General features: G+C 72.4%; 45 protein-coding genes, 1 pseudogene and 1 riboswitch (2 of these 47 cut by a window edge). Of the genes and pseudogenes, 11 read left to right on the top strand and 35 right to left on the bottom strand.

Annotation, left to right across the window (positions count from 1 at the left end):
• From ACZ6AQ_RS06480 to ACZ6AQ_RS06465, 4 genes are all read right to left on the bottom strand, one after another.
• Positions 1 to 554 carry the 5' portion of a polysialyltransferase family glycosyltransferase gene (locus ACZ6AQ_RS06480; RefSeq protein ID WP_468757958.1) on the bottom strand. It extends 811 nt beyond the left edge of the window, so only the first 554 of its 1365 coding nucleotides appear in the window; it begins with the start codon at positions 552 to 554; its stop codon lies off the left edge, out of view.
• Between the two features lie 3 nt (positions 555 to 557).
• The gene (locus ACZ6AQ_RS06475) at positions 558 to 1523 is read right to left on the bottom strand and encodes a glycosyltransferase family 2 protein (RefSeq protein ID WP_468757957.1); all 966 of its coding nucleotides are present in this window, start codon (positions 1521 to 1523) and stop codon (positions 558 to 560) included.
• A gap of 145 nt (positions 1524 to 1668) precedes the next feature.
• A complete protein-coding gene (locus ACZ6AQ_RS06470; RefSeq protein WP_468757955.1) occupies positions 1669 to 4242 on the bottom strand; it encodes a YfhO family protein in 2574 nt (857 codons plus the stop codon).
• Between the two features lie 291 nt (positions 4243 to 4533).
• Positions 4534 to 5151 (bottom strand): isochorismatase family protein, encoded by a 618-nt coding sequence (locus ACZ6AQ_RS06465; protein WP_468757954.1) that lies wholly within the window; start codon positions 5149 to 5151, stop codon positions 4534 to 4536.
• Between the two features lie 182 nt (positions 5152 to 5333).
• Between ACZ6AQ_RS06465 and ACZ6AQ_RS06460 the strand changes: the two genes are divergently transcribed.
• A complete protein-coding gene (locus tag ACZ6AQ_RS06460; RefSeq protein ID WP_468757952.1) occupies positions 5334 to 6080 on the top strand; it encodes a TetR/AcrR family transcriptional regulator in 747 nt (248 codons plus the stop codon).
• Here the strand turns inward: ACZ6AQ_RS06460 and ACZ6AQ_RS06455 are convergent.
• The 4 genes from ACZ6AQ_RS06455 to ACZ6AQ_RS06440 form a co-directional block, all read right to left on the bottom strand.
• Positions 6067 to 6717, bottom strand: coding sequence for a thymidine kinase (locus tag ACZ6AQ_RS06455; RefSeq protein WP_468757951.1), 651 nt, complete (start codon positions 6715 to 6717; stop codon positions 6067 to 6069). The genes ACZ6AQ_RS06460 and ACZ6AQ_RS06455 overlap by 14 nt on opposite strands.
• Positions 6718 to 6781: 64 nt before the next feature.
• Positions 6782 to 7987, bottom strand: a complete 1206-nt coding sequence (locus tag ACZ6AQ_RS06450; protein ID WP_468757950.1) for an alkaline phosphatase family protein — start codon at positions 7985 to 7987, stop codon at positions 6782 to 6784.
• Entirely contained in the window at positions 7987 to 8583 is a 597-nt protein-coding gene (locus ACZ6AQ_RS06445; protein WP_388694193.1) for a DUF5998 family protein, read from the bottom strand. The genes ACZ6AQ_RS06450 and ACZ6AQ_RS06445 overlap by 1 nt, the downstream gene beginning before the upstream one ends.
• A gap of 40 nt (positions 8584 to 8623) precedes the next feature.
• Positions 8624 to 11587 carry a bifunctional acetate--CoA ligase family protein/GNAT family N-acetyltransferase gene (locus ACZ6AQ_RS06440; protein ID WP_468757948.1) on the bottom strand — a complete coding sequence of 988 codons (2964 nt, stop codon included), beginning with the start codon at positions 11585 to 11587 and terminating at the stop codon, positions 8624 to 8626.
• A gap of 174 nt (positions 11588 to 11761) precedes the next feature.
• Between ACZ6AQ_RS06440 and ACZ6AQ_RS06435 the strand changes: the two genes are divergently transcribed.
• Positions 11762 to 12043 (top strand): HPr family phosphocarrier protein, encoded by a 282-nt coding sequence (locus ACZ6AQ_RS06435; RefSeq protein WP_388694198.1) that lies wholly within the window; start codon positions 11762 to 11764, stop codon positions 12041 to 12043.
• 147 nt (positions 12044 to 12190) lie between these two features.
• On the opposite strand, the gene ACZ6AQ_RS06430 is transcribed toward ACZ6AQ_RS06435, so the two are convergent.
• From ACZ6AQ_RS06430 to ACZ6AQ_RS06415, 4 genes are all read right to left on the bottom strand, one after another.
• Positions 12191 to 12874, bottom strand: a complete 684-nt coding sequence (locus ACZ6AQ_RS06430; RefSeq protein WP_468757946.1) for a GntR family transcriptional regulator — start codon at positions 12872 to 12874, stop codon at positions 12191 to 12193.
• A gap of 210 nt (positions 12875 to 13084) precedes the next feature.
• The gene (locus ACZ6AQ_RS06425) at positions 13085 to 13855 is read right to left on the bottom strand and encodes a M23 family metallopeptidase (protein WP_468757944.1); all 771 of its coding nucleotides are present in this window, start codon (positions 13853 to 13855) and stop codon (positions 13085 to 13087) included.
• A 13-nt stretch (positions 13856 to 13868) separates the two neighbouring features.
• Positions 13869 to 14035: riboswitch (cyclic di-AMP (ydaO/yuaA leader) on the bottom strand.
• Between the two features lie 261 nt (positions 14036 to 14296).
• Positions 14297 to 15664, bottom strand: coding sequence for a M16 family metallopeptidase (locus ACZ6AQ_RS06420; RefSeq protein WP_468758553.1), 1368 nt, complete (start codon positions 15662 to 15664; stop codon positions 14297 to 14299).
• Between the two features lie 26 nt (positions 15665 to 15690).
• A complete protein-coding gene (locus tag ACZ6AQ_RS06415; RefSeq protein ID WP_388694206.1) occupies positions 15691 to 17043 on the bottom strand; it encodes a M16 family metallopeptidase in 1353 nt (450 codons plus the stop codon).
• 181 nt (positions 17044 to 17224) lie between these two features.
• Here ACZ6AQ_RS06415 and ACZ6AQ_RS06410 point away from each other — a divergent pair, with 181 nt between their 5' ends.
• Positions 17225 to 19684 carry a DNA gyrase/topoisomerase IV subunit A gene (locus ACZ6AQ_RS06410; RefSeq protein ID WP_468757942.1) on the top strand — a complete coding sequence of 820 codons (2460 nt, stop codon included), beginning with the start codon at positions 17225 to 17227 and terminating at the stop codon, positions 19682 to 19684.
• Positions 19685 to 19859: 175 nt separating this feature from the next.
• Here ACZ6AQ_RS06410 and ACZ6AQ_RS06405 read toward each other — a convergent pair whose 3' ends face one another.
• A complete protein-coding gene (locus ACZ6AQ_RS06405) occupies positions 19860 to 20924 on the bottom strand; it encodes a CobW family GTP-binding protein (protein WP_468757940.1) in 1065 nt (354 codons plus the stop codon).
• Positions 20925 to 21384: 460 nt separating this feature from the next.
• Here ACZ6AQ_RS06405 and ACZ6AQ_RS06400 point away from each other — a divergent pair, with 460 nt between their 5' ends.
• Both ACZ6AQ_RS06400 and ACZ6AQ_RS06395 read left to right on the top strand, forming a co-directional pair.
• A complete protein-coding gene (locus ACZ6AQ_RS06400) occupies positions 21385 to 23073 on the top strand; it encodes a sensor histidine kinase (protein ID WP_468757938.1) in 1689 nt (562 codons plus the stop codon).
• Positions 23070 to 23759: a response regulator gene (locus ACZ6AQ_RS06395; RefSeq protein ID WP_468757936.1), complete on the top strand. Its 690-nt coding sequence runs from the start codon at positions 23070 to 23072 to the stop codon at positions 23757 to 23759. The genes ACZ6AQ_RS06400 and ACZ6AQ_RS06395 overlap by 4 nt, the downstream gene beginning before the upstream one ends.
• Before the next feature lie 19 nt (positions 23760 to 23778).
• On the opposite strand, the gene ACZ6AQ_RS06390 is transcribed toward ACZ6AQ_RS06395, so the two are convergent.
• From ACZ6AQ_RS06390 to ACZ6AQ_RS06375, 4 genes and pseudogenes are all read right to left on the bottom strand, one after another.
• A complete protein-coding gene (locus tag ACZ6AQ_RS06390; RefSeq protein ID WP_468757935.1) occupies positions 23779 to 25371 on the bottom strand; it encodes a solute symporter family protein in 1593 nt (530 codons plus the stop codon).
• On the bottom strand, positions 25368 to 25853 hold the full coding sequence (locus tag ACZ6AQ_RS06385) for a DUF485 domain-containing protein (RefSeq protein ID WP_468757934.1): 486 nt from the start codon (positions 25851 to 25853) through the stop codon (positions 25368 to 25370). Before ACZ6AQ_RS06385 ends, ACZ6AQ_RS06390 begins: the two co-directional genes overlap by 4 nt.
• A gap of 99 nt (positions 25854 to 25952) precedes the next feature.
• A pseudogene (locus ACZ6AQ_RS06380) lies at positions 25953 to 26051 on the bottom strand (DNA-binding response regulator); the annotation flags it as partial.
• A 119-nt stretch (positions 26052 to 26170) separates the two neighbouring features.
• Complete coding sequence (locus ACZ6AQ_RS06375) at positions 26171 to 28288, bottom strand: DNA gyrase/topoisomerase IV subunit B (protein WP_468757932.1); 2118 nt, start codon at positions 28286 to 28288, stop codon at positions 26171 to 26173.
• 432 nt (positions 28289 to 28720) lie between these two features.
• On the opposite strand from ACZ6AQ_RS06375, the gene ACZ6AQ_RS06370 reads away from it, so the two are divergent.
• On the top strand, positions 28721 to 28951 hold the full coding sequence (locus ACZ6AQ_RS06370) for a DUF7455 domain-containing protein (protein ID WP_384863293.1): 231 nt from the start codon (positions 28721 to 28723) through the stop codon (positions 28949 to 28951).
• 159 nt (positions 28952 to 29110) lie between these two features.
• On the opposite strand, the gene ACZ6AQ_RS06365 is transcribed toward ACZ6AQ_RS06370, so the two are convergent.
• Positions 29111 to 29929, bottom strand: a complete 819-nt coding sequence (locus tag ACZ6AQ_RS06365; RefSeq protein ID WP_468757931.1) for a S1 family serine peptidase — start codon at positions 29927 to 29929, stop codon at positions 29111 to 29113.
• A gap of 142 nt (positions 29930 to 30071) precedes the next feature.
• Positions 30072 to 31610: an RNA polymerase sigma factor gene (locus tag ACZ6AQ_RS06360; protein WP_468757930.1), complete on the bottom strand. Its 1539-nt coding sequence runs from the start codon at positions 31608 to 31610 to the stop codon at positions 30072 to 30074.
• On the opposite strand from ACZ6AQ_RS06360, the gene ACZ6AQ_RS06355 reads away from it, so the two are divergent.
• Positions 31543 to 31773 (top strand): hypothetical protein, encoded by a 231-nt coding sequence (locus ACZ6AQ_RS06355; protein WP_468758584.1) that lies wholly within the window; start codon positions 31543 to 31545, stop codon positions 31771 to 31773. The two genes, ACZ6AQ_RS06360 and ACZ6AQ_RS06355, sit on opposite strands and share 68 nt — an antisense overlap.
• 192 nt (positions 31774 to 31965) lie before the next feature.
• Here ACZ6AQ_RS06355 and ACZ6AQ_RS06350 read toward each other — a convergent pair whose 3' ends face one another.
• From ACZ6AQ_RS06350 to ACZ6AQ_RS06330, 5 genes are all read right to left on the bottom strand, one after another.
• On the bottom strand, positions 31966 to 32853 hold the full coding sequence (locus ACZ6AQ_RS06350; protein ID WP_388694235.1) for a FadR/GntR family transcriptional regulator: 888 nt from the start codon (positions 32851 to 32853) through the stop codon (positions 31966 to 31968).
• 160 nt (positions 32854 to 33013) lie between these two features.
• Positions 33014 to 34897, bottom strand: coding sequence for an ATP-binding cassette domain-containing protein (locus tag ACZ6AQ_RS06345; protein WP_468757928.1), 1884 nt, complete (start codon positions 34895 to 34897; stop codon positions 33014 to 33016).
• Positions 34898 to 35018: 121 nt separating this feature from the next.
• Positions 35019 to 35783 (bottom strand): NUDIX hydrolase, encoded by a 765-nt coding sequence (locus ACZ6AQ_RS06340; protein ID WP_468757926.1) that lies wholly within the window; start codon positions 35781 to 35783, stop codon positions 35019 to 35021.
• Positions 35784 to 36492: 709 nt separating this feature from the next.
• Positions 36493 to 38010 (bottom strand): DUF4192 domain-containing protein, encoded by a 1518-nt coding sequence (locus ACZ6AQ_RS06335; protein WP_468757924.1) that lies wholly within the window; start codon positions 38008 to 38010, stop codon positions 36493 to 36495.
• A gap of 264 nt (positions 38011 to 38274) precedes the next feature.
• Complete coding sequence (locus tag ACZ6AQ_RS06330) at positions 38275 to 40434, bottom strand: RecQ family ATP-dependent DNA helicase (protein WP_468757923.1); 2160 nt, start codon at positions 40432 to 40434, stop codon at positions 38275 to 38277.
• A 400-nt stretch (positions 40435 to 40834) separates the two neighbouring features.
• Between ACZ6AQ_RS06330 and ACZ6AQ_RS06325 the strand changes: the two genes are divergently transcribed.
• A complete protein-coding gene (locus tag ACZ6AQ_RS06325; RefSeq protein ID WP_468757922.1) occupies positions 40835 to 41464 on the top strand; it encodes a hypothetical protein in 630 nt (209 codons plus the stop codon).
• A gap of 60 nt (positions 41465 to 41524) precedes the next feature.
• Here the strand turns inward: ACZ6AQ_RS06325 and ACZ6AQ_RS06320 are convergent, their stop codons facing one another.
• The 4 genes from ACZ6AQ_RS06320 to ACZ6AQ_RS06305 all read right to left on the bottom strand — a co-directional run bounded on the left by ACZ6AQ_RS06320 (position 41525) and on the right by ACZ6AQ_RS06305 (position 44735).
• On the bottom strand, positions 41525 to 42154 hold the full coding sequence (locus ACZ6AQ_RS06320; protein ID WP_468757920.1) for a hypothetical protein: 630 nt from the start codon (positions 42152 to 42154) through the stop codon (positions 41525 to 41527).
• A gap of 106 nt (positions 42155 to 42260) precedes the next feature.
• Positions 42261 to 42965 (bottom strand): ribonuclease HII, encoded by a 705-nt coding sequence (locus tag ACZ6AQ_RS06315; RefSeq protein WP_468757919.1) that lies wholly within the window; start codon positions 42963 to 42965, stop codon positions 42261 to 42263.
• A gap of 189 nt (positions 42966 to 43154) precedes the next feature.
• Positions 43155 to 44063 carry an ADP-ribosylglycohydrolase family protein gene (locus ACZ6AQ_RS06310; RefSeq protein ID WP_468757918.1) on the bottom strand — a complete coding sequence of 303 codons (909 nt, stop codon included), beginning with the start codon at positions 44061 to 44063 and terminating at the stop codon, positions 43155 to 43157.
• 12 nt (positions 44064 to 44075) lie between these two features.
• Positions 44076 to 44735: a histidine phosphatase family protein gene (locus ACZ6AQ_RS06305; RefSeq protein ID WP_468757917.1), complete on the bottom strand. Its 660-nt coding sequence runs from the start codon at positions 44733 to 44735 to the stop codon at positions 44076 to 44078.
• Positions 44736 to 45023: 288 nt separating this feature from the next.
• On the opposite strand from ACZ6AQ_RS06305, the gene ACZ6AQ_RS06300 reads away from it, so the two are divergent.
• Positions 45024 to 45653: a TetR/AcrR family transcriptional regulator gene (locus ACZ6AQ_RS06300; RefSeq protein WP_388694259.1), complete on the top strand. Its 630-nt coding sequence runs from the start codon at positions 45024 to 45026 to the stop codon at positions 45651 to 45653.
• A 6-nt stretch (positions 45654 to 45659) separates the two neighbouring features.
• On the opposite strand, the gene ACZ6AQ_RS06295 is transcribed toward ACZ6AQ_RS06300, so the two are convergent.
• Entirely contained in the window at positions 45660 to 46265 is a 606-nt protein-coding gene (locus ACZ6AQ_RS06295; protein WP_388694261.1) for a YdbC family protein, read from the bottom strand.
• Between the two features lie 262 nt (positions 46266 to 46527).
• Between ACZ6AQ_RS06295 and ACZ6AQ_RS06290 the strand changes: the two genes are divergently transcribed.
• Positions 46528 to 47058 (top strand): TerD family protein, encoded by a 531-nt coding sequence (locus ACZ6AQ_RS06290; protein ID WP_468757915.1) that lies wholly within the window; start codon positions 46528 to 46530, stop codon positions 47056 to 47058.
• Between the two features lie 112 nt (positions 47059 to 47170).
• Here the strand turns inward: ACZ6AQ_RS06290 and ACZ6AQ_RS06285 are convergent, their stop codons facing one another.
• Both ACZ6AQ_RS06285 and nrdR read right to left on the bottom strand, forming a co-directional pair.
• Complete coding sequence (locus ACZ6AQ_RS06285; protein WP_468757913.1) at positions 47171 to 50068, bottom strand: vitamin B12-dependent ribonucleotide reductase; 2898 nt, start codon at positions 50066 to 50068, stop codon at positions 47171 to 47173.
• Between the two features lie 177 nt (positions 50069 to 50245).
• On the bottom strand, positions 50246 to 50755 hold the full coding sequence (nrdR, locus tag ACZ6AQ_RS06280) for a transcriptional regulator NrdR (protein ID WP_468757912.1): 510 nt from the start codon (positions 50753 to 50755) through the stop codon (positions 50246 to 50248).
• A gap of 436 nt (positions 50756 to 51191) precedes the next feature.
• Between nrdR and lexA the strand changes: the two genes are divergently transcribed.
• Entirely contained in the window at positions 51192 to 51980 is a 789-nt protein-coding gene (lexA, locus tag ACZ6AQ_RS06275) for a transcriptional repressor LexA (protein WP_388694267.1), read from the top strand.
• Between the two features lie 92 nt (positions 51981 to 52072).
• Here lexA and ACZ6AQ_RS06270 read toward each other — a convergent pair whose 3' ends face one another.
• The 4 genes from ACZ6AQ_RS06270 to ACZ6AQ_RS06255 form a co-directional block, all read right to left on the bottom strand.
• Positions 52073 to 54070 carry an ATP-dependent DNA helicase gene (locus tag ACZ6AQ_RS06270; protein ID WP_468757910.1) on the bottom strand — a complete coding sequence of 666 codons (1998 nt, stop codon included), beginning with the start codon at positions 54068 to 54070 and terminating at the stop codon, positions 52073 to 52075.
• Between the two features lie 37 nt (positions 54071 to 54107).
• Positions 54108 to 55877: an IucA/IucC family protein gene (locus tag ACZ6AQ_RS06265; protein WP_468757908.1), complete on the bottom strand. Its 1770-nt coding sequence runs from the start codon at positions 55875 to 55877 to the stop codon at positions 54108 to 54110.
• A gap of 246 nt (positions 55878 to 56123) precedes the next feature.
• Positions 56124 to 56897 (bottom strand): GNAT family N-acetyltransferase, encoded by a 774-nt coding sequence (locus ACZ6AQ_RS06260; protein ID WP_468758551.1) that lies wholly within the window; start codon positions 56895 to 56897, stop codon positions 56124 to 56126.
• 168 nt (positions 56898 to 57065) lie between these two features.
• A protein-coding gene (locus ACZ6AQ_RS06255; protein ID WP_468757907.1) for an IucA/IucC family protein crosses the window boundary here: on the bottom strand, positions 57066 to 57113 show its 3' portion. Its footprint extends 2070 nt past the window's final position; 48 of the gene's 2118 nt are visible here — the last part of the coding sequence; the start codon falls outside the window, past its right edge; it ends in the stop codon at positions 57066 to 57068.

The raw sequence follows: 57113 nt of genomic DNA, 5'->3' as shown, positions 1-57113 counted from the left end.
AGGAGGGGCCGCAGGCCCGGGACCAGGTCGGGGTGGAGGACCCTCCGGACGCGGCAGGCGACCGACTGCGCGAGGTCGTTGCGGGTGGGGCCGTAGCTCATCAGGCCGTCCGCGTAGACGTGCAGGGAGCTCTCGGGGAAGGCGACGGCCAGTGCCTTCGCGGGGTTGACCTGGATGGACTCGACGGCCAGTTCGACCGGCGCCGTGCCGAGGCCCCAGGCGGTGCGCAGCACGCGCTGCCAGAGCGGGGCCTCCTCGGGACGGGGGGCCCAGGCGGCGGGGTGGTACGGGTGGATCGTCGCGTTCCAGTCGAGGGTGCCGTCGAAGCGGGTGGCGATCCGCCCGTACCCGGTCATGTCCCGCAGGCGCGGCGCGGTCTCCGGGATCTCGGCGTTGTGCGAGACCAGCAGGAGCCGGCGGGCGTCCGCACGGGGACCGAAGAGCCCGGCGTCGAGGGCGGCGGCCAGGGTGGCGGCGCCGTAGAGGGTGGACACCTGGAAGATCTGGACCGGACGGGTGTCGGCGTCCGTCGTGGCGTCCTTCTCGGGGGCCATGGGTCAGGCGGTCCTTCCGGTCTCGCGCAGGCTCCGCAGGAGGGTGGCGCGCGGGGTGTCCATGGTGGCCAGGGTCTCGTCCAGGACCCGCTGGGGCATGCGGCGCAGCGCGTCGCGGACGTCCGCGCGCAGCCGTTCGGCGACGGCGGGTTCGTACGCGCCGGCCTTGCCGACGTGGAAGGCGATCATCGCGCAGTACGTGCGGACCGCCTTCGGCAGGAAGCGGTCCGCGTCGGCGTCCCGGGAGACCTCGTCCAGCAGGAGGTCGTAGGAGGGGATGAAGTCCAGTTGCCGGTGGTCGGTGATCTGGGTGAGCGAGGTGGCGACCCCCCGCCGGTAGAAGACGCCGTGCAGGGAGAGCGCCGCGAAGGTGCGGGCCCTCAGGTGGAGCCGCCAGATCCAGAGGCGGTCCTCGGCGGTCCGCAGGGTCGTCTCGAAGCGGGACGCGCCGTTCTCGAAGAGGTGCCGGCCGTAGATGCCGAAGGGGACGAAGGGGTAGTCCACCATCGTGACCATGCCGGCCGGCGAGATGCCGTCCCTGGGGTCCATCACGGTGTCCCGGCGCTTGGCGGGTGCGTAGCGGATCTGGCGCTTGCGGCCCTCCGCCAGGACGTGGTCGGTGCGGGCGAAGTCGCAGCCCAGGCGGGTGATTCCGGCCACGGCGGCCTTCAGGTGGCCGGGCGCGTACCAGTCGTCGCCGTCGAGGAAGGTGAGGTGGTCGCCGGTCGCCGCGTCGATCCCGGTGTTGCGCGCCTGGGCGACGCCCCGGTTGGTCTCGTGCCGGATGACGGTGGCGTTCGGCAGGCGGTCGCGCCAGCGGTCGAGGATCTCCGGGGTGTCGTCCGTCGAGCAGTCGTCGACCAGCAGGAACTCGAAGTCCGGGTCCGCGTTGTTCGCGAGACCGCGCAGGGTGTCGGAGGCGTACGCCCCGACGTTGTGGAACGGTACGACGACGGACAGTTTCGGCACTCGGGTTCCCCACACTGGATCGGACGGTCGAACGTCGTGGTGCCGCGTACGGTAGTGCTCCGCCTTCCCGGCCGAACGAGCCGCGCGTGTACGGCCGGTGAACTCTCCCCGCCCTCTCGGCACGGCGCGTCCCCCCGCGGGTCCGTCACGCACGGGCGCGCCGGCGGCGAGGTGCCCCGGTCGCGACCAGGGCGAGGAGGGCGGCCGCCCCGACGGCGGCGCCGAGGCGGAGGCCCGGGGGCCGGAAGGAGCAGCGGACCGTGTCCGCCCGCCCGTCGAGGGGGACGGCGACGAGCCCGTCGTACGTACGCGCGGGGCGGAGGTCCGCGTCACCGGCGGCGCAGCTCCAGCCGGGCACGCGGGGGACGGCGAGGACGGCGATGCCCGTACTGCCTCGCGGGAGTTCGGCCGTGACGGTGTGTCCGGTGGCGCGGACCCGGGTGGCACCGGTGGCGGTGAGCCGTTCCACGGCGGCGTCGAGACGGGCGCGGACCAGGCAGCCGACGGGCTGCCGGGGCAGCTTCGGCCCGGCCTCCGGGGACAGTTCGATCCGCACCTCTCCCGAGGCGGGCACGGCTCCGAGGGCGCCCATGGCGGCGCTGACGGCGGGCGGTCCGCCCCCGAACGCCACGGGGTCCTCCCCCGCGAGGGCCGCCGTGCCCCGGTACTCGGGCGCCCAGAACCACACGTCGGAGCCGGCCGGGCAGCGGGCGGTGAGGACGTGTCCGGCGCGGCGGGGCGCGGGCAGCTCGTACACGGGGGCGCCGAGCAGGCGTCCCTGCCGGACGAAGGCCGAGTCCCCCGGCCGCCCCGTGGGCCGCGGCGCCGGGCGGACGGTGACCAGCGGCGGTACGGGGACGGTCGTGGCGGTGACCGCGGCGCGGGGCGGGGCGTCCCGCCGCACCGGCTCCGTGGGTTTCGCGCGCACCCGGGTGCCGATGGAGAAGAGGGCGTCGGTCACGGGGTTGTCGAGGGTGACGGGGTGCCGGCCCTTGGCGTAGTGGCCGAAGCCCAGGCCGGTGAGGGTGCGGGAGGTCACGTCGGCGGTGAGGCTGCTGTAGTGGTCGGCGCCCTGTCCGCCGACGAGCAGGGCGTCGTTGCCGCCGGGGACCTCGCCGGGCTCCGTGCGGTACCGGGGCCAGGCGTCCGCGCGGGCCGTCTCGCGCGCCACGGCCTCGTGCCAGGGGCCGATCCGGGGCGACCAGGCGACCTCGTTCCGCCGCTGTTCCTCGGCCCGCTTCCCGGTGACGACCGCCTCGCCCGCCTGGGCGGCGACGAGCAGGACCACGGTCAGGGCGGTGAGGAGGCGGGCGGCGCGGGGGCGGGAGCGGGCGGCCGTCAGGGCGGCGAGGGCGGCGGCGAGCGCCAGGAGCGCGGCCGCGCCGAAGGCGGGGAAGGTCCACCGGTCGATGTCGGCGCTCCCCCGGGCCGCCCACGCCAGGGCGCCGAGCAGGCCGCCGGCCGCGAGGAGCGCCGCCGGGCGGGGCACTCCCGCGGCGGCCGAGAACCAGGCGCCGATCAGCAGCAGGCCGCACAGGACGAAGGACTGGCGGTACGGGATGCCGTTGGGCGAGGCGCCCGCGTGCCAGAGCAGGTGGGTGGGCTCCCACTGGAGGGAGAGGGCCACCAGGACGGCCGCCGTCGTCCAGCCGGCCCGGACGCGCGGGGCGACGGCCCGGTGGAACGGCAGCGTCAGGGCGAGGGCGAGGGCGGAGGTGCCGACGAAGAGCGCGGGGGTGGCCACGCTCGCGGTGGCGGGCAGGAGGCGGGCGAGGACGTCCGCCGGGGCCGCGGGCGCGAAGACGGTCTCCGGGGTGGGGTCGGCGGCCCGGGTGGCGAGGAAGACGACCACGACGAGCGGCGCGGCGAGCCCGACGCCGATGAGGACGCTCCGGACGGCCCGCGCCGCGCCGGCGAGGCGCTGCCGCGCGGTGGCGGGCTCCCCGGCGGTGAGCAGCCGGACGGCGAGGACGACGGCGGCGCCGAGGGTCGCCATGTACGCGGTGTAGAAGTTGGCGGTCCAGGCCAGCGCGACGACGAGCGGCCCGAGGACGGGCCTGCGGCCGGCGCGGGCCCACTCCCCGGCCAGGCAGAGCAGCGGGAGGGCGACGAGCCCGTCGAGCCACATCGGGACCGTGGACCCGTGGTCGAGGGTCCAGCCGGAGAGCGCGTACGCGGTGCCGAGCACGGCGGCGACCGGCCAGGGGCCGGGACGCAGCCGCAGGAGGAGCAGGGCCATGGCGGCCCCGGCGGCGGCGATCTTGAGGGTGGTGACCGCGTACAGGGCGAGTTCGACGCGGTCCGCCGGAAAGAACACGACGAGGAGGCTGAAGGGGCTGCTCAGGTACGTGCCGATGTCGCCGAGGAAGTTGGAGCCGAATCCGGTGTTCCAGTCGAGGAGGGCGTCCCCGTGGGTCTCGCCGCGCAGGAAGGCGCGCCAGTAGGTGTGGTACGGCAGGTATTGCTGGCCCAGGTCGACGACGTTCCTGGTCGTCGGGCCGAAGGGATGGGCGCGGGCGAGCCGGGTGGCGAGGCAGAACAGCACGGTGGTGAGCAGGGCGGCGGCGGTCGCGGCCCGGAACTCCGGTCGGCGGAGGCGGGGCCGGAGGGTCCCGGAGGGGGGCCGGGTGCCCTCCGCTCCGGTCCCGGCCGCACCCGCGCCCCCGGCCTTCGTCTCGGCCCCGGTGGCGGCGGGCGCGGTCTCGGGGGCGGGGGGCACGCGTCCTCCAGGGGTCGTACGGCGCGGGAACGCCCGGAGGTGGAGTCGTCACGCACGGGCCGACCGCCATTACCACCGAGGCGGACGACCCGCGGCCGATCACCGGGGATGGTTCGGGTACACCGCGGGTGAACTCCCGGTGCCGTGCACCCCGGGACGGGCCGGACGACCGGTGGCGGGCGCCCCGGGACGGGCCGGACGACCGGTGGCGGGCGCCCCGGGACGGGCCGGACGACCGGTGGCGGGCGCCCCGGAAGAGGCCGGGCGGTCGATGCCGTGCGCCCGGGGGCGTCAGGCGGCCGGGGCGCCGGCCACGAGTTCGCCGACCGTGCGGGCCACCGTGCCGAACAGGTCGGAGACGGTCGTCAGGGCGGCGGCCCCCAGCGCGTCCGGGGACAGGACGGTGCCGTCCGGCGCCTCCAGGGGGCGGGTGGCGGTGGCCTCGGCGACGACGGTCGGGCGGTAGCCGAGGTTGAAGGCGCCCTGCGCCGTGAACAGCACGCACATGTGCGTCATGAACCCGGCGAGGACCAGATCGCCACCGGCGCCGAGCTCCTTCAGGACGCCCTCCAGCTCCGTGGCGTGGAAGGCGTTGGGGACCTGCTTGACGACCACCCTCTCCCCCTCGGCCGGGGCGACCTCGTCGCTGATCGAGCCGATCTCGGCCCGGATGTCGTACGGGGTGCCCTCGCCGCCGTCGTTGACGACGTGGACGACCGGGGTTCCGGCGGCGCGGGCGGCCGCGAGCAGGCGGGCACCGGCGGCCACGGCCTCCTCGGCGCCGTCGAGCCGCATGACGCCGGTGCGGTAGGTGTTCTGGAAGTCGATCATGATCAGGACCGACTCGCTCAGTCGCGGCAGCTCCCGGGGGAGGCCGATCACCTCGCGAAGGGTGGGAGACGCGGTCATGGCGGTTCCTTTCGGACGGGGAGGGGCGGTGGAGGGGTCGTCACGCACGACCACCCCTGCTTGTTTTCAACGCTAACACAGATCGTAATCACTGATAACAAGAGAGTCAGCGCCTGCGCCACCGAGGGCCCGAACAGGGGATTCGCCCAGGTCCCCCCTGTTAGCGCTGATACCGTGGAGCCATGTCGACAGCCCGTGAGCGCATCCTGGAAGCCACCGAGGAGCTGCTCGCCACCAAGGACGCGCTGGCGATCTCGACCCGGGCCATCTGCGACCGGGCGAAGGTGGGCATGCCCGAGATCTACCGCCGGTTCGGCGACAAGCAGGGGCTGCTCACGGCGGTGGCCGACATCGGTTTCGAGCGCTTCCTCGCCGCCAAGAGGCTCAATCCGCTCACCGACGACCCGGTGGCGGACCTGCGCACGGCCTGGGACAGCCACGTCACGTTCGCGCTGCGCAACCCGCACCTCTATCGCCTGATGTTCACGCCGACGGGCGACGCGAGGCCGGAGGGCATCAGGGAGGCGCAGGCGATCCTGCGGGCGGCCCTGGAACGGTGCCGGGACGCCGGGCGCCTGCGGATGCCCCCCGAACCGGCCGGCCGGGCCGTCCTCTCCGCCAACGTGGGCGTGTGCATGATGGCGCTGTCCTTCCCCGGCCTCTTCGGGGACCCCGGCACCTCGGAAGCGGTGCGGGACGCCGTGATCGGCCGGGTCACCGGCGACGAGCGGGAGGACCCCCGGCTCGCCACCGCCGCCGTCCTCGCCCAGGCCCTGGTCGCCACCCTCACGGGAACGGCGCCGGTGGAGGCGGCCGGCCCCGAAGACCCGGCCGGCGGCCGCGCCCACGGAACCCTGAACCCGCCGGCGGCGCTCCCGGAACCGCAGAACCCTCCGGGCCGCGCCCCGGGGGCCGTCAGACCTGGTTGACGGGGAGCACGTCCGGGGAGAGGACGCCGACACGGGCGGACGACGAGGTCACGCGGCGGCGGTGATGCCGGCGGCAGAGGACCTCGTAACCGATCTCCTCCGCAGGACGGTTCACGTCGCCGACCACGACCTGCTCGCCCTCCACGACCATCTCGCCGCCCACCGTACGGGCGTTGTGCGTGGCGCGGGCACCGCACCAGCACAGGGCCTCGACCTGGAGCTGCTCTATGCGGTCCGCCAGCTCGATCAGACGCTGCGAGCCGGGGAACAGCTTCGTGCGGAAGTCGGTGGTGATGCCGAAGGCGAAGACGTCCAGGCCCAGGTCGTCGACGATGCGGGCGAGCTGGTCGATCTGCTCCGGGGCGAGGAACTGCGCCTCGTCCACGATCACGTAGTCGGCCTTGCCGCCCTGGGAGAGCTGGCCGACGAGGTACGCGTACAGGTCCATGCCCCGCGGCGCCTCGACCGCCTCCGTCACCAGGCCGAGCCGGGAGGACAGCTTGCCCTCCCCCGCCCGGTCGTCACGGGTGAAGATCACCCCCTGGAGCCCCCGCGCGTCGCGGTTGTGGGCGATCTGGAGCGCCAGGGTGCTCTTCCCGCAATCCATGGTTCCGGAGAAGAAGACCAGCTCGGGCATGACGGGTCGGGGACCTTTCGGGGGCGTGGGGATCGTGGGGGGGGGAGGGGGAAGTGCCGGAAGGTCAGGAGCGCACTTCGAGCAGCGGGACGAACTGCTCGGCGGGGGTCATGGACCCGTGCATGCCGGCCATCGCGGACTCGTGGGGCTCGTTGACCGAGGCGGTGATGGCCACGTCGTCGTGGGCCGCGACGACGACGTCCCCGATCCGCCCGTGGACGCGCGCGTCGATCTCGTCGCCGAACCAGCCGAGGGAGATCGCCTCCTCCCGGCCCGCGACCCAGAACCGCTCGCCGACGACCTCGCGCCAGCAGGTGAGGACGTCCGCCTCGGCACCGGGCACGGCGTAGACGTGACGGGCCCGCCCCTCGCCGCCGAGGAGGGCGACGCCGGCGCGCAGCTCCCAGTCCTCGTCGAAGTCGATGCGGTGCTCCTCGTCGAAGGGGATGTCGACCATGCCGTGGTCGGCCGTGACGTAGAGCGCGGAGCGGGGCGGCAGTTGCTCCGCGAGCCGCTGGGCGAGCCGGTCGACGAACATCAGCTGGCCGCGCCAGGCGTCGGAGTCGATGCCGAAGCGGTGCCCGGCGCCGTCGAGTTCGCTGTAGTACGTGTAGACGAGCGAGCGGTCCCCGGCGGCGAGCTGCTCGGCGGCGAAGTCCATCCGCTCCTCGCCGGAGAGCCGTCCGTGGAACGTTCCGCCGCTGAGCGCGACCTGGGTGAGCGGGGTCCGCTCGAAGGCCGGGGAGGAGACCTGGGCGGTGTGGACCCCGGCCTCGTGGGCGAGCCGGAAGACGGTGGGGTACGGCTGCCAGACGCGCGGCGCGGTCCACGGCTTCCAGCGGAGCTGGTTCATGAGCGCGCCGGTGCCGGGATCGCGCACGGTGTATCCGAGCAGCCCGTGCGTGCCGGGATGGCGGCCGGTGCCGACGGAGGCGAGGGAGGTCGCGGTGGTGGCGGGGAACCCGGCGGTGACCGGCCGGCCCGTGCCGCCCCGCGAGGAGCCGAGGAGCGAGGTGAGGTAGGGGGCCTCGTCGGGGTGGGACCTGATCTGCTCCCAGCCGAGCCCGTCGATCAGGAAGACGCAGTTCCGGTCGGCGGGGGTCAGCTCCGCGATCCGCGGGGCGAAGCCGGGCACCCCCTGGCCCGCGACGAGCGTCGGGAGGAGGTCGCCGAGGGAGCCGGAGGCGTACGCGGGCACCGGCGCGGTCTCCGGGGCGAGCGGAACCGGATCGTCGGGCCAGCCGTAGGACACGTCGGTGGACCGCTCCATCAGCGGGTGGAGGCGGCGGTGGCCGCGGTCGCCTCGGAGAGCGCCTGGGCGAAGGCGAGGGTCTGCCGGACGGTGTCCGGGCCGTCCCCGGCGTCGCTCACGCGCAGGCTGAGGTCGTCGGCGGTGGAGTTGCCGGTGTAGCCGTGGTCCGCGTCGCAGTCGGGGTCGCCGCAGGCGGCGGGCTCCAGGTCGATCCGGGAGACGGCCCCCCAGCCGATGGTGAGGACCACCTCGCGGGGCAGCGTGCCCGGCGTGTAGGACTCGGGGTTGGCGACCACGCGGCTGACGACGACCGACGAGATCCGGTCGAGCTTCACGGACTCGGTGGAGGTCGTGGCGTACGGGGTCGGGGAGCTGGTGTCGGCGGCCTGCTCGTCGGTGTGGCTGACGATGAAGCGGTTCGGGGTCAGGACGAGCACGGTGACGTGGCGGCGGACCTCGTTCGCGTCGAAGGTGGTCTCCTGGTGCACCACGTACGACGCGACGGCCTCGCCGCCGACGGCGGCCTCCACCGCCTCGGCCACGAGGGCCGGGTAGTAGCCGCTGCGCTCGATCGCCGCGCGCAGCCCCTGGGTCGTCGTACCGCTCTTCGCCATGGACTCCATCCTACGGGGCCCGGGGCGCCCCTCGGCCCGCTCAGTACCTCGGCAGGCTGCGCGGGCCGAGGTCGGTGCGGGGCGGCGGCGGGGCCAGGCGGACGGTCGCGCCGAGGACGGAGAGGCCCCGGGAGGCCACGACCACCGGCTCCAGGGAGACGGCGACCACCTCGGGGTGGTCGTCGACGAGCCGGGAGACCCGCAGCAGCAGTTCCTCCAGGGCCGGGATGTCCACGGGGGCGGAGCCGCGCCAGCCGAAGAGCAGCGGGGCGGTCCGGAGGGAGCGGACGAGTTCGGCGACGTCCCGGTCGGTGGCCGGGACCAGCCGGTGGGCCGTGTCGCCGAGGAGTTCCGAGGCCGCGCCCGCGAGACCGAAGGAGAGGACGGCTCCCACGCCCGGGTCGATGGCGGAGCGGACGACGGTGTCGACGCCCCGGGGCACCATGGCCTGGACGACCGGCCGGAGCTCCTCGGGCCTGCCGAGGGCCTCGGTCAGCTCGGCGTAGGCCGTGCGGAGCTGTCCCTCGGTGGCCAGGTCGAGCCGGACGCCTCCGAGATCGGGACGGTGGCGGAGGTGCGGCGCGGTCGTCTTGAGGGCGACGGGGTAGCCGAGGCGGGCGGCCGCCGCGACGGCGGCGTCGGGCGCGGGCGCGGGCAGGGCCGGCAGGACGGTGATGCCGTACCGGGCGAGCAGTTCGCCCGCTTCCGGGGAGGCGAGGGGCACGCCCCGCGCGTCCGCCCGCTCGGTGGTGAGCACCCGCGCGATCAGGTCGGCGGCCCCGGCCTCGTCGATGTCCTCGTACGCGGGCACCCGGCCGGGTTCGGCCGCCTGCCGCCGCCACTGCCCGTACCGCACGGCCTCGGCCAGCGCCCGTACGGCCCGCTCGGCGGCGGGGTAGGAGGGGATGGTGACCGGGGCGGGGGAGGTTCCGGGGACGGTTTCGGGGACGGGCGCGCTTCCGGCAGCGGGCGCCGGGCCGGAGGTCCGTTCCGGGGCGGGAGCGCGATGCGGGCCGGTCCCCCGGTGGGGGCCGGTCCCCCGGTCCGGGCCCGCCGTCGAGGACGGCACGCCGCCCGGCGGGGCGGGCCGCGTGCTCGTGGCCACCGCCAGGGCCTCCGCGAGACCGCCCATCTCGACGTGGACGACGACGACCGGCTTCGCCGGGGCGGAGGCGACGGCCTCGCGGAGCGCCGCCGCCAGCACCTCGCCGTCGCCGGACTCGGTGGCGCCGTCCTCGCCGACCCAGGGGATCGCGGTCACGACGACGGCGTCGGACGCCTCGTCCGCGAGGGCCGCCGCCAGCGCGTCCCGGAAGTCCTCCGGGGTCGCCGCGGTCGTCAGGTCCAGCGGCCGCAGCGGCCGCAGCCCCTCGGTCAGGCAGGCGTCGTACGTGAGCAGGCCGAGCGACTCGGAGTTGCCGAGGATCGCGACCCGGGGCCCGGCGGGCAGCGGCTGGGCGGCCAGGAGCGTCCCGGCGTCCACGAGTTCGGTGACGGTGTCGACGCGGATCACCCCGGCCTGCCGGAGCAGCGCGGAGACCGTGGCGTGCGGGACGCGGGTGACGGGCACCCGGTGTCCGGGCGGGGCGCTGCCGCTGTGCCGGGCGCCCTTGACCACGACGACCGGCTTGACGGCGGCGGTGCGGCGGGCGAGCCGGGCGAACTTCCGGGGGTTGCCGATCGACTCCAGGTAGAGGAGGACGACGTCGGTGCCGGGGTCGTCGTACCAGTACTGGAGGAAGTCGTTGCCGGAGACGTCGGCGCGGTTCCCGGCCGAGATGAAGGAGGAGAGCCCGGCGCCCCGCCGGTGCAGTTCGGCGAGGAGGGCGATCCCGATGGCGCCGGACTGGGTGAAGAGCCCGATCCGCCCGGCGGTCGGCGGGTGCGGCGCGAGCGAGGCGTTGAGCCGGACGTCGGCGGCGGTGTTGATGATGCCGAAGGCGTTCGGCCCGATGATCCGCATGCCGTGGGAGCGGGCCTGCCGTATGAGCCGGCGCTGCCGCTCGCGGCCGTCCGGGCCGCTCTCGGCGTACCCGGCGGAGAGCACGACCAGGCCCCGCACGCCGTGCTCCCCGCAGTCCGCGACGGCTTCCGGGACCCGTTCGGCGGGGACGGCGACGATCGCCAGGTCCACGGGTTCGCCGATGGCGCCGACGGAGCGGTGGGCGGGGACGCCGTCGAGTTCGGCCGGACCGCCGTCCCCGTCGCCGGCCTCGGGGAACGCGGAGTTCACCGCGTACACGCGCCCCGTGAAGCCCGCGCCGAGGAGGTTGCGCAGAACGGTCCGGCCGACGCCGCCGGGGGTGCGGCCGGCGCCGACCACGGCGACCGACGCGGGAGCGAGCAGCCGTTGCACGGAGCGGGCCTCCGCGCGCTGCTCCCGGGCGCGCTGGACGGCGAGGGAACGGTCGGTGGGTTCGAGGTCGAGGTGGAGCCGGACGGAACCGTCCTCGAAGCTGCGCTTCTGGGTGTAGCCCGCGTCGGTGAAGACCTTGATCATCTTGTTGTTGGCGGGGAGCACCTCGGCGACGAAGCGCCGGATGCCCCGCTCGCGGGCCACCGCCGCGATGTGTTCGAGCAGGACGGAGGCGACGCCGCGGCCCTGGTGCGCGTCCTGGACGAGGAAGGCGACCTCGGCCTCGTCGGCCGGTGCGGAGGCGGGCAGCCCCCGGGCGTCGATGCGGTCGTAGCGGACGGTGGCGATGAACTCGCCGCCGACGGTCGCCGCGAGTCCCACCCGGTCCACGAAGTCGTGGTGGGTGAAGCGGCGCACGTCCTTGGCGGAGAGGCGCGGATAGGGAGCGAAGAAGCGGTAGTACTTCGACTCGTCCGAGACCTGCTCGTAGAAGCTGACGAGCCGGTCGGCGTCGTCGGTGGTGATGGGCCGGATGAGCGCGGTGCCGCCGTCGCGGAGCACTACGTCCGCCTCCCAGTGGTCGGGGTAGGCGTGCTCCGGCGCCACCTGCGGTTCCGTCGCTTCCGGCTGTTCCGACGCGCTCTGCATGAGGTCAGCCTACGGCTGCGCCACGGGTGGGGCACCGGTCGCGCGGCGGGGGTGCCCGTTGCAAGGTGGGGGGACCGGGAGGCGGTCCGGACCGGGCCGGGGACCGGTGTGAGCACCTCGCGTCCCGTGAGAGACTGGTCTAGACAACCCGCTTGAGACTTGAAGGGCAACACCATGGCTGAGCGCCGCGTCAACGTCGGATGGGCCGAGGGCCTGCACGCCCGTCCCGCGTCCATCTTCGTCCGTGCCGCCACGGCTTCCGGCGTTCCGGTGACGATCGCCAAGTCCGACGGCGCCCCCGTGAACGCCGCTTCCATGCTCTCGGTGCTCGGCCTGGGCGCGCAGGGCGGCGAGGAGATCGTGCTCGCCTCGGACGCCGAGGGCGCCGAGGCCGCGCTGGACCGCCTCGCGAAGCTGGTCGCCGAGGGCCTGGACGAGCTGCCCGAGACCGTCTGAGCCGGGACGGTCCCGGACCGGGGACGGTCCCGGAATGCCGTGACCGCCGCGATTGCGGCGGTCACGGCATTCTGCTTTTCCGACCCCTTTTCCGGGCAGCACAAAAGCCGCCCGACGAATTCCTGCTCCCTTTGTACGGCGGGCGTGTTAATTCCGGGCGCCCGTCGTGTTGACGGCATGTTGCGGAACCCTCACACGACCGCGCTCCGCCCCTTTGAGCCGGTGCAGCGACAGCGAGCGCTCCGCGTGCAGCGCGGTCAGCGCCCTCGCCCGCTCCGCGTCACCGCGCGCCACGGCGTCCACGATCGCGCCGTGTTCGGCCCAGACGTCCGCCGGCCGGGCGGGCCGCTCGACCGCGTACACCCAGGCGATCTTGTGCCGCAACTGGGTGAGCAGCGCCGTCAGGGCCGGACTGCCGCACGCCTGCGCGAGCGTCTCGTGGAACCAGCCGCCGAGCGGGCGCAGGTCCTCGTCCCGGCCCCGTCCGGCCCTCTCCTGCCCCAGCCTGACCAGGCCGCGCAGCACCTTGAGGTGGGCCTCGGTGCGCCGCTGCGCGGCCCGCGCGGCTCCCAGCGGTTCGAGCAGCGTCCGCATGTCGAGCAGGTCGGCCGCCTCCCGCTCGGTGGGCTCGGCCACGTGCGCGCCCGCGTGGCGCCGGGTGAGGACGAAGCCCTCGGACTCCAGGGTGCGCAGCGCCTCGCGGACCGGGACGCGAGAGACCCCGTACCTGCGGGCGAGCTGCTCCTCGGTCAGCCGGCTCCCCCGCGCGAAGACGCCGGAGACGATGTCGTCCCGGATCGCCGTGCACACCGAATGCGCGGGAATACGCATGTCCGACCTCCGCCTTGGTCCGCGCGAGTCCATTCGGGCGGCGCCTTTTCCGCGCCCGTGCCACGACTCTATTGCAGCCCGCCGGAATTTCCGATGCCCCGCCGGATTCCACGGACGCGTTCCGGCCGAAGAAAAGCCCCGGCCCAGTACGGGCCGGGGCTTTCCCGAGGCGGGGCCCCGGGGCCGGGGACGCGCGGAGGGGCGACGGTGTCAGACGGTGACGCCGCGGGCGCGGAGGTAGGCGACCGGGTCGATGTCGGAGCCGTACTCGGGGCTCGTGCGCGCTTCGAAGTGGAGGTGCGGGCCGGTCGAGTTGCCGGACGAGCCCGAGACGCCGATCTGCTGGCCCGGCTCGACGGTCTGGCCGACGTACACCCCGATGGAGGAGAGGTGACCGTACTGGGTGTACGTGCCGTCGTTCATCCGGATGACGATGTTGTTGCCGTACGCGCCGCCCCAGCCGGTCTCGACGACGGTGCCGGAGCCGACGGAGACGACACGGCTGCCGTAGTCGGCGTGGAAGTCGATGCCGGAGTGGCTGCCGGAGGACCAGAGCGAACCGCCGGTCTTGTAGGCGGTGGAGACGTACGAACCGGCGATCGGGAGCTGGAAGGAGTTCAGGCGGCGGCGCTCGGCCTCACGGGCGGCGCGCTCCTTCGCCTCGCGGATCTCCTTGGCGCGGGCCTCGGCCTTGCGCTTCGCCTCGGCCCGGACCTTCGCCTCGGCGGCGGCCTCGAACGCCTGCCGGTCCTGGGCGGCGGCCTGGGCGTTGACGCGGTCGACGAGGGAGTCCTCGGTGATCACCTCGATGAGACCGGTGTCCTCGGGTGAACGGTGGTCCGTGTCGGCGGCGAGCGCCGGGGAGGCGAGGGTTCCGATGACGCCGGTGGTGGCCAGCGTCGCGACGCCGGCGATGCCGGCGCTGCGGCGCGCCATCCGGCTCGGACCACGATGCTTCCCGGTGGCACGGGTGAACGCCATGAAGACGCTGTTTCCTTTCCCTCCTTCTCGCCTACCGGGTTAGCTGACGGGTTCGGAGCAGGAAGGTCTCCTACGGGCCCCTCCGTACGGAACGAAGGCGTCCGATTCACCCCAGGGACTGCGTGCGGGTCCCCGGCTCCCCTGGGCTCGCGCCTGACGGGGACTCGGCGATGGCTGTCCGGTGCCGCGGGTGCGGCGGGTACGACTGGCGAACAGCCGGATCGACGGTAAGCGGGTCGCCAGTCGATCACCAACCGAACAGGGCCTTTTGTAAGACATGCCACAGGGCAGAGGATCACTCTTGCCGCCAATACGGACAATTCCCTTGCGGGAACCCCTCCGCGGATGCCCTTCCCACAAGGAATTTTCCTGATGGGCCGTCATGTCCGGGCCCCGGTCGCGGGGACGGCGGTGGTGGACCGCCGTCCCCGCGGGGGACGGTCAGCCGCTGACGACGGTGACCTCACCGATGCCGAGCGCGCGCACCGGCTCCGCGATCTGCGCCGCGTCACCCACCAGGACGGTGACGAGCCGGTCCACCGGAAAGGCGCTGACGACGGCGGCGGTCGCCTCCACGGTGCCCGTCTCGGCCAGGCGCGCGTACAACTGCGCCTGGAAGTCGTCCGGGAGGTGCTGCTCGACCTGGTCGGCGAGCGTTCCGGCGACGGAGGCGGCCGTCTCGTACTTGAGCGGCGCCACCCCCACCAGGTTCTGCACGGCCGTCTCCCGCTCGGCGTCCGTGAGCCCCTCGGCGGCCAGGGTGCGCAGCACCTTCCACAGGTCGTCCAGGGCCGGGCCCGTGTTGGGAGTGTCCACGGAGCCGCTGATGGCGAGCATCGCGGCGCCGTTCCCCCCGGCGTCGGAGCGGAGCACCTGGCCGAAGGCCCGCACGCCGTACGTGTAGCCCTTCTCCTCGCGCAGGACCCGGTCCAGACGCGAGGTCAGGGTCCCTCCCAGGCAGTACGTGCCGAGGACCTGGGCCGGCCAGACGCTGGCGTGCCGGTCGGGACCGATCCGGCCGATGAGCAGCTGGGTCTGGACGGCGCCGGGGCGGTCCACGACGACGACCCGCGCGGTGTCGTCGGCGGTGATCGGCGGCATCGGAAGCGGCTCGCCCGGCTCGCCGGTCCAGGCGCCCAGCGTCTCCGCCAGGACCTTCTCCAGGTCCACCCCGGTCAGGTCGCCCACGACCACGGCGGTCGCCGTGGCGGGCCGCACGTGCGCCGCGTAGAACGCGCGGACCGCGGCGGCGTCGATCGCCGCGACGGTCTCCTCGGTGCCCTGGCGCGGCCGGGACATCCGGGACTCGGCCGGGAACAGCTCCTTGGACAGCTGCTTGGCGGCCCGGCGGGCCGGGCTGGCCGTCTCGTGCGGGATCTCGTCGAGGCGGTTGCGCACCAGGCGCTCGACCTCGGTCTCCAGGAACGCCGGGGCGATCAGCGCCTCGGCGAGCAGACCGAGCGCCTTGGGCAGCCGGGAGACCGGCACCTCCAGGGAGACCCGTACGCCGGGGTGGTCGGCGTGCGCGTCGAGCGTGGCGCCGCAGCGCTCCAGCTCGGCCGCGAACTCCTCGGCGGTGTGCCGGTCCGTGCCCTCGGAAAGCGCGCGGGCCATGATGGTGGCGACGCCGTCGAGACCGGCAGGTTCGGCGTCCAGCGGGGCCGGCAGGAACAGCTCCACGGCCACGACCTGCTGGCCGGGGCGGTGGCTGGTGAGCACGGTCAGGCCGTTCTCCAGGGCACTGCGGTCCGGGGCCGGGAAGGCCCAGGGGCGTGCGGTGCCCGGCGTCGGCCGCGGGTGGAACTCCATGCTCGTCAAAGACACGGCAGCGTCGGTCACTGGTCCGCCCCCTCTTCCTCGTCGCTGTCGCTCTCGCTCTGTTCGGTGGCCACCGGCTCGTAGACGAGCACCGCGCGGTTGTCGGGGCGCAGCCGGGCCGCGGCGGCCTCCCGCACCTCCTCGGCGGTGATGTCGAGGACCCGGTCGACGGCGGTGAGGGCGAGCTGCGGGTCGCCGAACAGCACGGCGAACCGGCACAGTTCGTCGGCACGGCCCGCGACGGTGCCCAGCCGGTCCAGCCACTCGCGCTCCAACTGGGCCTGGGCGCGCTCCATCTCCTCGGCCGTGGGCCCCTCGGCGGCGAACCGGGCCAGCTCCTCGTCGACGGCCGCCTCGATCTGCGGGACCTCGACGCCTCCGGACGTCTTGACGTCCAGCCAGCCGAGCGAGGGCGCCCCGGCGAGCCGCAGCAGGCCGAAACCGGCGGCGACGGCCGTGCGGTCGCGGCGGACCAGGCGGTTGTGCAGGCGGGAGGACTCCCCGCCGCCCAGGACCGTCAGGGCCAGGTCGGCGGCGTCGCACGCGCGCGTGCCGTCGTGCGGCAGCCGGTAGGCGGCCATCAGAGCGCGCGCCGGCACCTCCTCCTCGACGACCTCGCGGAGCTGCTCGCCGATGACGTCGGGCAGCGAGCCGTCGCGCGGGACCGGCTTGCCGTCGTGGGACGGGATGGAGCCGAAGTACTTCTCGATCCAGGCGAGGGTCCGCTCCGGGTCGATGTCGCCGACGACGGAGAGCACCGCGTTGTTCGGGGCGTAGTACGTGCGGAAGAAGTTCCGCGCGTCCTCCAGGGTGGCCGCGTCCAGGTCGGCCATGGAGCCGATCGGCGTGTGGTGGTAGGGGTGGCCCTCCGGGTAGGCGAGGGCGGTCAGCTTCTCGAAGGCCGTGCCGTACGGCACGTTGTCGTAGCGCTGGCGGCGCTCGTTCTTGACGACGTCCCGCTGGTTCTCCATGGACTCGTCGTCCAGGGCGGCGAGGAGCGAGCCCATGCGGTCGGCCTCCAGCCAGAGCGCGAGCTCCAGCTGGTGCGTGGGCATGGTCTCGAAGTAGTTGGTGCGCTCGAAGCTCGTCGTGCCGTTGAGCGAGCCGCCCGCACCCTGCACCAGCTCGAAGTGACCGTTCCCGTGGACCTGCTTCGAGCCCTGGAACATCAGGTGCTCGAAGAGGTGGGCCAGCCCCGTGCGGCCCTCGACCTCGTGGCGCGAGCCGACGTCGTACCAGAGGCAGACCGCGGCGACCGGGGTCAGGTGGTCCTCCGAGAGCACCACGCGCAGGCCGTTCGCCAGCCGGTGCTCGGTCGCTGTCAGGCCGCCGGAGCCGGCCTCGGCCGTGGCCGTGTGACCCATGGGCATGTACGTCCCTTCGATCGCGATGTGAAAAAGTCCTGCCACTGTATGCAAGCGCGCCGACACCTGGCGAAGTTCCCGCCCGTTCGAGATGTCCCTCTTCCGGGTCGCGGTCGGCGTTGTCGGTGGCACGGTCCACAATGGTCCGCGTCAGAGCAACCATGTTGGTGAAGGAGCCGCAGCCGCGATGGCCCGCCGCAGCACGAAAACACCGCCGCCGGACGACGCGTACGAGGAGAAGATCCTCGACATCGACGTCGTCGACGAGATGCAGGGCTCCTTCCTCGAGTACGCGTACTCGGTGATCTACTCGCGCGCGCTTCCCGACGCCCGCGACGGCATGAAGCCCGTCCAGCGCCGCATCGTCTACCAGATGAACGAGATGGGGCTGCGGCCCGACCGCGGCTTCGTGAAGTGCGCCCGTGTCGTCGGCGAGGTGATGGGCAAGCTGCACCCGCACGGCGACGCGTCGATCTACGACGCGATGGTCCGCATGGCGCAGCCCTTCTCCATGCGCCTCCCCCTCGTCGACGGCCACGGCAACTTCGGGTCCCTCGGGAACGACGACCCGCCGGCCGCCATGCGGTACACCGAGTCGCGGATGGCCCCGGCCGCGCTGCTCATGACCGAGTCCATCGAGGAGGACACGGTCGACTTCGCGCCGAACTACGACGGCCAGGAGCAGGAGCCGGCGGCGCTGCCCGCCGCCTACCCGAACCTGCTGGTCAACGGCGCCTCCGGCATCGCGGTCGGCATGGCGACCAACATGCCCCCGCACAACCTGGGCGAGGTCGTCGCGGCCGCCCGCCACCTGATCAGGTACCCGAACGCCGACCTCGACGCGCTGATGCGCTTCGTGCCCGGCCCTGACCTGCCGACCGGTGGCCGCATCGTCGGCCTCTCCGGCATCAAGGACGCGTACGAGTCGGGTCGCGGCACCTTCAAGATCCGCGCCACCGCGACCGTGACGGACGTGACGGCGCGCCGCAAGGGCATCGTCGTGACCGAGCTGCCGTTCTCGGTGGGCCCCGAGAAGGTCATCTCCAAGATCAAGGACCTGGTCGGCTCCAAGAAGCTCCAGGGCATCGCGGACGTCAAGGACCTCACCGACCGCAGCCACGGTCTGCGCCTGGTCATCGAGATCAAGAACGGCTTCGTGCCGGAGGCGGTCCTGGAGCAGCTCTACAAGCTGACGCCGATGGAGGAGTCCTTCGGCATCAACAACGTGGCGCTGGTCGACGGACAGCCGCTCACCCTCGGCCTCAGGGAGCTCCTCCAGGTCTACCTGGACCACCGCTTCGAGGTCGTCCGCCGCCGTTCCGAGTTCCGCCGCACCAAGAAGCGCGACCGGCTCCACCTGGTCGAGGGCCTGCTCGTCGCGCTGCTCGACATCGACGAGGTCATCCGCCTCATCCGGGAGAGCGAGAACTCGGCGCAGGCCAAGGAGCGCCTGATGGAGCGCTTCTCCCTGAGCGAGATCCAGACGCAGTACATCCTGGACACCCCGCTGCGCCGCCTCACCAAGTTCGACCGGATCGAGCTGGAGAGCGAGCGCGACCGGCTCAACGGCGAGATCGACGAGCTGACCGGGATCCTCGACTCCGACGCGGAGCTGCGCAAGCTGGTCTCGGCGGAGCTGGCCGCGGTCGCCAAGAAGTTCGCCACGGACCGGCGGACCGTCCTCCTGGAATCGGCGGGCGCGCCCGTCACGGCCGTCTCCCTGGAGGTCGCGGACGACCCGTGCCGGGTGCTGCTCTCCTCGACCGGCCTGCTGGCCCGTACGGCGACGGCGGAGCTGCCCGGGGCCGACCCGGACGCGAAGCGGGTCAAGCACGACGTGATCGTGTCGTCGGTGGCGGCCACCCAGCGCGGTGACGTCGGCGTGGTGACCTCGGCCGGCCGGCTGCTGCGGCTCGCGGTGATCGACCTGCCGCGGCTGCCGGACACCGTGAGCGTCCCGAACCTGGCGGGCGGCGCGCCGCTGTCGGAGTTCCTCTCCCTGGAGGCGGGGGAGACGGTGGTCTGTCTGACCACGCTCGACGAGTCCTCGCCCGGTCTCGCGCTCGGCACGGCGCAGGGCGTGGTGAAGCGGGTGGTGCCGGACTACCCGGCGAACAAGGACGAGCTGGAGGTCATCACCCTCAAGGACGGCGACCGGATCGTCGGCGGGGTCGAGCTGCGGACGGGCGAGGAGGACCTGGTCTTCATCACCTCCGACGCCCAGCTGCTGCGCTACCAGGCGTCCCAGGTACGGCCCCAGGGCCGGCCGGCCGGCGGCATGGCGGGGGTCAAGCTGGCGGCGGGCGCCGAGGTCGTCTCCTTCACGGCCGTCGATCCGGCCTCGGACGGCGTCGTCTTCACGGTCGCGGGCTCCACGGGCGCCCTGGACTCCTCACTCGGGACGTCGGCGAAGCTGACGCCCTTCGACCAGTACCCGCGCAAGGGCCGTGCCACGGGCGGCGTCCGCTGCCACCGCTTCCTGAAGGGCGAGGACGTCCTGCTCCTGGCCTGGGCGGGTGCCGCCCCGGCCCGCGCCGCCCAGAAGACCGGCGCCCCGGTCGACCTCCCGGAGGCCGACCCCCGCCGCGACGGCTCGGGCACCCCGCTGGCGAAGCCGGTGGACGTGGTGGCGGGCCCCGCCGTCTGACCGGGTTCACCCGGGCCCCGGGGGCGGGCGGAAGCACCGCCTCCGGGGGCCTCTCGCGTCCGCCGGAGACCGTGGGCCGGGTCCGGGGCGCGGTCGCCACCGGGCGCGCCGCCGGGCCGGCGTCGGCTCGACGGGCCCGCCCCGTCTCGGCCCGGCCAGGTCAGGTCAGGTCAGGTCAGGAGACCGCGTCCTCCTGGCCCGGGTCCTGCTCCGTCTGCTGCACATACCGCAGGACGCCCCACATGCTGTGCTCGTCGGGCACGTCCTCCGGGCCGTTCAGCTCGCAGGCGGCGAGGTCCTTGCGCAGACGGGCCGCGTCGGTGCCGGAGCCGATCAGGACGAGCTGGGTGAGGCGCTCCTCGCCGGCGGGCCAGGGCTCCGGGTAGAACCGGAGGAAGCGCCCGACCGCGTGGACGGTGTAGCGGTTGACCGGGTCGGCGGCGCCGAGGTCGACGAAGCCCTTGATCCGGTAGACGCCCTCGGGGCGCGCGTCGAGGAACTCCATCAGACGGCGCGGATGGAGCGGCGTCGAGGCGGTCAGCGAGAACGCCTCGTAGTCCGCGTGCGGGTGCTCCTGATCGGTCTCGCCGGGTTCGTACAGGACGTCCTCGATCGACATCTGGCCCTCGATCTCGCCGTCCGGCACGACCCGGTCGAAGAGCAGTTCCGGGTCGACGCGTCCGTGGGAGGTCTCGACCACGGCGGCGCGTCCGGCGAGTTCCGCCACCGTTTCCCGTACGGCCCGCAGCTCGTCCCCGGGCACCCGGTCGATCTTGTTGACGACCACGAGATCGGCGACGGCGAGGTGCCGGTCGGTTCCGGGGTGCCGCTGCCGGGTGGTCTCGAACTCGGCCGCGTCGACGACCTGGACGAGCCCTCCGTACACGGTCCGCTCGTTCTCGCTGGCGAGCACCATGCGGACGAGTTCCTGCGGCTCCGCGAGTCCGCTCGCCTCGATCACGATCACGTCGAGCCGGGACTCGGGCCGGGTCAGGACCTCCAGGTACTCGTCGAGTTCGCTCGCGTCGACGGCGCAGCACAGACAGCCGTTGCCGAGGGAGACGGTGGAGCCGACCTGGCCGGCGACGGTCATCGCGTCGATGCCGATGTCGCCGAAGTCATTGACCATGACCCCGATGCGGGTGCCCCGGGCGCTGCGCAGCAGATGGTTGAGGAGCGTGGTCTTCCCGGCCCCGAGGAACCCTGCCAGGACGACGACGGGGATCTGCTGTGTGGTCAAGGGAACGTGCCTCCGGTCGTACTCGGTCGCGGTCTCCGTGGCGCGCCACCCCGCGGAAAGGCCCAGGATAGGCGGCCGGCCGGCCGGTGGCGGGCTCCGGAACGGCGCGGTGCCGCGGGTACCGCTGCGGTCCTCCGGGTCCTACCCCGCTCCCGCCCCCGCACGCGCACCGCCTCCGCCCGCCGGCCCCTGGCCCCGCACGCCGCGTCCCGGCCTTCCGTCCCCTCTCGCCCCCGGCCCGGCCTTCCGTCCCTCCTCGTCTCCCCTCTCGTCTCCGTCCCGGCCTTCCGTCCTCCCTCGTCTCCCCCTCGCCCCCGTCCCGGCCCCGGATCTCTCCCCCGCCCTTCGCGTGGCCCCCGCAGCGTTTTCCCCACCGTCCCGGCCTCCGCGACCGGCCCGGTGCCCTTCGTCCGGGAGGCTCGTTTCCCGTCCCGGGGTGTCTCCCCGTACCTTTTCGGACATGAACCCCGCACAGACCGGCCTTGCGCGCCCCCTCGCGCGCCGTCGGCGGTTCGGGTGGCCCCAGCGGGTGTTCTCGCAGGTCCTGCTGATGCAGCTGGCCATCGCGACCGGCGTGACCGTCCTCGCCACTGGACTCTTCCTGGCTCCGCTCGGCGCACAGCTCGACGACCAGGCCATGCGGCGCGCCCTGGCCATCGCCGGGGCCACCGCGTCGCCCCGGCTCGCCGCCGGCCTCGACGCCGGGCCGCCGTCCGCGCGGGGTCCGGTGCAGACGGAGGCCGAGCGGGTCCGGACCTCCACGGGCGCCGAGTACGTCGTCGTCATGGACACGCGAGGAGTGCGCTGGTCGCACCCCGATCCCGCCCGCATCGGCGGGCTCGTCTCCACCGATCCCAGCACCGCCCTGGCCGGGCGGGAGGTGATGGAGATCGACGACGGCACCCTGGGCCGCTCGGCGCGCGGCAAGGTGCCGCTGCGCGACGCGGACGGGCGGATCGTCGGAGCGGTCTCCGTCGGCATCGAGTACGACAGCGTCCGCGCCCGGCTCCTTGCCGCGATCCCCGGCCTCCTGGCCTACGCCGGCGGGGCGCTCGCGGCCGGCGCCCTGGCCGCGTACCTGATCTCCCGGCGTCTCCAGCGGCAGACCCACGACCTGGCCTTCTCCGACATCTCCGCCCTCCTCGCCGAACGCGAGGCCATGCTCCACGGCATCCGGGAGGGGGTCGTGGCCCTGGACCGCAACGGCTCCGTACGGCTCATGAACGACGAGGCGCAGCGGCTCCTCGGCCTCGGCCCCGAGGCCGCGGGCCAGCCGCTCGACGAGGTCCTCGGCCGGGGCCGCACCTCCGACGTCCTCGCGGGCCGGGTCACCGGCGAGGACCTGGTCACGGTCCGGGGGCACCGGGTACTGATCGCGAACCGGATGCCCACGGACGACGGCGGCGCGGTGGCGACCCTCCGCGACCGCACCGAGCTGGAACGCCTCGGCCGCGAGCTGGACTCCACCCGGGGCCTGATCGACGCCCTCCGGGCCCAGGACCACGAGCACGCCAACCGGATGCACACCCTTCTCGGCCTCCTGGAACTGGAGATGTACGAGGACGCGGTGGAGTTCGTCACCGAGGTGGTCGGGGTGCACCGGGCCACCGCCGAGCAGGTCACCGAGAAGGTCCACGACCCGCTCCTCGCCGCGCTCCTGGTCGGCAAGGCCACCGTCGCCGCCGAGCGCGGCGTCTCGCTGCGGATCGCGCCCGGTTCCCTGCTGCCGGACCGGCTCGTCGACCCTCGCGAACTGGTCACCGTCGTCGGCAACCTCGTCGACAACGCCCTGGACGCCGCCGCGGGTACCCCCGAAGCCCGGATCGACGTCTCCTTCCGCGCCGAGGGCCGGGCGGTCGTCCTGCGGGTCTCGGACAGCGGGCCCGGTGTACCGGAGGACCGCCGTGAACTGATCTTCACCGAGGGCTGGACGACGAAGCCCCTTCCGTCCCACGGAAAGCGCGGACTCGGCCTCGCCCTGGTGCGCCGGCTCGCCGAGCGCCGGGGCGGAACCGCCGCCGTGACCGGAGGCCCCGACGGCGGCGCCCGGTTCACCGTCGTCCTCCCCGACGCGCTCTCCGACCCCTCGGACGACCCGGGGCCCGGCGTGCCCACCGCGTCACCGGGACCGGCCGGTGAGGCGCGATGATCGACGTACTCGTGGTGGACGACGACGTGCGGGTCGCCCGGATCAACGCCGCCTACGTCGCCAAGACGTCCGGCTTCCGGGTCGTCGCCACCGCCCACTCGACCGCCGGGGCGCTCGCCGCCCTGGACGCGCGGCCGGTGGACCTGGTCCTCCTCGACCACTACCTGCCGGACGAGAACGGCCTCGCGGCGGTACGCGAACTCCGCGCGCGTGGCCACCAGTGCGACGTGATCATGGTGACGGCGGCCAGGGACATGGCCACCGTGCAGGCGGCGATGCGGCACGGTGCCCTCCAGTACCTGGTCAAGCCGTTCAACTTCGCCGGACTGCGCGCCAAACTGGAGGCGTACGCGACGCTCCGCCGCACCCTGGAGGGCGGGGGCGAGGCCGAACAGGTCGAGGTGGACCGGATCTTCGGAGCCCTGTCGGCGGGCTCCGTCGCCCCCGACCTGCCCAAGGGCCACTCCCCCACCACGGCCGAACTGGTCCGGCAGGTCCTGCTCGCCGCCGACGGCCCGCTGTCCGCGCAGGAGATCGCCGAGCGCTCCGGCGTCAGCCGCCAGACCGCCCAGCGCTACCTGAAGCTCTTGGAGCGCGCCGACCGCGTACGCCTCTCGCTCCGGTACGGCGAGACGGGCCGCCCCGAGCACCAGTACACCTGGACGACCCCGCCGACCGCCGTCTGACGCCCGGAACGGGACCGGGTCAGACCGCTCCCGCTCCGGTGAGCGCCCGGACCTCGGTCTCCGCGTGCCGCGCCTCGTCGGGCGGCTCGGCGGAGGTGACCGTACCGATCCAGCCGGCGAGGAAACCGAGCGGAACGGACACCACGCCCGGGTTCTGGAGCGGGAAGAGGTGGAAGTCGACGCCGGGGAACAGCGCCTCGGGGGCACCGGAGACGACCGGTGAGAACAGGACCAGCAGCACGGCCGGAACCAGGCCGCCGTACACCGACCAGACCGCCCCCCTGGTCGTGAACTTCCGCCAGAACAGCGAATAGAGCAGCACCGGCAGGTTGGCGGAGGCCGCGACCGCGAAGGCCAGGCCGACGAGGAAGGCCACGTTGAGGTCGCTGGCGAGCAGTCCGAGACCGATGGCGGCGGCGCCGATCACGGCCGCGGCGACCCGGGCCACGGCCACTTCGCTGTACTGCCTCGCGTGCCGGCGGCGCAGCGACGCGTAGAGGTCGTGGGCGACGGAGGCCGAGGAGGCGAGGGTGATCCCCGCGACGACGGCGAGGATGGTCGCGAAGGCGACGGCGGCGACCACCGCGAAGAGCACGGTGCCCCCGGTGGAGCCCGCGCCTCCGCCGAGGTCGAGCGCGAGGAGCGGTACGGCGGTGTTCCCGGCCGCGTTGGACGCGCGGACCTCGTCGGGGCCGATGAGGGCGGCCGCGCCGAAGCCGAGCACGATGGTCATCAGGTAGAAGCTGCCGATGAGGCCGATGGACCAGACGACGGAATGCCGGGCGGCCCGGGCGGTCGGCACGGTGTAGAAGCGCGACAGGATGTGCGGCAGCCCCGCCGTGCCCAGGACCAGGGCGATGCCGAGGCTGATGAAGTCGAGGCGGGCCGTCCAGTCGCCGCCGTACCGGAGTCCGGGGGCGAGGAAGCCGGGGCCGTGGCCGCTGCGCTCGGCCGCGGTGGAGAGCAGACCGTTCACGTCGCCGTGGAAACGGAGCAGGACGAGGACGGTGAGCGCGACCGTGCCCGCCATGAGCAGGACCGCCTTGACGATCTGGATCCAGGTGGTGGCCCGCATGCCGCCGAGCGACACGTAGATCACCATCAGGGCCCCCACGCCGATCACCGTCCAGGAGCGGGCCGCCTCGCCGGTGCCGCCGAGGAGCAGGGCGACCAGGCTTCCGGCGCCCACCATCTGCGCCACGAGGTACAGCACGGAGACGGCCACCGAGGACGTCCCGACGGCGATCCGCACGGGACGCTCGGACATCCGCGCGGCGACGACGTCTGCCAGCGTGAACCGCCCGCAGTTGCGGACCAGTTCGGCGACCAGCAGGAGAACGACCAGCCAGGCGACGAGGAAGCCGATCGAGTACAGCATGCCGTCGTAGCCGTAGAGCGCGATCAGTCCGGAGATGCCGAGGAAGGACGCCGCCGACATGTAGTCGCCGGCGATGGCGAAGCCGTTCTCCATCGGTGAGAACAGCCGCCCGCCGGCGTAGAACTCCTCCGCCGAACCCCGTCGGCTGCGGCTCACCCAGGTGGTGATGCCCAGGGTCACGGCGACGAAGGCGCTGAACAGCACGAGCGCCAGGGTCTGGTGGTCTCCGGTCACCGCTGTGCCGCCCCTCGGGTCATCTCCTGCGTGTCCCAGCGCAGTTCCAGCGCCGCCCGGTCCCTGCGCAGCCGCGCGTGGCGCGCGTAGGCCCAGGTCAGCAGGAAGGTGGTGAGGAACTGTCCGAGCCCCGCGACCATCGCCACGTTCACCGCTCCGGCGACCGGCCGGGCCATGAGCCCCGGCGCGGCGGTCGCCGCCACGACGTAGGCGAGGTACCAGAGCAGGAAGGCGGAGGTGGCCGGGAAGACGAACCGGCGGTAGCGGCCGCGCACCTCCTGGAAGGCGGGGCTGCGCTGGACCTCCAGGTAGATCTCCGCCGCGCTGGGGACCCGCTGCCGCGGCACCGCGCCCCGATGGCCGTCGCCGGCCGTTCCGCTCTCCGCCCACCCCTCCCGGCCCGGGGTCGTCACGTCGTACCAGGGGTCGTCGGCCGGCACCGTCGAAGTGCCGCGCCCCTCCTGCTTGTCCACCTGCTCCACCGGTCCAACTCTCCTTGTCAGCGGACCGTTTCGGCCGCGCGTCCAAGGATGGACAGAGCGGGAAGTTCCCGGACTCTTCTCCCTTCCAACTTCACCCCATCAGGTGAGTTTTCCTCCGGGCACCCTGACAAGCCCGTGCTGATATGCGTACCGCACGGCCTGCGCGCGGTCGCGTACTCCGGTCCCGGCGAAGAGATCCGGGGCGTCCGCGTTCCGCACCCGTCACCACTCCTCCGCCACCACAACGCCACGGAGAGTCAGGCCCCGCGCGATCGACCCGTGGGGGAGCATGTGCCTCCACCCACGGGCGGAGCGCCTCAGGCGTCGATGCGCGAACGGTCGAGAGTGGCCGCCGAACTGGTGATGAACTCCTTGCGGGGTGCCACGTCGTTGCCCATGAGCAGGTCGAAGACCTGCTCGGACGCCTCCAGGTCACCGATGTTGATCCGGCGCAGGGTGCGGTGGCGCGGGTCCATGGTGGTCTCCGCGAGCTGGTCCGCGTCCATCTCGCCCAGGCCCTTGTAGCGCTGGATGGAGTCCTTGTAGCGGACCCCCTTGCGCTGGAACTCCAGCAGGGTCTGCCGCAGCTCGTTGTCCGAGTACGTGTAGACGTACTTGTCCTGGCCCCGCTTCGGCTGGACGAGCTCGATGCGGTGCAGCGGGGGTACGGCCGCGAAGACCCGTCCCGCCTCGACCATGGGCCGCATGTAGCGCTGGAAGAGGGTCAGCAGCAGGGTGCGGATGTGGGAGCCGTCGACGTCGGCGTCGGTCATCATGATGACCTTGCCGTAGCGGGCCGCGTCGATGTCGAAGGTGCGGCCCGAACCCGCTCCTATGACCTGGATGATCGCACCGCACTCGGCGTTCTTGAGCATGTCCGAGACCGACGACTTCTGCACGTTGAGGATCTTGCCGCGGATCGGCAGCAGGGCCTGGAACTCGCTGTTGCGGGCGAGCTTGGCCGTACCGAGCGCGGAGTCCCCCTCGACGATGAAGAGCTCGCTGCGCTCCACGTCGTCGCTGCGGCAGTCGGCGAGCTTGGCCGGCAGGGAGGAGGACTCCAGCGCGGTCTTCCTGCGCTGCGCCTCCTTGTGCTGCCGGGCCGCGATCCGGGTCCGGGCCGCCGCGACGGCCTTCTCCAGGACGGCGCGGGCCTGCGCCTTGGCGTCCCGCCTGGTGGAGGTGAGGAACGCCTTGAGCTCCTTGGCCACCACGTTCGCCACGATCCGGCGGGCCGCGGAGGTGCCGAGCACCTCCTTGGTCTGCCCCTCGAACTGCGGCTCCGCGAGACGCACGGTCACGACGGCCGTGAGCCCTTCCAGGGCATCGTCTTTGACGACGTCGTCCTCGGCGACCCGCAGCATCTTGGCCGAGCGCAGCACCTCGTTCACGGTCTTCGTGACGGCCTGCTCGAAGCCGGAGACGTGGGTGCCTCCCTTGGGGGTGGCGATGATGTTGACGAAGGACTTGACCGTCGTGTCGTAACCGGTGCCCCATCGCAGGGCGACGTCGACCGCGAGCTCCCGGGTGACCTCGGTGGGGGTCATGTGACCGCGCTCGTCGAGGACCGGGACGGTCTCCTTGAAGGTGCCCTGTCCGGTGAGGCGCTGGATGTCGCAGACGGCCTTGTCCTGCGCGAGGTACTCGCAGAACTCGCTGATCCCTCCGTCGAAGCGGAAGGTCTCCTCGCTCTTGCCGATACCGGCCAGGTCCCGCTCGTCGCGGACGACGATGGTGAGGCCGGGCACGAGGAAGGCGGTCTGCCGGGCGCGCTGGTGGAGCGTCTCCAGGGAGAGCTTGGCGTCCTTGAGGAAGATCTGCCGGTCCGCCCAGTAGCGGACGCGGGTGCCGGTGCGGGTCTTGGGGATCCGCTTGCCCTTGTGGAGCCCGTTGGCCGGGTCGAAGGGGCTGTCGGGCCCCTGCTCCGTGAAGACTCCGGGGACGCCGCGGCGGAAGCTGATCGAGTGGGTCGCGCCGTTCCGGTCGACCTCGACGTCGAGACGGGCCGACAGGGCGTTGACCACGGAGGCGCCGACGCCGTGCAGACCGCCGGAGGCCGCGTACGACCCGCCGCCGAACTTGCCGCCGGCGTGCAGCTTGGTCATGACGACCTCGACGCCCGAGAGACCGGTCTTCGGCTCGACGTCGACCGGGATGCCCCTGCCGTTGTCCCGGACCTCGACGGAGCCGTCCTCGTGGAGGACGACCTCGATGTGGTCGCAGTAGCCGCCGAGGGCCTCGTCGACCGAGTTGTCGATGATCTCCCAGATGCAGTGCATCAGGCCGCGGCTGTCGGTGGACCCGATGTACATGCCGGGGCGCTTGCGGACCGCTTCGAGCCCTTCGAGTACGAGCAGGTGCCGCGCGGTGTAGTTGGAACCGTCACGGTCTGCGGTCAGCAGCGCACTGGACGGCACGGACGTTTCGGCGGTCACGCGGTTCGCTCCTCGCTGAATTTGAAATCTGGCCCGATGGGTAAGGCCCGGCGTCGGTTCACCGGTTCAGAGCGTACCGATGCCTGGTAGAGCCGTTGCCACGCCACCCTCCCCGTTTCCTCATGCTAGTCCAGAGTCGCATAGATGTTCGATCCCTCGACGGGCTGACGCGAACATCACGTTCCCTTCCAGGCATGAACCATTTAGGCTCCGGGCACGTCCTCATGAACAACCGGCAACCACGCCGGGAGGGCCGACCGAGACAAGCAACGCGAAAACCGTAGTGCGACGCAATACGGCTCATTCGCCGCAACCGGCAACAGACAGCCACCTTGGAAGAAGTTTCAAGGAAAAGCCACGAGCGGGAACGTTTTCGGCCTGGTTGGATGTTGACCCTGGTACGACAGCTCGTCGAGCTAGAGAAGAGGCGACGTGACTACTGTTCTGACCCCCGCGAGCCCCCTGACGGCCGCTGACCGCTGCGACCGCTGCGGCGCCCAGGCCTACCTGCGTGTCGTTCTGACCAGCGGAGGTGACTTGCTCTTCTGCGCCCACCACGGACGTAAGTTCGAGCCGGAACTCAAGAAGATCGCCGTTGAGATACAGGATGAGACGGACCGGCTGACCGATGCGCCGGCCCGCACGGTGGGCGACGAACACTGACGCCCCGCATCCACGACGAGCCCAGGGCCGGTCACTGACCGGACGGCGGGCGGTCACCCCTCTCTCCGAGGAGGGTGGCCGCCCGTTCTCGTTCCTCCGCCCCGGTCGACCGCGGCGGAGTCCGGCGCGGCACTCCCGGCGCCTTCCGCGGACCCCAGCTCAGAAGTGTTCGGGCAGCACGGCGGAGACGCGCGTGTAGACACCGGGGCTCTCCGCCCGCCCGCACCCGCTGCCCCAGGACACCAGCCCCACGAGGAGCCCCCGGGCCACCAGGGGACCCCCGCTGTCCCCCTGGCACGCGTCCTTGCCGCCCCGCGGGTCCCCCGCGCACATCATCGTGTCCTTCTGGTACCGCACGCCGGAACCGCCCGGATACGCCCGCTCGCACGCCGTGTCCGGCAGCACCTGGACGCTCGCCGTACGCAGCGTGGAGGCGTAGGAACCGTTTCCGGTCGTGTCCCCCCAGCCGTAGACGCGTGCGGCCGTCCCGGGCGCGTACGCACTGTCCCCGCCGTGGGCGACGCCGATCACGTACGACTCCGGCAGCGCCCTCGCCAACGTCAGCACCGCCAGGTCTCCCGTGTTGGCCGCCGGATCGTAGGCGGGGTTGATCCAGGTGCCGGAGACCCGCACCTCCTGACCGCCCCGGCCACGCAGCGCGGTACGGCCCGCGACGACCGCGAAGTCGGACACCTCCCCCGGCTCGCCTCCGAGGACCTCCCTGCCCAGACAGTGGGCCGCGGTGAGCACCTTGGTCGGCGCGACGACCACGCCGCCGCAGAATTGTCCCGCGCGCGCACCTCCGAACCGGTCACGGCTGGACAGCGCCACGACCCACGGCGCGTCCGCGATCCGGACCCGGCTGCCGCCCACCACGACACCGTCGGCGGTCGCGAGGGCGGCGACAGTGAGTTGTCCCGCCGCCGCGGTGATCAGGGCGAGAACACCCGTCAGCGCTCGGGTGAGGGAACCACGCATGGAGCCTCCTGACTCTCCGGTGACATCTGTTCACCCAGAGTCCAGCACCGGCGGCCCCGGCGCACCCCCGCACGCCGAAGGACCCGGCTCCCTCTTTCGGGGAGCCGGGTCCTTCGGCGTGACGTTCCGCGTCGCGTACGACTCAGTCGAGGTAGTCGCGCAGCACCTGCGAACGCGAGGGGTGGCGGAGCTTCGACATCGTCTTCGACTCGATCTGGCGGATCCGCTCCCGCGTCACGCCGTAGACCTTGCCGATCTCGTCCAGCGTCTTCGGCTGGCCGTCGGTGAGGCCGAAGCGCATCGAGACGACACCCGCCTCGCGCTCGGAGAGCGTGTCGAGGACGGAGTGCAGCTGCTCCTGGAGGAGCGTGAAGCTCACCGCGTCGGCCGGGACGACCGCCTCGGAGTCCTCGATGAGGTCGCCGAACTCGCTGTCGCCGTCCTCACCCAGCGGGGTGTGGAGGGAGATGGGCTCACGGCCGTACTTCTGGACCTCGATGACCTTCTCGGGGGTCATGTCGAGTTCCTTGGCCAGCTCCTCCGGGGTGGGCTCACGGCCCAGGTCCTGGAGCATCTGCCGCTGGACGCGCGCGAGCTTGTTGATGACCTCGACCATGTGCACCGGGATGCGGATGGTGCGGGCCTGGTCGGCCATGGCGCGGGTGATCGCCTGACGGATCCACCAGGTGGCGTACGTGGAGAACTTGTAGCCCTTGGTGTAGTCGAACTTCTCGACGGCGCGGATCAGACCCAGGTTGCCCTCCTGGATCAGGTCCAGGAAGAGCATGCCCCGGCCGGTGTAGCGCTTGGCGAGGGAGACCACCAGACGGAGGTTGGCCTCCAGGAGGTGGTTCTTGGCCCGGCGGCCGTCCTCGGCGATGATCTCCAGCTCGCGCTTGAGCTTCGGGGCGAGCTTGTCCGAGTTCGCGAGCTTGTCCTCGGCGAACAGGCCGGCCTCGATGCGCTTGGCGAGTTCGACCTCCTGCTCGGCGTTGAGCAGCGGGACCTTGCCGATCTGCTTGAGGTAGTCCTTGACCGGGTCGGCGGTGGCACCGGCGACGGCGACCTGCTGCGCGGGAGCGTCGTCCTCGTCCTCGTCGGACAGGACGAAGCCCTTGGCCTCGCCCTCGGTCTCCTCTTCCTCACCCTTGCCGGGCGCGACGTCCTCGATCAGCTCCTCGCCCTCGACGAGCTCGTCGGAGTCCTTCTTGGACGCGGTCTTCTTGGCCGCCGTCTTCTTGGCGACGGTCTTCTTCGCGACCGCCTTCTTGGCGACGGTCTTCTTGGCGGCCGCCTTCTTAGCGGGCGAGCCCGCTTCGTCGGCCGAGTCGGCACCTTCGGCCGAGGGGGCCGAGACGGTGGACTTCGTCACGGTCGTCCTGGCGGTGACGGTCTTGGTGGCGGTGCGCTTGGCCGGGCTCTTCGCTGCGACGCTCTTGCGGGCGCGCTTGGGCGACTCCGCTGCACTGACCATCAGCGTCACACCCTCTTCCTCGAGGATCTGATTGAGGCTGCGCAGAACATTCTTCCACTGGGTTGGCGGAATCTGGTCAGCCTCGAAGGCCCGACGCACGTCATCGCCGGCGATCTGCCCATCAGCCTTTCCCCGCTCGATGAGCGCCATCACAGACTCGGACTCGGCGATCTCCGGCGGGAGCGTACGGGATGTGCTGGCCGACACGAACAACCTCTCGGAACGATGGAAACGGCTTCCGGCCCCGCCCTGGATCGGGCTGGAGCCGACGACCGTCGACGGGGAGTGTGCCGACGGCGCGGGCTGGACCGGGGAACTGCACAGCGCCTGGGGCGGCTGCTGTATTCCTTCCTCGGCTGTCACCTCTTAGGTCATCGCACGGCCCGGAGGAGTGTTACGCCCAATCTTCGTGGCCCGAGTCACACCCTGTTTGCGACGAACAGCCCAGACCGGTGGATCAGTGCACATTCGTACCGCCGCAACCCCGAATCCCCACGGGAGGGCTCCGCCGAACTCCCGGGACCCGGTACGTACGCCTCGGCGCCCGGCCGCGGCTCGCGGATCAGTGTTCGCGGGGAGCGGGAACGACACGCTCCCCCTCGGGGTGGACCACGAGCAGCTGCCGCATGGCCGCCTCGGCCCCCTGGGCGTCTCCGGCGGCGAGCGCGTCCACGATCCGGCCGTGGTGCGCGAGGCACGCCTCGCTCGGCCGGTCGCAACCGGTGGCGGGACCGCCGGAGACCTGGAGCGCGGCGGCGACGATGCCGGAGAGGTGCTCCAGCATGCGGTTCCCGGCGAGCTGGATGAGGAGGGAGTGGAATTCCGTGTCGGCCCGGGAGAAGGTCGTGCCGTCCCCCTGGGTGAAGGCGTGCCCCATGATCTCGACCATGTCGGCGAGGCGCTGCTGCACGTCCTCGCGACCGTGTCCGGCGGCGAGGCGGGCGGCCAGGGGTTCGATGGTCCAGCGCATCTCGTTCAGCTCACGGCGCTGATCGTCGCGCTGCGGGCCGAAGGCGCGCCATTCGATGATGTCGGGGTCGAGGAGGTTCCAGTCGCTGACGGGCCTGACCCGGGTACCGACGTTGGGGCGGGCGCTGACGAGCCCCTTGGCCTCGAGCACACGGAGCGACTCGCGCACCACGGTGCGCGAGACCTCGAACCGCTGGCCGATCTCCTCGGGGACGAGCGGACGGTCGGCGCCGAGGTCACCGGAGACGATCATCTGGCCGAGCTGCTGGACGAGCTGTCCGTGCAGTCCCCGGCCCCGGCTGCCGGTGCTCCTGCGTCCGACGCGACCCAGGTCGGTCTCCACCCCCTCCCACGAGGAGGGACCCACACGACCGGCGGCGGGCGCCTCCGGGTAGGGATAGCGGTCGAGATCGCCCGGGGCGCCGAGGCCGGGGTCGACGGAGCGGGCGGCGGTCATCATGGTGTGCGCAAGGGTACTCACGCATCTTTTGTCGGCGCTGCTTCGACAGCCCTTGAGGTCTTTGCTGAAAAGCACACGAAAGGGTGATCAACACCCCTTACACAATTGACGATTAATCGGTCATATAGTGCATAACGCAAAAGAGTTGTCGATCAAGCGGAACCTTTCGGGCTGCACACGATCACCAACGAGCCCTGCGGCGCAGTCCGGTGAGCACATAAGCGCAGAGCAACCCCGTCAACGTCAACGAAAGCGCCACTCCTGCGGGTTGCCCGGCCACCCGCAGCGCCGCCGTCAGCCACTGGTCCACGACCGGCGACCAGTGCGGCCCCACAAACGCGCGCAGCCGCTCCGGAAGGCCGGCGGCCGACCGCACCGACGGCCCCGTCAACACCTTCTGCATCAGCGGGAAGAAGGCGACCGGTACGGCGAGGACCGCGGCCATCCCGGCCGCAGCGGCCCGGAAGACGCCGGCCCCGAGCACTCCCGCCCAGGCGCAGCCGACGATCAGCCCCAGCCAACTCGCCCACAGCGTGGGAGCGTTCTCCGGAACGGGGATCAAATCGGCTCCGTGGACGAGCCGCAGCGCCCCCAGGTCCGCCATGACGACAAGCACTCCGAGCACGAGGGCGACAGCCGCCGCCACGGCGAGTTTGGCCAGCAGCAGGGCGGGTTCGCGGGCCACGGCCCCACGGCCGGCGGTGAGCGCGGGATGGCGGTACTCCTCCGCGAAGGAGAGGGCGCCGAGCAATCCGGCCCCCAGCGCCGCGGGCGGCAGCGGGGAGAGCGCGGGCCAGCCGGCGAGGACGGCGGGCAGCGCGGTCCGGCCACCGCGACCGAGGAGGAGGGCGAACGCCACGGAGACGAGCAGGACGGCGCCCGTCACGAGGGGCGTGGACGGCACGCCCAGAAGGCGGTGGACCTCGTACCGGAGCGGACGCGAGGGCGCGCGGACCGGCTTTCGGGCAGCATCCGGCCTCCCGGGCGGGGCGTCACCGGTCGCGGTGGCGCGAGGCCGTCCGGTGTACCGCGACGCCGCCGCGCCGTCCCTCCCGGACGCGGACCCCCCGGACGCGGACCCCCCGGACGCGGACCTCCCGGACGCGGTCCTCCCGGGAGCACCGTCCTGTTCGGCGCGCCGTCCGACGCCGCCGTCGCCACGGACGTCGGCACCTCCGGCCGCACCCGTCGCACCGGTGTCACCGACCTCCTCGGTGAGGCGGTGGACCGGCACGCCGTGGCGGAAGGCGGTGTCACCGACGGAGGCGCAGTCACTGCCGTAGACGAGGAGGCGGTTGCCGTCCTCGGCGACCGCCTCGACCGGGCGGCGGGCGGCTCTCGCCTCCCGGGTCACGGCCGCGGCCAGACGCGCGGCGTGCGGGGTGCGGACGGCGACCCGCGGACGCAGCCGGGTGCGGGCGAACTCGGCCGCGTCCTGGTCTGCGACGAGCCGGCCGCGGTCGACGGCGACCACCCGGTCGGCGTTGCGAGCCGCGTCCTTGGGGTCCCGCGTGGTGTAGAGCACCGTGCCCCCCGTGGAGGCGTGGGCACGCAGGAACGCGTGCAGCCACCTGCTCTCGGATGCGGAGAGGCCGGCGCCCGGTTCGTCGAGCAGCAGCGTGTGGGGCCCGCCCAACAACGCCGTGGCGAGGCCGAGACGGCGATCCGCCCCGATCGGCAGGGTGCCGATCCGCCGTCGCTCCAGGCCGGCGAGGCCGACCTCCCGCACCAGTTCCTCCGCGCGCGAGGCGGGGACTCCCGTGGCGGCGCAGAGCATCCGGAGCTGCCCCCGGACCGTACGGGCGGGATGCGCGGGGACGTCACCGAGGAGCACGCCGACCTCGCGAGGGGGGCGGGCGATGCGGTGCAGCGGCCGACCGCGGAAGTAGGTGATCCCTCGCCCCGGTTCGATGTCGAGCATGAGACGGAGGGCGGTGGTCTTGCCGGAGCCCCGGGGGCCGAGAAGGGCGGTCACGGCACCCGGCCGGGCGTCGAAGGTCAGATCGTCCACGGAGGGCGGACGACCGGGGCGGGAAGTGCTGGTGAGTCCGATTGCCTGGAGCATCGCTTCTCTCGCGGTAGGTGACACCGCTCCGCGGCAGGGCGGCGCTACCGCAGCAAGATAACGCTACATTTCGGACTTGAGGCGCATGGCGGGCATCAGGGGCGCCGGATTTCCGCCCTCCTCAGACCTCGGGGCGCAGCATGGGCGGATTGAGAAGGGTCGCCCCACCCGCACGGAAGAGCTGGGCGGGGCGCCCTCCCTGACGGGTCGTGGTGCCACCGGCCGGAACCAGGAAGCCGGGCGTGCCGGTCACCTTGCGATGGAAGTTGCGCGGATCCAGGGTCACCCCCCATACCGCCTCGTAAACGCGCCGCAGCTCGCCGACCGTGAACTCCGGCGGACAGAAGGCAGTGGCCAGGGAGGAGTACTCGATCTTGGATCGGGCACGCTCCACCCCGTCGGCGAGGATTCTGGAGTGGTCGAAGGCGAGCGCCCCTTCGTCCTCGACGCCGGCGGCCCCGCCCCCTCCGAGCAGCTCCTCGACCGGGGCCCAGCGGGCGCTGTTGGCGTCGCCGCCCGCCCGGGGGGCGGGGAGATCGGGAGCCAGGGCGAGGTGGGCGACGCTGACCACGCGCATCCGGGGATCGCGGTCGGGCGCCCCGTACGTCGCCAGCTGCTCCAGGTGCGCGCCGTTGCTCGGCACAGGAGTCGGTGCGGCCGGGTCGTGGGCGCGAAGGCCGGTCTCCTCGACCAGTTCGCGCGCCGCCGCGGCACCGAGGTCCTCCTCCGCCCGCACGAAACCTCCGGGCAGTGCCCAGCTCCCCTTGAACGGCGCCTCCCCCCGTTTGACGACCAGCGCACAGAGTGCGTGGCGCCGCACGGTGAGCACGACCAGATCGACGGTGACGGCGAAGGGCGGAAAGGCCGACGGGTCGTAGGGAGGCATGCCGGGATCATAGTCGTCTTCCTGACGATAAGCACGTCCCGGGGAATCTTCGGCGACGGCTTCCCCGACGTGCCGCGAAGCTTCCCTCATGTCCGTGCCCGGCATCCCGCCACACCCCCGATCGAACGCCTCCGCTGCTGTCCCGACCATACCGAGACCACGCCCGGCCGTCCGTACGGTGCGCGGTTCTCCGTGACCGCGGGGCCCGACGACCGGAACGCCCGCCACCTCCTGACAGGTCCGGTCCGGTTCCGCGGAGACCCACCGCGGGTTCGGACCGGGATCCGCGACCGCCGTCGTTCCGGAGCCCGCGAAGTCCACGCGCGGAGCGTTTTCCGCAGGAAGTCGGCGGGAACGGGCGGCGGCGCTCCACGAGATGCCCCGCTCCTTTCCGACTCCGCCCCGCGCACGTCCGAGGGCGGCACCCCGGGGCCCGCCCCCTCGGAGGTGTGCAGAACGTGGGGAACGAGTGGGAGGGCGCGATCGAACATGCCGTGCGCCGGAGGGAGTTGCGTCCGTCGTGCCGTGCGGGGATGCGCGGCGAGCACCGTAGACGTGTCCGGTCGACTGCCCGGCAGGGCGGCCGAGGGCCGTGGTGGAAACGGAGCGCCCTCCGCGCGGACCGGGAGGCCGGAGGAGCACCGGTGGCACGGTCCGCGCATCCGTGCCGGAGAGCGGAACGCGCTTGCGGCCGAACCGATCACGGTCGTCATCGGCCGCTCCTGGTCCCACGATGTCCGCCGGGCCGCGGAACCCCGCCCCCGGGCCTGCTGGTGGCGGGCCCGGCGGGTCGGACCCCGGCAGCGGCCCTCCGGTTCCCCGTCCCGGCCTGCCGTCCCGCCCCGACCAGGCCCTGGCGGGTGGTCCGCCGACGGGTGGCACGCACCCTGACCCGCCGGGAGGACGCCGGCGCGGCCGGTTCCGGGACGGTCCGGGCGTCCCGCTCGCTCCTCAGGCAGGAACGCAGCGACTCGGGATCGAGACCTTCGTTGCACGCCTGGTGCAACAACCGGGCGAAGACGTACTCGGGGTCCGCATTGAGCGCGAGTCCGAGAGCGACCCGGGCCGTCGGCTCGTCGCCGGTGGACCACGCCGTCCAGCCCACGAGGGTGAGGGGCGCGGCGGCATGCTCCTGGTAGGGGGTGACGCAACGCCGGGCCAGTACGCGCCAGAGCCGCAGGGCGGCGGTCCCCTCCCAGCCTTCCATCCATTCGGCGGCGCGGTCCCGGGTGACGCGGTCCTGGAGGCCCAGGATCAGTGCGGCGGCCTCGTCGGCCGTGACCAGGGCGTCGTCGGCGGCGTCACCCGCCGCAGCGTCGGCGGCGCACCTCCCCGGCTTCACCGTGCTCCCCGGGCTCCTCCGGTTCGTCGAACTCCTCGGCCCTCCCGGTGCCTTCGGGATCTCCGGATCCCTTGGGCCGTCCGAGGCCTTCGGGCTTTCCGGGGTCTTCTGTTCCCGCGGACCGTCCGGAACTTTCGGGGCCCCCTGGCCGGCGAATCGACGGAGGATCTCGCGAGCGAGACGCAGTGTCCCCTCGCGCACCTCCTCCCTCCCCCGCTCCTCGGAACCCTCGACGATGCGGGGGACGATCGAAGCGGCGGCGGCGTCGAGCGCGGCCCGCTGCTCCTCCGCTCCGGTCCCGTCGGCCGGCTTCAGCCGGGCCTCCATGTCCCTCAGGGAACCCCGCACCTGGATTCCGGCGTACGCGGCGGTCGCCGCCATCACCGTCGTGCCGCTCAGCGCGAGCGGAGTGCCGTCGGGTGGGCAGCAGCGCGCGTCGGGGCAGCAGTAGGAGAAGTAGAGGCCGTCGGAGATGCAGAGGGCTTCGTAGACGGGAATGTCGAGGGCCCCGCAGGCGGTGCGCAGTCGCTGGGCGAAGGGGCGCAGCCGCTCCATGACCCTCCGGCCCGTCTCACCCGGTTCCGGGTCCTGACAGAGGAAGACGACGATGCCGTCGGGCCGGGCACCGGTTCGGGCCCCTCCTTCGACGAGGCACTCGGCGAGGTGGTCGGCGGTGGAGGCCCATTCGCGGGGCGAGTTCGGGATCCCGAGCCTGATCCGGCCGCCGAAACGGCCGTGTTCGCCGTGGAGAGCGACCATGACGACGGAGTCCGTGGGGTGAAAGCCCAGCATGAACGGGAGGGCGTCGGCCAGTTCGGCCGGGCCTCGCAGGGTGATCCGCTGGGTGCGGGTGGGTCCGCTGGTTTCGTGGTGATTCGCGTTCATGGTCAGGACGGTCTCGCGATCTCCCGAAATCCGAAACCCCTGTGGATAACTCCCGGAACGCGGCATCCGTCGGTTCGCCCGGTTGTCCACAGGTTCGGCGGCTCATCCGCGTGGTGGCCGCGTCGTCGGGTTTCATGGAGACGACTCGTGCGGCTTCCGGAAGACGGGCTCGTGTTCCGTGCGGCCGTCGGTGCCGCATCCGTCCGTCCCGTTCCGGGTCCGGCGGGCAGGACGGATGCGGCTGCGCGGTCGTGGAAGAACCGCTCAGCCCGCCGCGGCGAGAACCAGCGGGAGCACCGGCCCGCTGCCTGCCCGGCGGAGCAGACGGGCGGCGACGGCGAGGGTCCAGCCGGAATCGGTGCGGTCGTCCACGAGCAGGACGGGTCCCGGGGAGCCCGCCAGGGCCGCGGCCAGGTCCTCGGGGACGGTGAAGGCCCCGGAGAGTGCCCGGAGGCGCTGGGCGGAGTTGCTGCGGCTCGCCGAGTGCGCGCCGTCCGGCCCGGCGTACGCCAAGGCGCCGAGGTGGGGAAGGTGGCCGACGGCCGCGACCCCCCGGGCGAGGGAACCGACCAGCTGCGGGCGGGAGAGGGACGGTACGGCCACGACCCCCACGGGGCGCGCGATGGCGTCCGGGACGTTCGGTGCCCAGCCGCCCGGAGAGCGCGCCCAGTCGGCGAGGACGGCCACCGCGGCCTTCAGGACATCGTCGGGAACGGGGGTGTCGGGGGCGTTGTCGGCCAGGAGGGGGCGCAGCCGGTTGCCCCAGCCGATGTCCGAGAGCCGGCCCAGGGCACGGCCGGTGGAACACTGTTCACCGGCGGGGATGCGTCCCTTGAGGTCGATGCCCAGGGCGGGCAGGCCGGTCGGCCACATACGGCGGGGCTCGACCTCCACACCGGGGCGGTCCAGTTCCTTCGTCGCCCCCGTCAGCGCGTCGGCCGAGACCGAGGAGTCGATCCACGGGCCCGCGCAGTTGTCGCACCGGCCGCACGGGACCGCGCCCTCGTCGTCGAGCTGTCGCCGCAGGAACTCCATGCGGCACCGGGAGGTACCGACGTAGTCGCGCATGGCCTGCTGCTCCGCCGCCCTCTGGCGCGCCACCCACGCGTACCGTTCGGTGTCGTACGTCCAGGGCCGTCCGGTGCTCTCCCAGCCGCCCTTCACCCGCTTGACCGCTCCGTCCACGTCGAGAACCTTGAGCATCGTCTCCAGGCGGGTGCGCCGCAGGTCCACCGCCGCCTCCAGGCTCGGCACGGACAGCGGGCGCCCCGCGTCGGCGAGGGCCGCCAGGGTCTGCCGGACCTGGGCCTCGGGCGGGAAGGCGGTGTCGGCGAAGTAGCGCCAGATCGCCTCGTCCTCCTGCCCCGGCAGCAGGAGCACCTCCGCGTGCTCCACTCCGCGGCCGGCACGGCCCACCTGCTGGTAGTACGCGATCGGCGAGGACGGCGAACCGAGGTGGATCACGAAGCCGAGATCCGGCTTGTCGAAGCCCATGCCCAGCGCCGACGTCGCCACGAGCGCCTTGACCTTGTTCTGCTGGAGGTCGGTCTCGGCCTGGAGGCGGTCGGCGTTCTCCGTCCGTCCGGTGTAGGAGTCCACCGCGAAACCCCGCTGCCGGAGGAAAGCCGTGGCTTCCTCGGCCGCGGCCACCGTCAGCGTGTAGATGATCCCCGAGCCCGGCAGCTCGTCCAGGTGCTCGGCCAGCCACGCCAGCCGGTGCGCCGCGTCCGGCAGCCGCACCACGCCGAGCCGGAGGCTGTCCCGCTCCAGCGAACCGCGCAGCACCAGGGCCTCACTCGCGCCGGTGCCCAACTGGTCGGCCACGTCCGCCGTCACCCGTGCGTTCGCCGTCGCCGTGGTGGCGAGCACCGGCACACCGGGGGCCAGCTCGCCGAGCATGGCCCTCAGCCGGCGGTAGTCGGGGCGGAAGTCGTGGCCCCAGTCGGAGATGCAGTGCGCCTCGTCGACCACCAGCAGGCCCGTCGTGGCCGCGAGCCTGGGCAGCACCTGCTCGCGGAAGTCCACGGAATTGAGTCGCTCCGGACTCACGAGGAGCACATCGGTCGCCCCGCTCTCGATCTCCCCGTAGATCGTGTCCCACTCCTCCGGGTTGGCCGAGTTGATCGTGCGCGCCCGGATGCCGGCCCGCTCCGCCGCCTCGACCTGGTTGCGCATCAGCGCCAGCAGCGGCGAAACGATCACCGTCGGTCCCGAGCCGCGCCGACGCAGCAGCGCGGTGGCGACGAAGTACACCGCCGACTTGCCCCATCCCGTGCGCTGCACCACCAGCGCCCGTCGGCGTTCCTCCACGAGAGCCGCCACCGCCTGCCACTGGTCCTCCCGCAGCCGTGCCGAGCCCCCGGGGTCGCCGACCAGTTCGGCGAGGACGGCATCGGCTTCGGCGCGGAGTTCCAGGTTGGTCATGCCTCCATGCAACCCGATGGCACCGACAATCGACCAGTTCACCCGGAGTGACGCGTCTCTCGCAGACGGTCCCCGGGCCGCACGCCTCCCGGCGCCACGGGCCCGTCGGCCGCGCAGCGCGCCCGAGCGCGACGGCGGGAAGGCTCGCGTCGGCGCTCCCCGCCCGCAGGGAAACCGACAAGGGAACGGGGAGTGAACAATGGGCGACTGGGCAGGGATATGAGTGGCATACCAACCCATTCCCCTCAGCGGCCTCAATTGCTCATTGCCGCTCACGCACGGGCCAGCAAGAATTGGGGCACCGCCCCGCACGGCCCGTCAGCGGTCCGGAAGGACTGTGCCGTGGTGCGCCCTCACCCGACCTTGCCCGCCCAGCGGGCGCGTATCCGAAGGGAGGACCGTGACCCTCGGATTCGCTCCGCCCACAGCCACCTCGCTCAGATCATCGTCCGGGTCCGCCAGCCGCCTCGCCCGGATGCTCGAACCGGCCGAGTGGACCGCGGCGGGGATTCCTCTGCTGCGCAATCCGCGCGAGGTCGTCAGCGGTCTCCACTCGCGTCACGCCCCCACGCCCTCGACAGCGGTCCTCGCGGTCCTGGACCACGAGGAGCGGCTCGCCGCCAGCGCCTCGTTCGTCCACCGTCCCGCCCCGGCGGACGGGTGGGAGTTCCGCAACGCGCTCCTGGCCCACCTGCGGCGCGTCATCCCCCACGACCTCAGGAGACGCTCACCCGTACGGACCGCGGTACTGCTGTACTGCCGCGAGGGCGACGAGCGGTGGACGGAGGAGGACGGAGCCTGGATGTGGGGGCTCCGTGACGCCTGCACCCTGCACGGGCTCCGCTGCGGCGCGTACATCACGCTGACCCGGGCGGGCTGGCAGGTGCTCGGGGAGGGCCGTGGGGGCCGCCGCCCGAGCTCCGACTCGCTCCCCCTGCCGATCGGCGAGGGGCCGGTCGAGCTGGGCCGGCTCGTGCCGAGGACCGCGAGCGGCGCGAGCGAACCGTTGCGCCGGGCCGCCGCGCGCTGAGCGGACGGGCGGCTTCCCTCTGCCCGCCGGACCCTACCGGTCCGGCGGGCAGAGGACCGGTCAGACGCCGGCGCCCGCTCCGAGGAGGGCCGTGATGCGCTGCGGGTCGCCACAGACGACGAGCAGCGCGTCCGCACGAGCCAGCGCCGCCGGAAGGGCACGGGCCGCCGTCTCGTCGTCCCCGCCGTTGACGGCGACGATCACCACGGGGCGGGGGGCGGTCCGCTCCACCGCGGAGGCGTCGGCGAAGAACACGTCGTCGCCGGTGTCCTGCTGCGCCCAGTAGGCGGCCTCGCCGAAGGACAGCTCGTGTGCCGTCCAGGGGTGCTGTCCGCCGGTGGTGAGCAGCAGGACGTCGCCGGGGGCCCGGCCGTTCTCCAGCAGGAGGTCCAGAGCCTCCTCGGCGGCGTCGAGGGCGCCGTCGACCGGGGCCGGGATCAGCTGGAGCTGCGGGGAGGGCCGCTGACCGGAACGATTCTCCGGGCCGTCGGCCGGAGCCTTCCCCGCGCCGGGGCGCGGCGGCGGCACGGGCCTGACGGGGCCGGGAACGGGGCGTCCGGGACGCGGGGTGGCCGCGGAGCGCGGGCCGGGTACGGGACGGGGGGTCGACGCGGGGCGGCCGGCGGCCGTGGTGGCGCGGGGACCCTGGGCGCTCTCGTGAATCTGAGGCTCCTCGGGGATGAGAGGCATGGGTGGTTGTCTATCAAACGCCGGTGCGTGGGACACCGGCGGGTGGGCACACAGGTGCGCTCCGGGCGCGTGCACGGCCCTTCGGCAGGGCTCCGCGTCCGGAAGTTCAGAAGTCGAAGCCGAGTTGGCCCCCGCTTTCCAGTGCGGCCGTCCCGACGGGGAGACGGACCTTCTTGAGGTGGCGCCACCGGGGCAGCGCGTCCAGGTAGGACCAGGAGAGCCGGTGGTACGGGGTGGGTCCCAGCTCTTCGAGGGCGGCCCTGTGGACCGGCGACGGGTAACCCGCGTTGGCCCCGAAGGCGTACGGCGCGTACTCCCCGGCTTCCAGCCCTGCCATGAGGTCGTCCCGGCGGACCTTCGCGAGGACGGAGGCGGCGGCCACGGAGACGCAGGACCGGTCGCCCTTGATCACCGTACGGACCTGCCAAGGGCTGCCGAGGTAGTCGTGCTTGCCGTCGAGGATCACCGCGTCGGGCCGCACGGGGAGAGCTTCGAGGGCCCGGACGGCCGCGAGGCGCAGTGCCGCGGTCATCCCGAGGTCGTCGATCTCCTGCGGGGAGGCGTCACCGAGCGCGTACGCCGTGACCCACTGTTCGAGTTCCGCCGCCAGCGCGGTACGGCGTTTGGGGGTGATCAGCTTGGAATCGGTGAGCCCGGCGGGGGGTCGGCGCAGGCCGGTGACGGCCGCGCACACCGTGACGGGCCCGGCCCACGCCCCGCGCCCGACTTCGTCGATTCCGGCGACGATCCTGGCGCCGGCGGTGGCACGGAGCGATCGCTCGACGGTGTGGGTGGGGGGTTCGTACGGCATGGCGCCAGACAGGTTACGCCGCTCGGCGCCGCGCGCGATACCCGGCTCCCCTCCGGACGCCGGGGAAATCCCTGTCGCGCCTCCGGGAGCCGTCGCCACGCCCGGCCCGGCACCGCCGGTCCCGGTGGCCGGGAAGTCCGACGGCCACCGGGAGCCGGGTACATCGGCACCCGGGGAAGCGGTGCGGTGTCAGACCGCCGCGGTCGGGACCCAGGCCGGGAGTTCCTCGGTCCGGCGCAGCCAGTCCGCCGGCGGCGCGCCGTTCGCCGCGGCCGCCACCACGCCCCCGGCGATGGCACAGGTCGTGTCGACGTCGCCGCCGACCTGCGCGGTCGTCCAGAACGTCCTCTCGAAGTCACCGAGTCCGCGGGCCGCCGACCAGAGGGCGAAGGGAACCGTGTCGTGCGCGCTCGTCCGCCGGCCGCTGCCGAGCACGGCGGCGACCGTGCCGGCGTCGCCGTAGTCGAGCATGTCGCGGGCCCTGCGCAGCCCCGCCCCGACCGCGCTGCGCGGCACCAGGGCGATGACCCCGTCGAGCAGTGCTTCGGGCGTGGGCGGTCCGACGGGGTCGGCCGCGATGGCGGCCGCGGCGGCGACGGCCATCGTCCCCACGACGGCCTCGCGATGCTGGTGCGTCGTGTAGGCGGAGATCTCCGCCTGGTGGGTCGCCTGTTCCGGATCACCCGCGTACCAGGCCCCGAGCGGGGCGATCCGCATCGCGGCACCGTTGCCCCAGGAGCCCTGTCCCTTGAAGAGCGCGGCGGCCAGCTCCCGCCAGTCGCCGCCCTCCCGGACGAGCCCGAGCATCCTGTTGACCGCCGGGCCGTAGCCCCGGTCGAAGTCGTGGTGCTGTGCGAACGACGTGGCCAGGGCGTCCTGGTCGATCCGGCCGTGCCGCACGAGGACGGCCAGGACGGAGCAGGCCATCTCGGTGTCGTCGGTCCACCGCCAGGGGCCGGGCGGCAGTTCGCGCCGCTTCAGCAGGGGGTAGTGGGCGGGTACGAAGAACTGGGAGCCGAGGGCGTCTCCCACGGACAGCCCTCGCAGACTGGCCAGGGCGCGCTCGAAGCGCCGGTCGGGTGAGGAGTCAACGGTCATCGGTCTGCCACTCTATCCGGTGGGGCCGTACGGCTCCGGGGTACGCCAGCGTTCGAAGGGCCGGTCCAGGCGGTACCTCCCGTCGTCGCCGAGCAGAAGGACGCGCGTCTCGGCGTTGCCGGGGTTCGACAGGGACTCGAACTCCGCGACCGTCCAGTGGAACCAGCGCATGCAGAACAGCCGCATGGTCAGTCCGTGGGTGACCAGCAGGACGTTGGGCGGGTGATCGGGCGCCTCGAAGCTGCGGTACAGGCTCTCCAGGAACGCCCCGACCCGGTCGTAGACGTCCGCTCCGGACTCTCCCTGGGCGAAGCGGTAGAAGAAGTGCCCGTACGCGTCGCGGTACGCCTTCTGGAGGCGCACGTCCTCCCTGTCCTGCCAGTTGCCCCAGTCCTGCTCCCGCAGGCGCGGTTCCTCGCGCACCCGGACCTGTTCCGGAGGGAGCCGGAAGGCGTGGAGGGTTTCGTGGGTGCGCCGGTACGGCGAGACGTAGACGCTGACCGTCTCCTCTCCGAAGAGCTTCCTCAGTCGCTCCCCCGTCGCCTCCGCCTGCCGCCGGCCGGTCTCCGTGAGCCGCAGGGCATGGTCGGGCTCCCGTTCGTACACCGTGTCATCGGCATTGCCCTCGGACTCTCCGTGCCGTACGAGAACGATGCGCCGCGGTCGTGCCATACCCCGACCCTAGATCGCCGGTCTCCGACGGGCTCGACCGAGGGGCGCGGCGGGGGTCGGCTCGCCCGCGCCGTTCTCCCCCTCTGCCCCGATCCACTCCCCGGAGCACACGGAGCACGCGGAGAACGGAACGCGGGTGGAAGCGTGGTTCGCCACGGGGCACGGCGGCCTCGCACGACGGGAAAGGGCTGGACAAGGTCACCTCCGGGAGCGGATCACAAATGCGACGCCTGTTGCATTAGGATGAGCGTGACACGGTCCGCATCCCCGAGGCAACAGGAGGGGCACATGAATGACCCGATCGTGGAGCCACCGGCTCCCGCACCGGGCAGCAGGCGCCCCGGCGGGCGTACCGCCCGCACCCGGGCCGTCGTCCGCGACGCCGTCCTGACCGGCCTCTCCGAGCACGGCTATCCGGCCCTCACGATGGAATACGTGGCGGAGCACTCGGGGGTCCACAGGGCGACCCTCTACCGGCGCTGGGGCAGCGTCGAAGGGCTCCTCGCCGACGTGCTCGGCCTGGCGGGCGAGAGGGCCTGGACGCCTCCGGACACCGGCAGCCTCGCGGGAGACCTGCGCGCGCTCGCGCACGAAGTCGTCGACGCCTTCGGCGACCCCGGCGAGGCGGCCGTCCCGACCGCCTTCGTCGGCGCCGCCTTCCAGTCCTCCCGGGCCGCCGACGCCCTGCACGCGTTCTCCTCCGAACGCTTCCGCCGCTGCGAGGCCGTCGTCACCCGGGCCACCGCCCGCGGCGAGGCCCCGGACGGCACCGACGCCGCCGCCGTCGTCCGGGCGGCCCTCGCGCCCCTGCTGCTCCGGCTCTTCGTCACCCGTGAGCCGATCGACGGCGCGCTCGCGGACCAGGCCGCCCGCGCGGTGCTGGCGGGGGTCGCGGCGGGCGCGTTCGTGGCGGGTTGAGCGTCCTCAGACCGTCCAGGCCGGTTCGAGCCGCACCACGTCCCCGCTCAGCGCCGCCACATCGGCCGCGGTCCGGGCCCGCAGCCCGAGCCGCTCCACCCGCTCCTCCCGGTACTTGCCGTGCTCGGCGGCGGACTGCCACATCGAAAGCACCAGGAACTCGCTGCCGGGCGCCTCGCCGAACATGCCCCGCAACATGCCGGGGGAACCGGCCATCGCCGGGTTCCACACCTTCTCCTGCATGAGCGCGAAGTGCTCGGCACGCTCCTCGTGGACACGGCAGTGCGCCACCCTCGCCACGTCGGCGTCGGAGAACCGCGGCTCGAACCCCGTCTTCACGTCGAAGCGGTGGTCGAACAGCTTGACCTGGGCGTCCTTGAACGTGCCCGCCTGCGAGGACGCCAGCCGATCGTGCGACCGCGCCATGAACGAGTCGTAGAAGGCCCGGCTCTCCCAGAAGGCGAAGACATGGGCGACGTCCGGCCGGCCCCGGCTCCAACCGCCGCCCTGCCCCCGGAACCCGGGCTCGCCGAGCAGCCCCGCCCATTTCCGCTGCCCCCGCTCGAACCCTCGACGGTCCACCACGGTGCAGCGAATCCACTTGACCAGCACCGCGCCATCGTACGGGGCACGGGAGCGACCCGGCACCGCTCGACGAGCTTCTCCTGAGGACTCCGCCGTATCCGATTCGAGCCGGACAAGCGTCGAATTTCAGCTCGTCATCACTCCACGAACCACTCTCCCCCTCAAGCGCCGGGTCCCCTGTCGTAGGCACGTGACACCATGAACAACCGGCCCACGACCAAGGGCTTTCGAGCGGTACGGCGGTACGGGACGAGGCGTGCGCAGGGAGCGCGCGGAGAGGGGAAGCACCATGAGCGGACTCAACAAAGGGGTGGGACGGGTCGAGGTGACGCTCAAATGGGACCCGGCGCCGGCGGGCGCTCCGGCCCACGACCTGGACCTCGTCGCCGGTGTGTTCACCACCGACGAACCTCACGGAGCACCGGTGTACCTGGTGCACTTCGGCAGCCGTTCCCCCGACGGCACGATCACGCTCCACCGCGACAGCCGTACGGGCCAGGGCTTCGGCTACGACGAGGCCATGACCCTGGAGCTGGACCGCCTGGCGCCGCGGTACGCGCGCGTGGTGGTGGGCGTGGCCCTGCAACAGAACGGCGGGCGGCTGGCCTTCGGTGACGTGACGGGCGTCGGCATACGGGTGCGCGAGGGCTACACCGACCTCCTGGCCCACGACTTCACCGACGTACCGGACGCCCTGGCGGCGACGGTCGTGGAGTTCGTCCGCGACGGGACGGACGGCTGGGCGTACCGTCCGGTCAGCCGGGGCTTCGACGCCGACCCGCAGACCTTCGGCGAACTCCTGGGTTCCGTGGTCTCCTGAACGGCCCCGATACGGACGAGGGGCGCCGACCCTGTGGATCGACGCCCCCGGGCGGCCCGGCGCGCTCAGCGGCTCCCGCCGCTCACGAGCGCACCGGTCCGCCGTGGGCCGGTCAGCTGCAACCGCTGGTGGAGCCGCAGCCCTCGCAGATGTAGCAGGAGCCGGCCCGCTGCATCTTCGTGCCGCAGGAGAAGCAGAGCGGGGCGTCTGCGCTGATGCCGAGCTGCATCTCGACCAGTTCCGCCGAGGTGTGGACCTGCTTGGGGGCCGGAACCTCGGCCTTCGGAACCGGAGCGGTGGCGACGGCCTTCAGTTCCGGGGTGCGGGGGGCCGACTGGGCCAGGCCCTCGACATCGACGTCCTCGTCCTCGGGCTGTTCGTACGAGCCGGTGTCCAGGTGACGCTGGCGCTCCTCGGCCGAGTGGATGCCGAGGGCGGACCGGGTCTCGAAGGGCAGGAAGTCGAGCGCCAGGCGGCGGAAGATGTAGTCGACGATCGACTGCGCCATCCGCACGTCCGGGTCGTCCGTCATACCGGCCGGCTCGAAGCGCATGTTGGTGAACTTCGACACGTAGGTTTCGAGCGGGACACCGTACTGCAGACCGACGGAGACGGCGATGGAGAAGGCGTCCATCATCCCGGCGAGGGTGGAACCCTGCTTGGACATCTTCAGGAAGACCTCGCCGAGACCGTCGTCCGGGTAGGAGTTGGCCGTCATGTACCCCTCGGCACCACCGACGGTGAAGGAAGTGGTGATTCCCGGGCGGCCCTTGGGCAGGCGCTTGCGGACCGGGCGGTACTCGACGACCTTCTCGACGGCTTCGCGGATCGTCGCCTCGGACTTCGCGGTGACCTCGGCCTTCTCCTTCTCCTTCTTCTTGGCGGAGAGCGGCTGGCCGACCTTGCAGTTGTCGCGGTAGATCGCGAGCGCCTTGACGCCCATCTTCCACGCCTCGAAGTAGACCTCCTCGACGTCCTCGACCGTGGCCGTCTCCGGCAGGTTCACGGTCTTGGAGAGGGCCCCGGAGATCCACGGCTGGATGGCGGCCATCATGCGGACGTGGCCCATCGCGGAGATGGAACGCTCACCCATGGCGCAGTCGAAGACCTCGTAGTGCTCGGTCTTGAGCCCGGGAGCGTCGATCACATTGCCGTGCTCGGCGATGTGGGCGACGATCGCCTCGATCTGCTCCTCCTGGTAACCCAGGCGGCGCAGGGCCTGCGGGACGGTGCCGTTGACGATCTGCATCGAACCGCCGCCGACGAGCTTCTTGAACTTGACCAGGGCGAGGTCGGGCTCGAGGCCGGTGGTGTCGCAGGACATCGCGAGGCCGATGGTGCCGGTGGGGGCGATGACCGACGCCTGCGCGTTGCGGAAACCGTTCTTGGCGCCGAGGTGGATCACGTCCTGCCATGCCTCCGTGGCGGCGGCCCAGATCGGCGAGTCCAGGTCGTCCATGCGAACGGCCTTGGCGTTGGCGTCGGCGTGCTGCTTCATGACGCGCTGGTGCGGCTCGGCGTTGCGGGCGTAACCGTCGTACGCGCCGACGACCGCGGCGAGTTCGGCGGAACGCCTGTACGAGGTGCCGGTCATCAGGGAGGTGATGGCGCCGGCGAGGGCACGGCCGCCGTCGGAGTCGTACGCATGACCCGTCGCCATCAGGAGGGCGCCGAGGTTGGCGTAGCCGATGCCGAGCTGACGGAAGGCGCGGGTGTTCTCGCCGATCTTCTGGGTGGGGAAGTCGGCGAAGCAGATGGAGATGTCCATCGCGGTGATGACGAGTTCGACGACCTTGGCGAAGCGCTCGACCTCGAAGGACTGGTTGCCCTTGCCGTCGTCCTTGAGGAACTTCATCAGGTTCAGCGAGGCGAGGTTGCAGGACGTGTTGTCCAGGTGCATGTACTCGCTGCACGGGTTCGAGCCGTTGATCCGACCGGACTCGGGGCAGGTGTGCCAGCGGTTGATCGTGTCGTCGTACTGGATTCCCGGGTCGGCGCAGGCCCACGCGGCCTCGGCCATCTTGCGGAAGAGCGACTTGGCGTCGACCTCCTCGATGACCTCGCCGGTCATGCGGGACGTGAGGCCGAACGTGCCACCGGACTCGACGGCCTTCATGAACGTGTCGTTCACGCGGACGGAGTTGTTGGCGTTCTGGTACTGGACGGACGTGATGTCGTCGCCGCCCAGGTCCATGTCGAAGCCCGCGTCGCGCAGCGCGCGGATCTTCTCCTCCTCCTTCACCTTGGTCTGGATGAAGTCCTCGATGTCGGGGTGGTCGACGTCGAGGATGACCATCTTGGCCGCGCGGCGGGTGGCACCGCCCGACTTGATCGTTCCCGCGGAGGCGTCGGCGCCGCGCATGAAGGAGACCGGGCCGGAGGCGTTGCCGCCGGAGGAGAGCAGCTCCTTGGAGGAGCGGATGCGGGAGAGGTTCAGGCCGGCGCCGGAGCCGCCCTTGAAGATCATGCCCTCTTCCTTGTACCAGTCGAGGATGGACTCCATGGAGTCGTCGACGGACAGGATGAAGCAGGCGGAGACCTGCTGGGGCTGCGGGGTGCCGACGTTGAACCAGACCGGCGAGTTGAAGCTGAAGATCTGGTGCAGGAGGGCGTAGGCCAGCTCGTGCTCGAAGATCTCGGCGTCGGCGGGGGAGGCGAAGTAGCCGTGCTCCTCGCCGGCCTTCGTGTAGGTCTTCACGATCCGGTCGATGAGCTGCTTGAGACCGGTCTCGCGCTGCGGGGTGCCGACCGCACCGCGGAAGTACTTGCTGGTGACGATGTTGACCGCGTTCACCGACCAGAAGTCGGGGAACTCGACGCCACGCTGCTCGAAGTTGATCGAGCCGTCGCGCCAGTTGGTCATGACGACGTCCCGGTGCTCCCACGTCACCTCGTCGTACGGATGCACGCCGGGGGTGGTGTGGATGCGCTCGATGCGCAGACCCTTGCTCGCCGACTTGGTTCCCTTGGTTCGGGAACCACGTGCCGGGCCGCTCGCCGTCTCTGTCATGCCGCCTCCCATATACGGGCAAAACACACTTTGGCGCCCAGATAGTCCCAGGGCACCGTCTTCTGGTACGTCGTTCTGTACTGCTGCCACGAGGACCTTCAGGGACCTCGTGGCACGTCTGCCGGGCCGCGCGACGGCGGCCGGGTCGTCCGGGCCGTCGCCGGCCCGGACCGCCGGTCAGTCGGCGGCGGTGGCCGGAACGGGAACCCCCGGGATCGCGCCGGTTCCGGAATCCTCGGCGGAAGGCCGCACGCGGAGTTCCGCGATGGCGGCCTCGAAGTCCTCGAGGCTGTCGAACGCCTTGTACACGGACGCGAAGCGCAGGTACGCGACGAGGTCGAGTTCCCGCAGGGGGCCGAGAATGGCCAGCCCCACGTCGTGCGTGGTCAGCTCGGCGCTGCCGGTGGCGCGCACCGCCTCTTCGACGCGCTGGCCGAGCTTGGCGAGGGCGTCCTCGGTGACCGGCCGCCCCTGACACGCCTTGCGCACTCCGGAGATGACCTTGGTGCGGCTGAAGGGCTCGGTGACGCCGGAACGCTTCACCACCATGAGCGAGCACGTCTCCACCGTCGTGAAACGACGGGAGCACTCGGGACACTGGCGACGGCGCCGGATCGACGTCCCGTCGTCGGTGGTGCGGCTGTCGACGACACGGCTGTCGGGGTGCCTGCAGAAGGGGCAGTGCATTGGTTCCAGAGCCTCCCTCGCGGCACGACTGACGGGCCTCGCGCTGCCCGTGGGGGCTCCGCGAAGCGACCACCAGCATAGGCGATACGGGCACCCCCGGCAGACCGGGGACCACTACCCCTGGGTGGCCGGTGACATCCAACCACTAGATCTTGGGTTGGGCGGACTTCTGGCCCTTCCGCGTGTCGCGGCATGCCCGTTCCCGGGACCCCGCCTCGGCGGGTGTGGCGCAGAGGGGATCCGCCGGGTGATCGCGACCCAGCGGCGAAGGCTACCGGAACGCCCGGCCGGGGTTCCGAAGCAGCCCTGCGCATACACCTCTCTTCGTACAGGCGTAGGGCAATCTGCGAATTTTCACTCGAACGTGTGTTTGGCGCAACCTTTCGAAAGCTACTACCGTTGTGCCAGCCAGGGAGACCATTCGAGAGGGGCCGACGTGACCACCACCGCAGACAGTGCCACCATCACCGCCCAGGACCGCTCCCAGGGCCGACTCGAGGCGGTGCACGCCATGAGTGACGCGAACATGAACGGTGAGGAGGCCGGGCGTCCCGCCCGCGCCCTTCCCGGACGACCTCCTGGCATCCGGGCCGACAGCTCGGGACTCACCGACCGACAGCGCAGGGTCATCGAAGTCATCCGCGACTCGGTCCAGCGACGTGGCTACCCACCGTCGATGCGTGAGATCGGGCAGGCGGTGGGCCTCTCCAGCACCTCCTCGGTGGCCCACCAGCTCATGGCCCTCGAACGCAAGGGCTTCCTCCGCCGCGATCCGCACCGCCCCCGGGCGTACGAGGTGCGCGGTTCCGACCAGCCGAGCACCCAGCCCACGGACACCACCGGCAAGCCCGCCGCCTCCTACGTCCCGCTGGTCGGCCGGATCGCCGCCGGCGGTCCGATCCTGGCCGAGGAGTCCGTCGAGGACGTCTTCCCCCTCCCCCGGCAGCTGGTCGGCGACGGCGAACTGTTCGTCCTGAAGGTCGTCGGCGACTCGATGATCGAGGCCGCCATCTGTGACGGCGACTGGGTCACCGTGCGCCGCCAGCCCGTCGCGGAGAACGGCGACATCGTCGCCGCGATGCTGGACGGCGAGGCCACGGTCAAGCGCTTCAAGCGCGAGGACGGTCACGTCTGGCTGCTTCCGCACAACGCGGCCTACCAGCCCATCCCCGGCGACGAGGCCACCATCCTCGGCAAGGTCGTGGCGGTGCTGCGGCGGGTGTGACCCGTCCCTCCGGTTCCGACCGAGCCCCGGAACCCGCCGCGCCGGTTCCGGGGCCCCGCTCTGTCCGGAGAAGCGGAACCGGGGGTCGATCCTCAGACCTCCGCCGCCTTCGAGGCGGCGTCGATGGCAGCCAGCGACTTCCGCACCTGGTTGCGGTCCGTGGTGTACCAGAAGTCGGGCAGTGACGCCTTGAGGTAACTGCCGTACCGGGCCGTGGCCAGGCGGGGGTCGAGGACCGCCACGACGCCCCGGTCGCCGGTGGCCCGCACGAGGCGGCCCGCGCCCTGAGCCATCAGCAGGGCCGCGTGGGTCGCCGCCACCGCCATGAAGCCGTTGCCGCCCGCCTCCTCGACCGCCTTCTGCCGGGCGCTCGTCAGCGGATCGTCCGGACGCGGGAACGGGATCTTGTCCATGACGACCAGCTGACAGCTGGGGCCCGGGACGTCCACGCCCTGCCAGAGCGAGAGCGTGCCGAAGAGACAGGTCTTCGGGTCGGCGGCGAAGTTCTTGATCAACTCGCCCAGGGTGTCCTCGCCCTGGAGCAGGATCGGCAACTCCGGAATGCGGGTCCGCAGCTCCTCCGCCGCCTGCTGCGCCGCGCGCATGGAGGAGAAGAGGCCCAGGGTCCGGCCGCCGGCCGCCTGGATCAGTTCGGTGAGCTCGTCGAGCATGTCGCCCCGCTCCCCGTCGCGCGCGGGGCGGGAGAGGTGCTTGGCGACGTACAGGATGCCCTGCTTCGGATAATCGAACGGCGAGCCGACGTCGATGCCCTTCCAGACGGGCAGGTCGTCGCCCGTGACGCCCTCGGGAGCCAGACCGAGCGAGGCGCCGACGCCGTTGAAGTCGCCGCCCAGCTTGAGCGTGGCCGACGCGAGCACCACGGACCGCTCCGCGAACAGCTTTTCCCGGAGCAGGCCGGAGACCGTGAGCGGCGCGACCCGCAGCGAGGCGCCGCTGTACCGGGGGGCGACCCCGCCCCGGGGTTCGTGGCGCTCGTACCAGACGACGTCGTACTCGGACGCCTGGGTGATCCGCTCCGCGACGCCGTGGACGGTCTCCACGGAGGCCATGGCCTGCTTGCGCACGGCGTCCTCGTCCTGCACGGCCCGGTCACGGGTCGAACCCAGGGCCGTGATCACGGCACGGGCCGCGTCGCGCAGCGCCATCAGGGCGTACGCGAGGTCGTCCGGGATCTTCTCCAGGCGCCCCGGCAGGGCCAGCTCCATGACGCGTTCGAAACCCTCGGCGGCGGTCTGGAGCTGGTCGGCGATCTTCTCGTCCACGAGCTTCGCGGCCCGCCGCACCGCACGGTTGACCTGGCCGGGGGTGAGTTCTCCGGTGGCGACGCCGGTCACACGGGAGACCAGCTCGTGGGCCTCGTCGACGATCAGCACCTCGTGCTGCGGCAGTACGGGAGCGCCCTCGATGGCGTCGATGGCGAGCAGGGCGTGGTTGGTGACGACGACGTCCGCGAGCTTGGCGCGTTCCCGGGCCGCCTCGGCGAAGCACTCCGCCCCGTACGCGCACTTGCTCGCGCCGAGGCACTCCCGGGAGGAAACAGAGACCTGGGACCAGGCCCGGTCGGAGACCCCCGGCGTCAGGTCGTCCCGGTCACCGGTCTCCGTCTCGTCCGACCAGTCCCGCAGACGCAGCAGGTCCTGTCCCAGCTTGCTGGTGGGCGCGGCCGCCTCGAAGGGGTTGAAGAGGCCCTCCTCCTCGTCCTGCGGCACCCCTTCGTGGAGCCGGTGCAGACAGAGGTAGTTCGACCGGCCCTTGAGCATGGCGAACTGCGGGCGCCTGCGCAGCTGCGGATGCAGTGCGTCGACCGTCCGGGGAAGGTCGCGCTCGACGAGCTGGCGCTGCAGCGCCAGGGTGGCCGTGGCCACCACCACCCGCTCCCCCTGGGCCAGTGCCGGCACGAGGTAGCCGAGCGACTTGCCGGTGCCGGTGCCGGCCTGGACGAGGAGGTGGGAGTTGTCGTCGATGGCCTCGGCCACGGCCTCGGCCATGGCGACCTGGCCGGGCCGCTCCGTGCCGCCGACGGCGGAGACGGCGGCATGGAGGAGGTCGGGGAGGGATGGCTTCGTCATAGCCCTCCCACCCTACGGGGCGGCACCGACAGCCCGGTCACGCGAGCGGATTGGGAACCGTCCCGTGGACGGCGGCGTGGGGACGCCTCGGCCTGTCGCGGTAACCGTCCAGATGCAGACGGTTGCGGTTGAGGCAGAGCCGCTCGATGCGAGGGGTGAGGAGGTCGAAGAGTTCGAACCGCTCCTTCAGCTCGGGGAAACGCGCCTGGTGGCGCAGGATCTCGGCACGGACAAGGCCCCAGAAGTCCCGCTCGGGCAATCCCAGTTGGTCTTCACAGAGTGGTGCCAGATAGCGGAAGACGCCCACGAAGAGCCCCGAATGGATGAACTGGATCAGGAAACCGGGCTCTTCGGTCAACAGGATGGCGCGGACGTCATCCGGGAGGGTGGCGTGTTCGGGAAGCGGCTGGGCACTGATGTTCACATCGTCGACGAAGTCCTTGATCGCCAGACGAACGGGGACGTCCTCGTCGTCGTACACGACGATGGCGTTCTCCCCGTGGGGGGAGAAGACCGTGCCGTACCGGTAGAGGAAGTGCAGCAGAGGGGGGAGCAGAGCGGTGAAGAGGTGCCGGAGCCAGACGACGGGGGCGAGCCCGGAGCGTTCGACCAGTTCGGCGACGAACGCCCGGCCGTCCGGGTCCGTGTGGAGGAGGGAGGCGAGGGTGCGGGCGCGCTCGCCCGGGGGGAGCTTCAGGGGTTCGCGCCAGATGGCGCCGAGCAGTTCCTTGTACTGGTACGGGACTTCGGGCAGCCGGTCGTACAGGGGGTGCTCGACGGTGACGGAGGCGACCTCGCCGAGGAGGACCACGCGGCACTCGTCCCGCAGGAACGGGTCGGCGTCGCGCAGACCGTGGACCCAGGCGGTCACGGCCGGGGCGGCGAGGGTGCGTTCGGTCGGCAGCCCGCGCCAGACGAGGGTGTTCAGCACCGACAGCGGGAGCTTGACGGTGTGCCGGTCCGGACGATCGGTGTTGAGGAACGTGCGGACGGACTGCTGCGGCAGACGGAGGTCGCCGTCGGTGGTGAGCGGGACTATGGTTCCGGCGGCGACGGCCGGCGCGTAGAGCGGGAGCAGGATCTCGTCCCACTGCCAGGGGTGGACGGGCAGCAGGAGGTAGTCGTCGGCCTCGTGATCGCGCGCGGTGAGGGCGGCACGGAAGGCCGTGTGGACCTCGGGGTCGAGCTCGCGGGCGTAGAGGCGGCCGGGGCTTTCGAGGCCGGGGACGCCCCGGTAGGTGGCGAGGCGGTTGCTGACGGCGATCCACGGCAGCCGGACGGGGCGACGTGCCTCGGGCGCCCAGCGGGCGGCGTCGGTGGCGGAGAAGCCGACCCGTCCCTTGTTGAGGACGAGCCAGGGGTGACCGGTCTGGTGGCCTTCGAGTTCCGCGTAGGAGAGGTCGGCCAGCCGGTCCGCGGTGAGGGCCGCGTGGTCGAGGCGGGTGTCGGCGGCGAGGGTGGCGGAGAGTTCACGGATGAGATGGCCGAGGGTGGCGCCGTCGAGCCGGAGGAGACCGCGGGCACGGACCAGGAAGTCGAACGGGTCGGTCAGCGGCCGGCCCTCGTGGGTGATCGAGTCGGCCTCGACGCGCCAGCCGCCGTAGGCGCCGCGGAGGGCCCGGAAGGTGAGGGCGGTGCCGTCGTCGAGGCGCAGGCCGTACCGGTCGGGGGTGCCGTCGTCGACGGGGACGGGGTCGAGGATCTCCTCGTACGCGAACTCGGCGAGCGCCTTGGCGAGGAGGCGGGAGGACGCCCGGTTCCAGGCGGCGGCGTTCAGCTCGGGAGGTGCGAACAGAGCGGAGGGCACGGACGGATCGGCCGGTGCGAGCGGATCGGGCGCGGAGGCCGGGACGGAAACGGAAGGCGGGACGGAGGTGGAGGTCCGGGTGGGTGCGGGGGGTGTCCCTGCGGAGGGCTGGACCGGGATGCTCTCGGAAGCCCTCGCGGGAGGGGCGGGTGGTACGGAGTCGTGAGGTGCAGGGGACGTCGACACGGGGACTCCTCGGAGTGGAAACCGCTGTGGGTCAGCGGTGTACGCGGGACGGAGGGATGGTCACAGGACGTGGCGCAGGGCGCGGTCGCGGATCATGAGCGCCGCTCGTTTGCCGGGAAGGTCGACTTCCGTCGCGTAGCGGAAGCCGGCGCCCAGGAAGGCCGAGACGGAAGGGGTGTTGCGGATGTCGGGTTCGGCGATGACGCGGGTGCAGTGGGGACGGTGGTCGAGGACCAGGTCGGCGACGGCGCGCAGGAGTGTGGTGCCGATGCCTCGGCCCCGGTCCGTGGCGCCTCCGATCAGCAGGTGGATACCCGTGTCGTGGGGACGCGCCGGGTAGTGCCGGGCGAGCGGGTCGAGGTCTGCGCGGTAGATCTCGAAGTAGCTCATGGGCGTCGCGTCAAGCACGCCGAGGCAGGGGACACTCCGGCCGTCGCCCTCCAGTTGGGCACGCAGGTGCTCGGCGGTCGTGGCCGGGGGCCCGGCCAGCTCCCAGAAGGCGGAGACGACGGGGTCGTTCATCCAGGTTGTGAGGAGTGGCAGGTCCCGTTCGGGCCGGACGGGGACGAGCCTGAAGGAACCGGCCGGGGTGGCGACGGGGCTCCAGGTGGCCACGGCATCGAGCAGGTCGCCGTCGAGGAGCCCGCCCGGGGAGATGTCTCCCGGAAGGGCACTGTCCAGGGAGCGGTCTCCGAAGAGACCCGCGGAAAGGTCTGGGGCACGGAGACCTGTGGCGCGGGGTCCGGGGACGGGGTGATCGGTGGCGGGCCGACCGGTGGGAGCGGGACCGTGGTGCGGCGGGAGGCCACCGGGGAAGGCGGTGCCCGAAGGGATGGCGCGGGCCGGGACCGGGGCTCTCCCGGTGAGGAGGGCGACGACGACTTCGGCTCCCGGGGCGGGGGTGTCGTTCCCGGACGGATCGGCCGGGGGGCGGATGGGTGACACGCTGTCGCTCTCCTCTCGACGGGACGGCCGGGGCGGGACCGCCGGCCGCGAGCGGGTTCAGGTACGGAGGGGGTTGGTGACGGTGACGTAGACGGACTGGGTGTC

The sequence above is a fragment of the Streptomyces sp. NPDC041191 genome (assembly GCF_055591945.1).
This window is presented reverse-complemented; position numbering and strand designations above follow the sequence as displayed.

Coding starts and splice junctions, on each gene's coding strand:
- ACZ6AQ_RS06400 (WP_468757938.1), top strand. CDS start 21,385: ATGAACCCCGCACAGACCGGCCTTGCGCGCCCCCTCGCGCGCCGTCGG.
- ACZ6AQ_RS06460 (WP_468757952.1), top strand. CDS start 5,334: ATGTCGACAGCCCGTGAGCGCATCCTGGAAGCCACCGAGGAGCTGCTC.
- ACZ6AQ_RS06335 (WP_468757924.1), bottom strand. CDS start 38,010: ATGAACGCGAATCACCACGAAACCAGCGGACCCACCCGCACCCAGCGG.
- ACZ6AQ_RS06420 (WP_468758553.1), bottom strand. CDS start 15,664: ATGGAGTTCCACCCGCGGCCGACGCCGGGCACCGCACGCCCCTGGGCC.
- ACZ6AQ_RS06410 (WP_468757942.1), top strand. CDS start 17,225: ATGGCCCGCCGCAGCACGAAAACACCGCCGCCGGACGACGCGTACGAG.
- ACZ6AQ_RS06340 (WP_468757926.1), bottom strand. CDS start 35,783: ATGCCTCCCTACGACCCGTCGGCCTTTCCGCCCTTCGCCGTCACCGTC.
- ACZ6AQ_RS06435 (WP_388694198.1), top strand. CDS start 11,762: ATGGCTGAGCGCCGCGTCAACGTCGGATGGGCCGAGGGCCTGCACGCC.
- ACZ6AQ_RS06395 (WP_468757936.1), top strand. CDS start 23,070: ATGATCGACGTACTCGTGGTGGACGACGACGTGCGGGTCGCCCGGATC.
- ACZ6AQ_RS06270 (WP_468757910.1), bottom strand. CDS start 54,070: ATGACGAAGCCATCCCTCCCCGACCTCCTCCATGCCGCCGTCTCCGCC.
- ACZ6AQ_RS06305 (WP_468757917.1), bottom strand. CDS start 44,735: ATGGCACGACCGCGGCGCATCGTTCTCGTACGGCACGGAGAGTCCGAG.
- ACZ6AQ_RS06450 (WP_468757950.1), bottom strand. CDS start 7,987: ATGGAGCGGTCCACCGACGTGTCCTACGGCTGGCCCGACGATCCGGTT.
- ACZ6AQ_RS06285 (WP_468757913.1), bottom strand. CDS start 50,068: ATGACAGAGACGGCGAGCGGCCCGGCACGTGGTTCCCGAACCAAGGGA.
- ACZ6AQ_RS06415 (WP_388694206.1), bottom strand. CDS start 17,043: ATGCCCATGGGTCACACGGCCACGGCCGAGGCCGGCTCCGGCGGCCTG.
- nrdR (WP_468757912.1), bottom strand. CDS start 50,755: ATGCACTGCCCCTTCTGCAGGCACCCCGACAGCCGTGTCGTCGACAGC.
- ACZ6AQ_RS06290 (WP_468757915.1), top strand. CDS start 46,528: ATGAGCGGACTCAACAAAGGGGTGGGACGGGTCGAGGTGACGCTCAAA.
- ACZ6AQ_RS06430 (WP_468757946.1), bottom strand. CDS start 12,874: ATGCGTATTCCCGCGCATTCGGTGTGCACGGCGATCCGGGACGACATC.
- ACZ6AQ_RS06310 (WP_468757918.1), bottom strand. CDS start 44,063: ATGACCGTTGACTCCTCACCCGACCGGCGCTTCGAGCGCGCCCTGGCC.
- ACZ6AQ_RS06445 (WP_388694193.1), bottom strand. CDS start 8,583: ATGGCGAAGAGCGGTACGACGACCCAGGGGCTGCGCGCGGCGATCGAG.
- ACZ6AQ_RS06300 (WP_388694259.1), top strand. CDS start 45,024: ATGAATGACCCGATCGTGGAGCCACCGGCTCCCGCACCGGGCAGCAGG.
- ACZ6AQ_RS06465 (WP_468757954.1), bottom strand. CDS start 5,151: ATGACCGCGTCTCCCACCCTTCGCGAGGTGATCGGCCTCCCCCGGGAG.
- ACZ6AQ_RS06345 (WP_468757928.1), bottom strand. CDS start 34,897: ATGCTCCAGGCAATCGGACTCACCAGCACTTCCCGCCCCGGTCGTCCG.
- ACZ6AQ_RS06315 (WP_468757919.1), bottom strand. CDS start 42,965: ATGCCGTACGAACCCCCCACCCACACCGTCGAGCGATCGCTCCGTGCC.
- ACZ6AQ_RS06425 (WP_468757944.1), bottom strand. CDS start 13,855: ATGGCGTTCACCCGTGCCACCGGGAAGCATCGTGGTCCGAGCCGGATG.
- ACZ6AQ_RS06365 (WP_468757931.1), bottom strand. CDS start 29,929: ATGCGTGGTTCCCTCACCCGAGCGCTGACGGGTGTTCTCGCCCTGATC.
- ACZ6AQ_RS06455 (WP_468757951.1), bottom strand. CDS start 6,717: ATGCCCGAGCTGGTCTTCTTCTCCGGAACCATGGATTGCGGGAAGAGC.
- ACZ6AQ_RS06355 (WP_468758584.1), top strand. CDS start 31,543: ATGAGCGCCATCACAGACTCGGACTCGGCGATCTCCGGCGGGAGCGTA.
- ACZ6AQ_RS06330 (WP_468757923.1), bottom strand. CDS start 40,434: ATGACCAACCTGGAACTCCGCGCCGAAGCCGATGCCGTCCTCGCCGAA.
- ACZ6AQ_RS06320 (WP_468757920.1), bottom strand. CDS start 42,154: ATGCCTCTCATCCCCGAGGAGCCTCAGATTCACGAGAGCGCCCAGGGT.
- ACZ6AQ_RS06440 (WP_468757948.1), bottom strand. CDS start 11,587: ATGCAGAGCGCGTCGGAACAGCCGGAAGCGACGGAACCGCAGGTGGCG.